Here is a 57,671-nt window from a genome sequence, read left to right on the forward strand (position 1 = left end):
TTGATGATGCGCAAACAACGCATAAGGCAAATGGCGTTGGTGTGACCGCAGGGTTTACTCTAGGAGACGCTCAGGTAAACTTGAGTGCAGCGCACTTAAGGGATCGTAGTCAGCCTTCAACTGTAAAGGTTAACAGTTACGGTGCCAACCTGACGCTGGGTGGCTTTGGTGCTGGTATCATTCATTCAACAACTGCATTAAGTCAAGCGGCTGATCCTGATGTCACGACGGCCTACGCTGCCTATACATTACCGCTGTTTGATATTCAAAATGCGAGTGTAACCTTTGCAGGTTCGACCTCTCGGGCCGATAATGTTGCCTCCGATAAAACCGTACACGCGTTAAGACTGCGCTTTAACTACACGTTCTAATTGATCCCCCTTCAACTCAATTAGAGCGTCAGCCTGTAAAGCAAAAGTGGGGCGCAACTGAAGGATGCGCCCTGTTTGGAACAAACGAATGGGTTCAGTCAGTAAGCTTACAATCAAAGATGTTGCTAAGGCGCTTAATGTGTCGACGGCAACCATTTCAAATGCGTTTAACCGCCCTGATCAATTATCAATACAATTACGCCAAAAAATCATCGAGCAGTGTAAATTATTGGGGTATGACGGCCCGAATAGTGGTCTGAAAAATCGCCGTAATCAGCGCAGTGGTATTGTCGGTGTGCTCTTGTCCGATGGGTTGTCTCAGAGCATGATTGACCCGGTTGATAGCCAATTTTTATCGGGTGTTGGTAAGGTGCTAGATCAGCAGGGGTATCATTGTTTAATGCTGCAGTCGCTCGACAAAATCGATGCAATGCAGCAGCGCTCTCTGGAGACCTTGGTGGATGGCATTATTGTCTATGGCATGATGAGGCGTCCAAGTAGCTATCAGCGTTTGTTGACCCAGCATAAACCCTTGGTTACCGTCGACTTTACCCTCGATGCGTTTCCCTCTGTCACAATTGATAACCTCACGGGTGCAAGAAATATTGCACGGCATGCCTTGCAGCACGGTCATCAGCGTGTAGCGATTATTGGGCTTCGCGTGGTTTTAGATGAGTGCGTGTGTCGAGTAACAGAAGAGCGGGTGTTGAATTTAGAATCCTCTTTTGGCATGCAGCGTTTGATGGGGTATCAGGAGGCCTTGCAAGAAGTGGGTATTGCACTCAGCGAGGTCCCTGTATGGAGTCTGCCTGAAAACTCCCATCGTCAAGCTTACCCATTGGTGTGTGATATTTTGTCGTCTTTGCGACCGACATTATTGTTGTGCATGAGTGATACGATTGCCTTGGCTGCAATGCAGGCGGCCAGTGCACTGGGTTTGTCCGTTCCGCAGGATCTGCATATTGTTGGGTTTGATGGCATTCCTTTGGATGAAAATATACGGCCGTCTTTGACAACTGTGTATCAGCAAAGTGTTGAGAAAGGGCAAGCGGCGGCTCGGGTCTTGTTGGGGCAAAAAGATCAGCAGCATACGGTGCTGGATACTCAGTTGCTTGTGAGGGAGAGTTGTCCTTATCCTGAGTAAAGCTTCAGGTGCTTTAGCAAAAAAAACCAGCGACAGCTGGTTTTTTTGTATGAGGAATTAGATGTTTTGGTGTGGGCGTAATTGAAAGACGGTGTCTCGTGCAATTTGTTGAATCGCAGCCCAGTCTTGTTGATCAATCAGCGCTTGCGGTGTTAGCCAAGAGCCGCCGACACACATGACATTGTTGAGATTTAAATAGTCTGCTGCTGATTCAAGGCGAATACCGCCGGTAGGACAGAAGCGCACATCGCCGATAGGGCCCGCAAAGGCTTTGAGGGCATTCACGCCACCGGAAACTTCTGCAGGGAAAAATTTAAAGCGTTTGTAACCCAGCGCATAGGCTTGCATAAGCTCTGAAATCGTTTGAATGCCAGGTAATAGAGGCACCTGTTGAGTGAGTGCGTGTTTGAGTAGCTCTGTCGTGGAGCCCGGTGTGACGATGAACGTAGCACCTGCCTTACAGGCTGCCTCATATTGCTCAGGATTCAGTACGGTTCCTGCGCCGACTTGTGCGTCAGGTAGGTTGTCGGCGATGAGTTTGATGGCTTCTAGGGCAATATCGGTTCTGAGAGTGACCTCAAGAACCGGTAGTCCGCCCTTGACGAGTGCTTCAGCAATAGGGAGTACTTCATCCAGTGAATTAAACGTTAATACCGGTATCACAGGGCTTAAGCTGCAGATGCGGTCGATTTCAGTGATATTTTGTTGTTTTAATGTTTCGTTATTCATAGTCAATCCTGATCAGCGGCCGTTGAGTCCAACTTTAAAGTCAGCATTAGGCGCTCCAATAAATGGTTAATGGATGTGCAAGAAAGTAGCGAATGGGCATTTCAATTGAAGGGCCGTCGCTTAATGCCTTCTGTAAGGTTAGGAGTTTGTCTTCACCGCAAATGTGTAAAATTCGGCGGTGTGCATTGAGAATGCGTTTGGGTGTTAGGGTTAAGCGAGAATAGGGTGCCGTTTTAGGGGTGACTAATGCGCAATGCGACTGACTATTCACTGCTGACTCTATGTCATCGGAGCAAGGGAACAGTGAGGCAGTGTGCCCGTCATTGCCCAGTCCTAGTATGATAAGATCTAATGGATCGCTAACCTGATTCAAACGAACTTCGCATTGAGCTTGTTGCTCTTGATGGGTTAGATCTGAACGGTCTTCAAATAGTGCAACGAAGGATGCGTCACTGGCACAGTTTTGCAGTAACGTATGGCGAACTAAGCCTGCATTGCTATCTGGGTGTTCATGTTTTAAGCAGCGGTCATCGGCTAATGTAATTGTAACCTTAGCCCAGTCTAAGGGGGTTAGGCTGAGTTCATGAAAAAGCTGAATGGGGGTTCGGCCACCCGAAACAGCCATGCTGGCCTGTTGGCGTTGCTGAATCGCTTCGCCTAGCTGTTGAGCAGTATTTTTAGCCAAGGCATGAGTCAGTTCTTCTCGGCTAGAGAAGCTCTTCCATTCAATGTGTGCGGGTAAGTTGAGATCACTGATTTTCATACCAAACTCTTCCGTCGTTTGCGAGTAATAAATCCGAGTTAGCAGGTCCCCAGCTTCCTGCAGGGTAGGGAAGAGGTGGGCTGTTTTGTTTTTGCCACTGGTTTAAGAGAGCATCACACCATTTCCAGGCATGTTCGATCTCATCTCGGCGTACAAAGAGGTATTGCTGGCCTTTGATCACTTCAAGAAGGAGTCGCTCGTAAGCATCGGGAACACGGTCAATGCCGAAGGCTTGTGAAAAGCTGAGTTGAAGTGGTGCTTTTCTCAGTTGCATGCCTTTTTCCAAACCTTGATCTTTGGTCAGAATATGCAGGGCAATACCTTCATCAGGCTGTAGCTTGATGATCAACTTGTTGTTGGCAAGTTGGCGTTGTTCGGGGTCAAAAATATAATGGGGTTGCTGCTTAAAATGCACAACAATCTGAGAGGATTTTTCAGCCATGCGTTTGCCTGTGCGCAGGTAAAAAGGCACGCCCGCCCAGCGCCAACTTCCGAGTTCAACACGAATAGATACAAATGTCTCGGTTTGGCTCGACGTGTTTGCTCCCTCTTCATCAAGGTAGCCAGGAACGCGTTGGTCATTAATGTAGCCACTTGTGTATTGGCCACGAACCACGTGATGGCCCATTTCTTCCGATTTGATTGGGCGTAAGGATTTGAGTACCTTTACTTTTTCGTCGCGAATGCTGTCGGCTGAAAGGTCGGCAGGTGGATCCATCGCAACAAGGCATAGAAGCTGCAGGAGGTGGTTTTGCACCATATCGCGCAGTTGTCCAGCTTTGTCAAAGTAACCCCAGCGTCCTTCAATGCCCACTTTTTCAGCCACGGTGATTTCGACGTGGGAGATGTGGTTTTGATTCCATTGAGTGCCAAACAGGTTGTTGGCAAAACGAAGAGCAATCAGGTTTTGAACGGTTTCTTTGCCGAGGTAGTGGTCGATGCGATAGATTTGGGATTCATCAAAATACTTGCCGACCTCCGAGTTAACCTGATGAGATGTTTCCAGGCTGAACCCTATCGGCTTTTCGAGGACGACTCGGCTTTGCGCATTTAAGCAGCCTTGTTCGTTTAAGTTGGCACTAATGGTGCCGTATAAAGACGCGGAGGTGGCGTAATAAAACACGCGCTCTTTGTTGCTTGAGGCGTCTAGGATTTCTTTTAGGGGTTGGTAGCTGTCTAACTCATCAAAATTCACACTTAAAAAATGGATGCGTTCTATGAATGCTTCTAGAATTTCGGTGCTCATCAGGCTTTCGTTCACATATTTCGTGAGGCTCTGACGTGTTTGACCTATCCCTTTGTCTTGGTCTGTGTTGCGAGCAACGCAGAGGATTCGCGTATCTTTATGGATGAGCTTGGCGCGTTCGAGTTGGTAAAGTGCAGGCAGCAACTTGCGTTGTGTTAAGTCGCCCAAAGCACCAAAAAAAATAATGTCGCAAGCGGATAGGTGTGCAGTCATGGTTGATAACCTGTTTTTGTAGTTATTTAACATACATAGTTGGATTTTATTCGCCATTAGTGGCCGAGTCAAGTTAGATATTTTGTTAAATTTACCTATTATTTGAGTGTTTGCAGGCAATTGTCTGTGTTAAAAAGAGGTCGTTTTTACTGGTTAAGGCCCATATAACCCGTTATAGTTCAACTTGATTGCAATATGTTGAAAATTTACGTATGGACATAAGGTTATGATCGATCAAAGTGGAAATCTGCTGGAAGAAATTCGCAGTCGCTTAGAGACTCTGAACAAGTCTGAGCGTAAAGTGGCGACGGTAATTCTTCGAGATCCAAAGGCGGCGATACGCTTGACTATTACCGCTTTGGCGCAAGAAGCCGGAGTCAGTGAGCCGACCGTCAACCGTTTCTGCCGTGGGTTTGATGAGCGTGGTTATCCCGATTTTAAATTGCGCTTGGCGCAAAGTTTGGCTGAAGGCATGCCCTATGTCACCCGCAATGTTGAATATGATGACAGCACTGAGGCATATAGTGAGAAAATTTTTTCATCCACGATTGCGGCGTTAGACACAGCGCGCAAGTCTTTGCAGCCGAATGTCATCACCCGTGCGGTGGATCATTTAAGTCAGGCGAAACAAATATTCTTTTTTGGTTTAGGGGCTTCTGCATCCGTGGCAGCGGACGCGCGTCATAAGTTTTTTCGGCTGAATATTCCGGTGATGTCCTACGAAGATGTGTTGATGCAACGCATGGTGGCGGCAGGGGCTCATACGGGTGATGTGATTGTCATTATTTCCTATACTGGGCGTACGCAAGAATTGGTTGAAATTGCGGCATTGGGGCGAGAAAGTGGAGCGACGGTGATAGGGATTACACACGATCCATCGCCTTTGGCACGAGAATGCAGTTTGTTGATTTCATTGCCTGCGCAAGAAGATACCGATGTGTATATGCCAATGACATCGCGATTGATACAGTTGACCATGATTGATGTATTGGCAACTGGGGTCACATTGAGGCGAGGAATCGAGTTTCAGCGGTATTTGAAGCGAATTAAAGACAGTTTGTTGCCGACACGCTATAAGTCTGAGTAACGAGAAAGGGGGCAGATCGCCCCCCTCTGCGATGGGTTGTGCTTATTTTAGGCTATTTTTTGGCCAACGGTTACAATTTTCAGGGTGTTTGTACCGCCTTGAGCGTTTAAATAATCTCCTTTCGTAATAATGACGCGATCGCCTTCACTAACGGCACCTCTGCGGACGAGTTCATCAATGGCGCTTTGATTGATTTGCTCTGGAGGTAGGGTGTCGCTGTCAAACGGAATGGTTTGCACGCCTCTATACAATGCGACGCGATGCTGTGTATCGGCTCTTCTGGAAAAAGCGTAAATAGGAAGCGGTGAACGAATCCGTGACATGATACGCGGGGTTAGGCCGGTTTCTGTCATGCAAACAATCGCTTTAATGTTGCGAAGGTGGTTGGCTGCATACATCGCCGACAGCGCAATCGCTTCGTCAATATTCTCAAAAGCTTCGTGCATTCGGTGCTTAGAGATGTGTGTGATTGGGTGCAATTCGGCACCGATGCAAACACGAGACATGGCCTCGACTGCTTCAACTGGGTAGTCACCAGCCGCTGTTTCAGCCGAGAGCATGACGGCATCGGTATAATCCATAACCGCATTCGCGACGTCAGACACTTCGGCGCGAGTTGGCATGGGGCTGTGGATCATCGACTCCATCATTTGTGTTGCCGTAATCACGATTTTGTTTAAGGTGCGCGCACGGGCAATAATGTGTTTTTGCACGCCAACCAGTGTTGCGTCACCTATTTCAACCGCAAGATCGCCTCGAGCGACCATGACGACGTCTGATGCACGAATAATGTCATCGAGTATCTGATCATCATTCACCGTCTCGGCGCGTTCAATTTTTGCCACTAAGCCTGCTAGAGAGCCTGTCGCCTCGACTAATTGGCGAGCCTCATGCATGTCATCAGCATCCCGTGGGAATGAAACCGCGACATAATCAACGCCCGCTTCAGCTGCGGTAATGATATCGGCACGGTCTTTATCGGTCAGTGCTTTCGCGGATAGACCGCCGCCTTTACGGTTAATGCCTTTATTGTTGGAGAGTTCGCCACCAATAATGACACGGGTAATCACCTCGTGGTCGGTGACCTGCGTGACGACCAGCTCAATGCGGCCATCATCTAAAAGCAGAATGTCGCCTATGCGTGAATCATTAATTAAGGCTTCGTAATCGATGCCCACGCGTTCCGCGTTACCTGCATTTTTGTCTAGATCAGAATCCAGAGTGAAGGTTTGGCCTTTGCGCAGGAGTACTTTTTTTTCGGCAAAACGTGCAATGCGAATTTTGGGGCCTTGCAGGTCGCCCAGTAATGCAACGTGACGACCATGCTTGGCTGAGAGTGTTCTTACGAGCTTCGCGCGTTCAATGTGATCTTGCGCTTCTCCATGTGAGAAGTTCAGGCGCATAACATCAGCACCCGCTAAGATTAAAGCCTCTATGGCTTCGGGCGTGCTGGTTGATGGACCTAGTGTTGCTACAATTTTGGTGCGCCGTAACATGAAAAACTCCTCAGGCGGGGGCCTGCATAAGTGCGAGCGTGTTGTCTAGCATTCGGTTTGAGAAGCCCCATTCGTTGTCGTACCAGGCCATGATTTTTACTAAACGGCCTGATACTTTAGTCTGGGTGGAATCGAAAATGGATGATAGAGGATTATGATTAAAATCTATAGACACTAAGGGAGCGCTGTTAAAGCCTAAGACTTTTGAATCCTCACTGGCGGCTTTTAACAGTTGATTGATCTCGTCTTTGGTGGTGTTGCGTTCTGCAATAATCGTAAGGTCGACTAGGGAGACATTGATGGTGGGGACGCGCACAGCCATGCCATCAAATTTACCCGCCAGTTCTGGCAGTACTAAGCCGACAGCGGCGGCGGCGCCTGTTTTCGTCGGAATCATGGACTGGGTCGCTGATCGAGCACGATAAGGGTCTGAGTGATACACATCCGATAAATTTTGATCGTTGGTGTACGCGTGAATCGTGGTCATTAAGCCGCTTTCAATTCCTATTTCACGCTGCAATACTTGAGCAATGGGTGCTAAGCAGTTCGTTGTGCATGACGCGTTTGAAATAATTTGATTGGAGGCGCGTAATGTTGAGTGATTCACGCCATACACGATAGTGGCGTCAACCTCAGTGCCGGGTGCCGAAATAATCACTTTTTTAGCGCCTGCTGTAATGTGGGCGGCGGCTTTATCGCGATGGGTGAATAGACCTGTGCATTCATAAACAACGTCAATATCGAGTGACTTCCAGGGAAGTTCGGATGGATTGCGAATTGCGCTGATGGCAATGGTGTCGTGATTGACGGTTAATGAATGTTCATCATGACTGACGTCGCCGGGAAAGGTGCCATGGACAGAATCGTATTTGAAAAGATGGGCGTTTATGCTGGCATCGCCAAGATCATTGATAGCGACGACCTGAATTCGATCACGGTAGTTGTTTTCGTAAAGAGCGCGAAGGATGTTGCGGCCAATACGGCCAAAGCCGTTAATAGCAACACGTATAGTCATGGTCTTGTACCTCGCTGTTTTATGGATTTTATATTTTTTATAAGTAAATATTACTCCTTAAAATGAGATTTTTACAGGTTTTACGTTAAAAAATATGTAAAAATACTAAAAAAATGATATAGAATGGCCTTAATTGAATAATGATAAGAGTAGGTGGTGATCTCTATGCACGCAAATGTTGAAGCCGTAACCGCACGTATTAAAGAGCGCAGTAAGCTTAGCCGGAGTCGCTACCTCGATCAGATGAAGCGCGCCGAGGAGCAGGGGGTGCACCGCAGTCAATTGTCCTGCGGCAACCTTGCACATGGCTTTGCGGCTTGCCAGCCTCAGGATAAGCAGGCGCTGAAGCTGATGAATGCGGTGAATATCGGCATTGTGACGGCTTACAATGACATGCTGTCAGCGCATCAGCCCTATGAGCGCTACCCGGATATGTTGCGTGCAGCGGCACGGGAGATGGGATCGGTTGCACAGGTTGCTGGCGGTGTTCCCGCTATGTGTGATGGCGTAACTCAGGGGCAAGCGGGCATGGAACTGAGTCTGTTTAGTCGCGATGTTATCGCTATGTCAGCGGGTATTGCGCTGTCTCATAATATGTTTGATGGTGCATTGTATCTAGGTGTTTGCGATAAAATTGTTCCAGGTTTATTAATGGCGGCTTTGCGTTTTGGCCATCTGCCTACTGTATTTGTTCCTGCCGGACCTATGGTTTCAGGGCTTCCAAACAAAGAGAAAGCAAAGATCCGTCAGCTGTATGCAGAAGGCAAGGTGGGTAGGGATGCGCTGCTCCAATGCGAATCCGACTCGTACCACAGTGCGGGAACCTGTACGTTTTATGGAACGGCAAATACCAATCAAATGGTTGTTGAAACCATGGGCTTGCACCTGCCTGGCTCCTCCTTTATCAATCCGGGTACTGGACTGAGAGATGAGCTGACAAAAGAAGCGGCACGTCAGGTCATTCGTTTAACAAAAGAAAATGGCCGCTTTACACCTCTGTATGAAATCATTGATGAAAAAACCATCGTAAACGGGTTAGTGGCCTTGTTGGCCAGTGGAGGCTCTACCAACCATACCCTGCATTTTGTTGCGATTGCGCGAGCAGCAGGCATTATTATCAATTGGGATGATTTTTCCGATCTCTCCGCTGTAGTGCCCTTGTTGGCGCGTGTTTACCCCAACGGTGAAGCCGATATTAATCACTTCCAGGCAGCAGGTGGTACTTCGTTCCTTATTCGTCAGCTCTTGGCCGGTGGTTTCTTGCACGAAGATGTGATGACGGTTATGGGGCAAGGCCTATCACGCTACACTGCCGAGCCTTTCCTTGAAGATCAACGTTTGGTTTGGCGCGAGGGCCCTACAGAATCTCTAGATTCCAAAGTGCTAGCACCTCTTGAAACACCCTTTAGCCCTGATGGCGGTGTTAAGGTTCTGCAAGGAAATCTCGGACGCTGTGTGATTAAGGTGTCCGCGGTTGCGAAAGAGCATCAGGTGGTCGAGGCTCCCGCCATTGTGTTCGAAGATCAGGATGAACTGGCGGCCGCGTTTGATCGTGGTGAGTTGGAGCGAGACTTTGTCGCTGTGGTTCGTTTCCAAGGACCGAAAGCGATTGGTATGCCTGAATTACACAAGCTCACACCTTATTTGGGTACGCTGCAGGACCGGGGCTTTAAAGTGGCTTTAGTGACGGATGGACGTATGTCGGGTGCATCCGGTAAAGTGCCCGCTGCGATTCATCTCTGGCCTGAGGCGATTGAGGGTGGTGTGTTGGCGAAGGTGCAAACGGGGGATGTTATTCGATTGGATGCATTAGCCGGTCAGCTAGACTGGAAGGTCGATCCTTCAGTTGCTGAGCAAAGAGAGGTTGCCCAGCCTATCGTGAGAGCTTCGCATATGATGGGCATGGGACGAGAGTTATTTAGTCCGATGCGTGATAATGTCGGTAATGCTGAGCAAGGCGCCAGTGTCTTTTTGTATTCGGAGGTTTAAATGAGTCGGTATGCTTTGGTTGCAGATATTGGTGGAACCAATGCGCGCTTTGCTTTAGTAAAGGAGGGGCAGGTTCAGTTAGAGCAGGTTAAAACGCTTTCGTGTGCAGACTACGAGAATATTGATCATGCTGCGAACGCCTATTTGAAAGAGTTGGATATTGAGCATGTGGATAAGGCCAGTATTGCACTGGCCTGTCCTGTTAAGGTTGAACAACTGCGCATGACCAATAACCATTGGGTGTTTACGCGCGATCAGCTCTCAAATGCATTGAATCTTAAGCAGCTGACCCTGTTAAATGACTTTACCGCCATGGCGTTAGGGATGCTGGAGGTTTCTGACGCCGATTTGATTCAAATAGGGGGTGGTGAGTCTGATGATGATGCGCCGCGTTTGGTCGTAGGGCCTGGTACGGGGTTAGGTGTTTCGGCGCTTGTGCCCTTTAACGGACAGTGGAAAGCCTTGGCCGCAGAAGGAGGGCATGTCAGTTTTGCCCCAACCGATACGGCTGAAGCAGCGGTTTGGGCGTATCTGACCCAAGTGTTTGGGCGCGTATCCGTTGAGCGGATACTGAGTGGTCAAGGTTTGTTGAGTCTGTATACGGCATTGGCCGATTTCAAACAGATCACGCCTGTGCATAGATCGCCTGCCGATATTTCTAAAGCGGCTTTAGAAGGAGAGGTCTTTTCTCAAGAAGTGTTAAATCGCTTTTGTCGTATTCTGGGTGCCGTGGCAGGGGATGCCGTGCTCATGATGGGGGCAAGAGGGGGGATTTATCTCTGTGGCGGTATTTTGCCTCGCATGGTGGACTTCTTCAAAGCCAGTCCTTTCCGTGAAGGTTTAGAGTCGAAAGGGCGCTTTCAATCTTACATGCAGAAGGTACCGGTCTGGCTGTGTGTGGCTGAGAATCCAGGGTTGCTGGGTGCCGCTGCTGCGATTCGTTAAGTCTGCTGGTTTTGTTAAATCTACTGTTTTGTTAGGTCTAGTGGTTTCGTTAAGCTTACTCGGCAAGCGCTTGTGTAATGTTCATAAACGTTCCGCCTGTTCATTCGGTCAAATGGCATGAGTGAGCAGGCGGTTTTTCGTTATGCTTGGGTGCGTTCGCGTAGATAGGATTCGTAGTCTGGAATTTCGTAGGAATGGGCTGTTGAAAACAGTGGTGAGCTGATTAAAAAGTCCGCCGTAGTGCGATTGCAAGCGACAGGGACATTCCAGACCGATGCCAGTCTTAGCAGGGCTTTAACATCGGGGTCATGAGGCATGGCTTCAAACGGGTCCCAAAAGAAAATCACCATGTCGATGCTTTGGGTTGTCAGCATTGCGCCTATCTGTTGATCGCCGCCCAATGGGCCGCTGATCATGGCCTGCACATCCAGTCCCAATTGGCTTTTTAATAAGTGTCCAGTGGTGCCCGTCGCAAAGAGTTCATGTTGTTTAAGTTGATCCAAGTGGCTTTCGACCCAAGCGAGTAGGCCGATTTTCATGTTGTCGTGTGCGATCAGTGCGATGCGCTTACGTGCAGGCATGATGATTTTTTTGCGCTTAATCATGTCGGTTCTCTTTATCGATTCGATCCGGTTGTTGCTGCGACAACAAGATTCGCTGTTCTTGAAAATGGCGAATCAAGTTGCTCGTCGATGAGTCGTGGCCTGCATTTTCAATTTTCCCAGTTAGGACAGGAAGTATTTTTTTAGCAAGCGTTTTACCCAGTTCTACACCCCATTGATCAAATGAGCAAATATTCCAGATTACGCCCTGAACAAAAATCTTGTGCTCATAAAGAGCGATCAATGCACCAAGGGTGCGCGGATCTAAACGTTGTAAGAGTAGGGTGTTCGTGGGTCGGTTGCCACTATGAATTTTATGAGGCACCAAGCGCTCAATTTCATCCGCATCTAAGCCTTGCTTGCGCAAATCCTCTTTGACTTCCTCTGCGGTGATGCCGTTCATCAAGGCTTCCGTTTGGGCGAAAAAGTTGGCCATCAGGTTTTCATGATGACCTGGAACGGGGGTGCTGCTTTCCACAGAACCAATAAAGTCTGCAGGAACGATGGTGTTGCTTTGATGCAAGTACTGATAAAAGGCGTGTTGGCCATCTATCCCGAGCTGTCCCCAAATGATGGACCCTGTTGTGTGAGGAACCACTTCACCTTTATGGTTAACAGACTTGCCATTGCTTTCCATTTCCGCTTGCTGAAGATAGGCTGAAAAGCGTGCCAGTGGCCAGTTATACGGAAGAATTGCTTGGGACTGGTAGCCCAAAAAGGTGCTGTTCCAGATGCTGATTAGGGCCATTAATACAGGGGCATTTTTTTCAAGCGGTTCATCCCTGAAGTGTATGTCCATCTCATGAGCGCCCGTCAATAACTCTTCGAACTGGCTAAAGCCTAAATAGAGTGCGATGGGAAGGCCAATCGCCGACCAAAGCGAAAAGCGCCCTCCGACCCAGTCCCACATTTGAAAGCTGTTTTCTGCGCTGATACCGAAGGACTTGATGGCTTCTTTGTTGCTTGATACGGCAATAAAGTGCTTTGCAACAGCACGCTCATCGAAGGCGGAGGACATCAGCCAGTTACGCGCCGTGTGCGCGTTGGTCATGGTTTCGCTGGTGGTGAAGGTTTTAGATGCAACGACAAACAGCACGCGTTCAGGATTGAGTGGGCGCAGCGTATTGGCAATTTCCACACCGTCAACATTGGAGACAAAATGGACACGAATGCGATCATCAGCATAGGGTTTTAAGGCTTGGGTAACCATACGCGGACCGAGATCTGACCCACCAATGCCTAAGTTCACAACATCGGTAATGCGCTTGCCTGAGTATCCGCGCCATTCACCTCTGCGCACCTGATTGACAAACTTCTTGATGCGAGCCAGTTCATTGTTAACGGCAGGCATAACATTTTTTCCATCAACATAGACAGGTGTATTCGTCCTGTTACGCAAGGCGGTGTGAAGGACGGCTCGCCCCTCGGTGATGTTGATGCGATCCCCTTGAAACATCCGGCGACGCCAATCATCGACTTTGGCTTCATTCGCTAAGTCCAAGAGGTCGTTTAGAGTCTGGTCGTCAATCAGATTTTTTGAGTAATCGAGAAGAATGTTTTGCACGCGAAGTGACATTTTGTCAAAGCGTTCTGGATCAGCCGCAAATAACTCCCGCAGGTGAGGCGGATTTGCTGTATTGGCACGTTGCAGAAGTGTTTGCCATGCATCCGATTCGTAAATTCGAGACATAGTGCAGATCCTTTTAGTTATTATTGGTCAGAAATAAGATAGGTAAATTTTTATCATTATTTTGTTAAATATACCAATACTTTTATCTTTTTAGGGATCTTTTTCTGATAAAAATAGTAAATTTACCTCTATTTTGTCTTAGTGATCAGCCGCAAGCCGAAGTTTCATGGTGAGTTGTGTATCTAAGGGGTGTGAAATGCTCGCGGTTTCCACACACAGCATTTTCTGAAAGTCGTCTGTGTTCATATCGCTCAAAGATTGAGCGCCTTCCCGCCATGGATTCCAAACAACTACCTCTTGGTGATGTTGATGTTCAACCTCAATCGCACTTGGGAATAAGGGGCTTCTCACGATGGATAGGGGTAAGGGGGTTGTGTAAATGCGATCAATTGCTTGGTTAATCTGCAGTGCAGGCGCATCAAGATCGTCGATTTGAACCTGTTGTTGCGTGAGGCTGTCGAAATACGCCAAACCTAAGCCACTGACTTGGGTGTTTTGAACATCGCCTACATTCAAATAGGTATGAAGTGCGCCTGTGCTGGCAGCTTGGCAATCGATGTTAAGGTTAATCTGGCATTCGTGACCGAGTGATAGGGTCAGGCGTAAATGAAAAGAATGGGGCCAGAGTTCACGTGTGTGCGCAGAGTCTTTAAGCTCTAGGGTAACAATGACTCGGTCAGACAGTGTCTCTTGCGTGCAAAGGGTCCAGCGTTCAGTACGGGCGAATCCATGTGAGGGCTGCCCTTGCTTATTAAACCAAGGCCAGCAAATGGGGATGCCTCCACGAATGGCGCGCCCTGGTTGGAAATACTGGTCTGGCGTACACCAAAGAAGAGAGTGATCGCAGCCATGGGGTGTCCATTCAAGTAATTGTGCGCCTTGCAAAGCGATACGCGCGTGGCAACTTGGGTGCTGAATCTCAATTATGTCCATTTACATGACTCCAATGACGGTTGATTTAACCAAAGGGTTGACTTACCAAGGGCCGACGACAAATCCAAGCTTATCTGGCAGCCAAAGCGCAATACCCGGAATGAGCATGACCAATAATAAGGATACGAACATGGTGACCATAAACAATAAGGCCCATAAGAAGGTCCGTTCCAGCCCTATCTCGGCAACCTTGGTCGTGACCATTAAATTGACAGCGACGGGCGGGGTAAACTGGCCTATGGCAATGTTCATTGCCAGCAAAATGCCGAACCAAACCGGATTCCAGCCAAAGTGATGCACCAGCGGAATCAGGATCGGGGTAATAATCAAATAGATAGAGACGGCATCTAAAAACATGCCCGCGATCAGGATCAGGAGCATGATCAAAAGCAATAATACCCAGCTGTTATCGGATAGGCTGAGTAAAGCATTGGCGAGGCTGTTGAAGGTTCCAAGGGTCGTGCCTGCCCATGCAAAGATTCCTGCGAGCGAGATGATGATCATGACCACGCCTGAAATGCGTGCGGCATCGGTCATCAAGGCACCGATTGCGTTGAAGTTGAGTTGCTTGTAGACAAAAACACCAATTAAGAAGCCATAGGTGACGGCGACGACAGCCGCTTCCGTGGGGGTAAAAAGCCCAGAGCGCAAACCACCCAAGATTAAAACGGGTGCAAACAGCGCCGGGATGGCCTGAATAAAGCTTTCTTTAATGGGTGGACGTTCGCCAGAGTCAGGGTGTTCCCAGCCATGACGCTTTGCCATCCACCAAGCGGGAATGAGTAAAGATAAGCCTGCTAATATGCCAGGAAATAAACCAGCCGCAAACAAAGCCCTAAGATCAACCCCCGGCATCACCACCGAATATAAAATCAGGGCAATTGACGGCGGGATTAGAATGGCAGTGGAAGCGGACGCCGCAATTAAAGACGCCGAAAACGGTTTTGGATAGCCCGCTTTCGTCATGCTGGGTAACATCACCATGGCAACGGCGGCGGCATCGGCTGGGCCTGATCCGCTCATACCGCCCATGATTAAGCAGACAATGACAGCGACGAGCGCTAACCCACCATGGCGTGGCCCGATTAAGGATTGGGCAAAGCGAACCAAGCTGGCGGCCACTCCGGCACGTTCGAAAATCAGACCCGTTAAAATAAAGAGAGGAATAGCAATTAAAGGGTATTTTGCAATGCTGTTGTAGGTGTTAGTGCCCAGTGTTGCGAGCATGTCGGGCGATAAGCCAACAAGAATGCCTGCAGCGCCACCGAGCCCCAAGGCGAAGGCGACGGGAACACCCATGAGCATCATGCCCACAAAGACCAGCAACATCACTAAGTCTGGACTCATTGATCCGCTCCTTTGTCGGCGAACTTAAGGCGTTCAATCAGGCTTTGAAGCAATCGATGTATCATCGCGAGCGATAGGATAGGCAGCCATATCAGATAGATCCAAGTGGGGTAGCCAAGCCCTGGTGAAAGCGATTCCCACTGATACTCTTCATAGGTGAGCAGCCCTCCGTACCAGACTATCAGACTGAGCAGTAGTATGCTAAAAAAGGCTTGTCCGATGAGTAGGATGCGTCTCCAGAACCACGGAAGCTTGTCTTCAATAAAGGTGATGCGGATATGTTCATTCTGGCGGGCAGCAACGGCGGCACCTGCAAAGGTTAACACTACCAGTAAAAAAACTGAAAACTCTTCAGTAAAAGCAAAGGAGGCGTTGGTGGTATATCGAACCACAACATTGCCGAGGCTGATTAAACAAATAGCCGATAAGGCGATTGCTGCAATCCAGGATTCTGGTCTTGATTTAGGGTTTGACATGATGAAGGGAGTTCAAGCCATATATGAGCTCTGGTATCTGTGGCTTCCTTCAGATACCAGAGACTAAATTAACGCGCGTCTACAGCGGCTTTAGCCTTGTTAAACAGGTCTTGTCCAATGCGCGGAACCCATTTTTCGTAGACGCTCTGAGTCGCATCGACAAATGCAGCGTGTTGTTCCGGTGTGAGTTCGGTGACTTCAACGCCGCGCTCTTTGATGCGTTCGAGTGTTTCAACCAGCTCAGCACGCGATTTGGCAATTTCCCACGCGCCGGCTTCAATTGCAGCCTCTTTCAACAGTGTTTGGTCTTCAGTTGATAGCGAGTTCCAAACGCGTTGGTTAACACCAAATACCAGTGGGTCAGCCATATAGCGCCATAGGGTTAGGTGTTTTTGTCCGACTTGGTCAATACGTGCAACGTCGAAAACAGACAAGGGGTTTTCCTGTCCATCAACGGCTCCAGTGGTGAGAGCAGGTTGTGCATCTGCCCAGCTCATTTGGGTTGGATTCGCCCCAAGCGTATTAAACGTGTCTAGAAATAAAGGTGAGCCTACGACGCGAACCTTTAGGCCCTTGAGATCAGCGGGTTGACTGATGGCGCCCCGTGAGTTGGAAAGTTCGCGAAAACCGTTTTCACCCCATGCAAGGGGAATGACTCCACGCTTCTCGATGGCTTCAAAAATAGCCTGTCCAGCTTCACCCTGAGTGATGGCATCAATAGCGGCCTCGTCTGGCATTAAAAAGGGCAGAGAGAAAAGGTTAAGTTCGGGGACTTGAGGCGACCAGTTGATGGTCGAGGCAACGGCCATATCGATGATGCCACTGCGCATAGCTGAAAACTCACGGGTTTGGTCTCCTGAGACCAGCTGAGCATTTGGGTAAATCGTCAGTTTCATGCGTCCTTCTGAGCGTTCTTCAACGAGTTCTGCCCATTTCACGGCGGCTTGTCCCCAAGGAAAAGCATCCGATAAAACCGTTGATACTGAAAATTCGCGTGTTTCTTGAGCGAAGGTTGGGGCACTGATAAGGAGTAAGGAGCTGGCTGCTAGAGCAGTTAGAAGGTTCTTTGAGTTCATAATCGGCCCTTTATATTTTTATTTTCTAGAAATGAAAGACATATATTCCGTTTGTTTGAGCAATGAGCATTTTTAGTCATAAGTCTAAGGTTGGTCTATAGTAGACCAGTCAGTTTGAATTTAAAAGCAGTTGAGTTGTCAGAGATTGGATGACGTATTGTAGTTAAAACAGGAGCTAATTTAATGAAATTTAAGACGTGTTCGCTTTTAGTCTGTTTAACTTTAGGGGGGTATTCTTCTTTAAGCTGGAGTAATGATCGTTTTTCAACAGACCTCTATTCGCTAAACGTGAAGACTCATGTGGATGGGTTAGTCAATCCATGGTCTCTTGCATTTTTGCCTGAAGGTGGGATCTTGGTAACGGAGCGACCGGGTCGTTTGCGTTTGATAGAAGCGGGAGTGCTGCGTGAAAGGCCGATTGAGGGTGTGCCTGACGTGGCGGCTTCTGGACAGGGTGGCTTGCTCGACATTGCCTTGCATCCTGACTTCGAAGAAAACCGTTGGTTGTATTTATCTTTCTCGGATCGAACCGCTGAAGGTTTAACGACGCGCGTGATCCGTGCACGTTATCAAGATGGGCGTCTTACCGATCATGAAGACATCTTTGAAGCGCTGCCTCGATCTTCAGGAGGGCGTCATTTTGGTGGGCGTTTGTTGTTTGATCGTGCTGGCTATTTATACCTGTCAGTAGGGGACCGTGGTGAAATGGATCGAGCGCAGGATCTGGCGGACCACGCTGGCAGTATTATACGTCTGCATGACGATGGTCGAATTCCAGATGACAACCCCTTCGTCGATAACCCACAAGCCAAACCTGAGATCTATTCATGGGGGCATCGGAATCCACAAGGCTTGGTGCTGCATCCCGAAACAGGTGACATCTGGTCACATGAGCATGGGCCAAGAGGGGGAGATGAGATCAACCGGATTCAAGCGTCCCTTAATTATGGTTGGCCAAAAGCAACACATGGGATTAATTACACAGGATTTTCAATTTCGCCGCATCAAACCCTTCCGGGAATGGAGTCTCCTTTACTCTATTGGACGCCTTCAATAGCTCCCAGTGGTATGACGTTTTACACCGGTGATGATTTTCCTGAATGGCAAGGACAGTTGTTATCTGGTGCGCTCAGTCATCGTTTGGTGTCTCGTGTATCGATTGATTCGGCTGAAAATCCTGAATCCGTTGTTGAGGTTGAACAGATGCTCAAAGGGTTGGGTCGTCGAATTCGAGACATACGTCAAGATGCAGAGGGGCGTTTATGGTTACTGACGGATGAATCGCCCGGACGTGTGATGTCGATCCATTTAAACGATTAAGTTTAAAAAGTGCTTGCATTATAAGTACGATAGCCATATAGTACGCACCGTCTTCACGGGCACGGAGTGTAGCGCAGTTTGGTAGCGCATCTGGTTTGGGACCAGAGGGTCGGGGGTTCGAATCCCTCCACTCCGACCATCTTATTTTTATCCTCCCTTTGTTTAGCCTTAGTCCTCGATCACTATCGTTTAGTAAGATGTATTTTAAATACACTTTTTATTTAGTTTGCCCGACAAAGCGTCAGTGCAAATGTTCTGTTATTCTTTGGTTTAATCGATATGGCCCATTAAACGCCTCATTTCCGTGCTATAGCCGCTTTTGTTAAGCGGGTGGCTTCCGCGCTGAGTGGATTTTCAGGCCAAGGGTGTTTCGGATAGCGTCCTCGCATTTCTTTACGCACCTCTGTGTACGCATGCCGCCAAAAATGCGGGAGGTCCCCCGTGATCTGTAAGGGGCGGCGTGCGGGTGATAATAAGTGTATTAATAAAGGTAAACGACCGTTTAGCACCGTGGGTTGGCCTTCGTAGCCGAACATTTCTTGTAATTTTACGGCCAGAATGGGTGGTTTGTGTGCGTAATCTATCGTGACGTTTGAGCCGCTGGGTACTTTAATCTGAAGAGGTAGTAATTCACTTAGTTGTTGCTGTTGCTCCCAACTTAATAAACAGAGTAAGGCTGAATAGGTGTCCACTTTATCCAAGTCGCGTAGATGACGTGCATGATTTAAAAAAGGGAGCAGCCAAGTAGACATAGAACCCAATAAGGCAGTGTCGCTGACGTCTGGCCAGTCGCCGCCTTCATATTCATGAAGTAAGCTCAACCGAGCTCTTAAGTTGACTGCAGCTTCCGACCAGCGAAGGCAATTGATGCCACGCTGATGAATAATGTCTTTCCAAGCCTGTTGCCAATCTTCTGCACTTAGGTCCGGCAAGGCCTCGCTGCTGATGTGAAGCTCACCTAAATATAAGGATCGGCGAGCAAGATGCTGCCCGTTTTCTTGCCAACCGATCTGAGTACGCTGATTGAACATTTGCGGGGCCAAGGATTGCAGTAATTCCAAGTGATTGCCGGATACTTCGCACGCGAGGCGAATGCGTGTTGTTTGATTGATACTGAAATCCGCACAGGCCAGCCAGTCCGCAGATACTAAGTCCGATTGAGGTAAGAGCTCAGCTCCTCGACCATTGCTTAACAGAAAATGCAGATTGTGGTCACGTCGACGCGCGATTCGATCAGGAAATGCCAAGGCCACCAATACGGCAGGTAGCGCGTCTTCGCTGACAAAATGTTCTTGGTAGACTGAGATTGCCTGAGATTGGAGTTGCTGCCATAAGCGTCGTGATAAGGGGTCTACTCGTTGCTGCCAAAGGTTGTGTTGGCGCGCTTGACCGATTAAGCGTATTAAATCATCGCTTTTGCGCAGACTGTTTGGCCATTCTTGAATAAGAGCCACAATATCGCATGCAAGTTTTCCGAGACCCAAGCTCTGTGCGCAGATAAGCGCATGTGCCCAGCGTGGCTCAATGCCTAAGCGTGCACAAGCTAAGCCCTGTTCTGTTAAGCGTAGTTGATCCTGTGTGATCAGTCCTAATTGTTGCAAGAGATCTCGTGCTTGCTGTAAGGCTGCTAAGGGAGGAGGTGTTAGCCAAAAGAGTTCTGACGGTTCGGCTCCCCAACGTAAGAGCTCTATTAGTAAGGGGGCTAGGTCGGCCTCTAAAATATCAGCGCGAATGTGTGCATCTAAGCGCTCATGCGTGCTTTCCGGCCATAAGCGATAGCAAACCCCAGCCGCTTGTCGACCCGCTCTACCACAGCGTTGCTCCGCAGATGCCCGTGATATACGACGTGTTTTCAGCTCATTCAAACCGCTGCTAACATGAAATACGCTACGCCTTTCTAATCCGCTGTCTATGACAACTCGAACCCCGTCTAAGGTAATGGAGCTTTCGGCGATGTTTGTTGCTAGGATGATTTTTCGTTGTCCTGTGGCGGCGGGTTTTAATGCGATCTCTTGCGCTTTGTTACTCAGTTGCGCGTGCAGGGGAAGGACTTGAATGTCATTGGCTAGGTTGCTTAGGGCATTTTGCAATTGATTAATCTCCCTCACACCGGGAAGGAACACTAAAATATCCCCTTCATGGGTCAATGCCTGACGGACAACCTGAGCGCAATGATCAATCAGTGATATTTGAGTATTCAGGGGTGGTTGGTAATGCACACTGACTGGAAAGCTGCGTCCCTTGCTTTGGATTAAAGGCGCATCTAAAGCGGATGTGAGTGTTTGCACATCCAATGTGGCCGACATGATCAATATGCGGAGGTCAGGACGCAAGATCTGTTGACTATGGTGCACCAGCGCAAGCGCAAGATCCGATTGTAAATTGCGCTCATGGAACTCATCAAAAATAACCAGCCCTACGCCCGTTAACTCAGGGTCGTCTTGAAGTAAGCGCGTTAGAATACCTTCTGTGACAACTTCAATGCGGGTTTTTTGGCTAATTTTTGCATCTAAACGAATACGATAGCCGACTGTTTCTCCAACCGATTCCCCGCACTGTTGTGCCATGAACAGCGCCGCATTACGCGCAGCAACACGCCTGGGTTCGAGCATTACAATACGTTTACCAACCAGCCAAGGCGCATCTAATAAAGCTAAAGGCACACGCGTGGTTTTACCTGCGCCGGGCTCTGCGCTTAATAATACAACACCAGGTGTTTGCAGTGATTCACAGAGTTTCGGAATAACGTCATCAATAGGCAAAGCAGTTGTATGCATAAAGGCTCAGAATTGGGTTGGGAGGCGGTGGCTTCGCTATGATACCATGTCGGAAGGGTATGCCAATCCTCGCCTTGCGGGTGAGCCCAGTACTCGATATCGAAATGCACATAAATCGGTGTTGAGTAGGAGTGCAAGATCATTTTAGAGAGTCCTGTTGAAGGGAGGCTGGATTTAGCCTGAAACATGCAGCAGAATGCATAAGCGCTTTGCCCTGAAAAGACAGATAGGCGTGTTTGATAGCCATTTTACTCGGAGTGCCTTGTTTGAATACTGTAATTAGTGGTGTAGGACTGTATACGCCTATCGATACCATCAATAATGATGAATTGGTGGAATCGTTTAACCGTTTTGTAGCTGACTACAACGAGCAGAACAGTGCGGATATAGCGCAAGGTGAGCTGACAGAGTTGCAGCCCTCATCGACGGCATTTATTGACAAAGCGTCGGGTATTCTTAGCCGCTATGTAATCGATAAACAGGGGATTCTTGATCCAAAGCGGATGAAACCCTATGTTGCACCACGAGCCAATGACAGCCTGAGTCTACAAGCTGAAATGGCCGTGAAGGCTGCTCAGTTGGCGTTGGATGAAGCAGGTTTGTCAGGCGCTGATCTGGATTGCGTGATTGTTGCCTGCTCCAATTTGCAGCGTGCCTACCCTGCAGTGGCAATTGAAGTCCAGCAGGCATTGGGGGCAGGCGGTTTTGCCTTTGATATGAACGTTGCCTGCTCGTCTGCTACATTTGCTCTGCAATTGGCGGATAATACTCTGCAAGCGGGCAGTGCTTCGCGTGTGTTGGTGGTGAATCCCGAAATTTGTTCGGCACATTTGAATTACCGCGACCGCGACAGCCATTTTATTTTTGGTGATGCCTGTACGGCGATGATTGTTGAACCAGAGGATGCGGCACACAGTCCGCGACAGTTTCGTATACTGGGAACACGCCTAAAAACAGCCTTTTCGAACAACATCCGTAATAACTTTGGTTTCCTCACTAAGTGTGAAGATCGCTCCTTGGATGCACCGGATACTTATTTTGTGCAGCAGGGGCGAAAGGTTTTCAAAGATGTGGTGCCGATGGTGGCAGATCTCATTCTTGATCATTTGAATTCGCTCAAGCTGCCGCCGTCGGATCTTCGTCGATTATGGCTGCACCAGGCTAACATCAATATGAACAGTCTTATCGCGCGTAAGGTACTCGGGCGTGATCCTACGCAAGATGAAGCGCCAACCATTTTGCATGAGTTTGGTAACACGAGTTCTGCAGCGTCGATCATTGCATTTGAGCGCTATCGTGATGGATTAGAATCAGGCGATTTGTGTTTGCTGAGTTCGTTTGGTGCTGGTTACTCTGTGGGTTCGGTGGTGTTACGCAAAGTTTAGTGTCATGGTCAGGCGTCATTTGTGAAAGCGAGTGACTCTTTCGAGGTCTAAGGTGTATTTTTGACGAAAGCGTGTCTTAGGTTACGCTTTCATTCCTTCTTTGTGTCTAAAAAATCGTATGCAGACTTCATCAGCTCTTAGTATTTCGTTCTTTGGGCTGTTGTTTACTTTACCTTAATCATTAAGTTAGTTAGACTAACTAATATTGATATTGCCTATGTTTAGAGAGTTTCTATGGATATACGACCCAGCTTGCAGCGACTAGAGTGGCATCTCTGGAATCAATGGCGTGAACGAGCCCAGCATAACGACCATCTTGAGTTGACAAACAGCGAGTTGCAATACGTCTATATTTTGTTGGCTTGGAGCGAGACGGGGTTGCGTTTGACTGAGTTGGCTGAACTTATGCAAGTGAGTAAGGCTTCAGCTAGCAGCATGATCAGTAAGTTAGAGAAACGTGGTTATCTTTCAAGACAGCCTTGTTCTGAGGACGCAAGGGCGCAAAGACTCCTGCCCACTATAAAAGCGATGACGTTAAAACAAGAGGAGCCAAGAGTGTATCAGGCCGCGGTGCGTCATTTTGAGCAGGTTCTTTCGGCAGAAGAGTTGCAACAATTGACAGTTCTACTGGATAAAGCATGTCGAGATCTTGATCTGGGCGACCTTTATCCACCTCAGCTATTTCAGTCTCCTTATAACATTTGATCATTGCAGATATCTAGGAAGGCGTTAGGAAACGGAGCCACACATGCAAAGCAATTTAGACAATAAACATTTATTGGAACAGGGACCTGTCAGTAGCCTGTTTATTAAGTATGCACTCCCCAGCGTGGTGACAATGCTATTCTTTGGAATTCAAAACCTGATAGACGGGATTGTGGTAGGCAACCATCTTGGGTCTGATGCATTGGGTGGCGTCAATATTATTCTACCCTTATTTAGTGCAATTATGGTGATAGCATTGATTGTGGGTATTGGCAGTCAAACGCTTGTCAGCATGGGGTTGGGTGAAAAGAATATTGAAAAAGCTCAAGATGCAATGACAACAGGTTTCTGGTCGTTGGTACTGGTTAGCTTGGTTTCTACAGGTGCTTTGCTGATGTTTGCAGAACCCTTAACGCAACATTTGGGGGCGGATGAGCGTCTATTGCCCCATGCGTTGGCTTACTTCAAAGGGCTTGTTCCTTTCATTCTTCCTATCACCTTATGCTTTTACTCAGATGTTATGTTGAAGGCGCTGGGGCATCCCAAGTTTTCGATGATGATTATGACCTCGGTAGTAATCATCAACGTTGCACTGAGTTTGTATTTGGTTCTAGGCACCGATATGGGCACAATGGGGGCAAGTTTGGCAACAGGGATTGCGTTTTCGATCGGACTTGGGATGTCCGCCTATTTGACTTTCAACGTCAAGCAGCGTTTATCGATGCTCAAAGGGCGTATGCGTATGCCTTTGTTGATCAAAGCCGTTTATAACGGTTCCTCCGAAGGAGTATCCGAACTCGCAGCCGCAATCAGTATACTGATTATCAATCTAACCGTGGTTAAAATGTTGGGTGCCGATGGCGTTGCGGCGTTCACGGCAATTAATTACATCAATTTCGTAGGGATACTACTGTTTCTCGGTATTTCAGATGGATTGATTCCAGTATTGAGCTATAACTTTGGTGCAAAAAACTACGAGCGCGTAAAACGTATTTTCCGCTTTGCGGCTTTGGTGAATTTCGGGATAGGTATTAGTGTGTTTATCCTATTGCAAGGGTTTGGTGAATATGCCCTGGGTTTGTTTTTTGATTTAAGCAACAAACGTGTGTTTGAGATCGCATTGGCGGGTCTGCATATATCCGCATTCGTGTTTTTAATGAATGGCCTCAATATACTGATTACGGCTTATTTTACGGCACTCGGCGAAGCAATGAGTTCGATCGTTGTGGCGGCATTGCGTGGTGTCGTATTTGTCTTGATAGGTGTGGCACTTTTACCCAAATTTATGGGTATTGAGGGTGTCTGGATCACCATCCCGCTCGCAGAGCTGATGGCGTTAGGTGTTGCATGTGTGTTGGTCTTAAGGATTAATCGAAAACTACTCATGCTCACAAAAAAGACTGAGACACAGTGACTTTTATTACTTCACTCCTGTTGAAGTTTTTAAAGCATAATTGTGCAATCGTGAACATTTTCGGGCTTATTAAAGCCCGAAAATGTTGTAAGCCTTTAATGTGTGGCTATTGACCCCATTGCACTTCACCCATGATGACTTTAGCGCTTAAGCTTAATATGCTGTCACTAATGTTTGGTTAATTTTATTTCACGTCGGTATTCAGTGTCTTATAAACGGCTGATGATCAGTGCCGCATTGACCCCGCCAAAGCCAAATGCATTGCACAAAGCATGCTTTACTTCGTGATGACGATTCAAGTCAGGCACTAAGTCTAGGTCTTCCATGCCTTGATCGGCTTGCTGCAAATTCAATGTGGGTGGAAGTTTTCCTTCCATGACTGATAGCGCTGTAAAAATGCTTTCAACTCCACCAGCTGCTCCGAGAAGGTGTCCAGTGGCTGACTTAGTCGCCGAGATTGGGATGTGAGGTAGCCGCTCGGCGAAAACACTTCGTAACGCAGCGATTTCTGCATTGTCACCGACAGGCGTAGAGGTAGCATGAGCATTGATGTAATCCACATCTTCAGGTTGAAGTCCTGCCATTTTGAGTGCACGGTGGATGGCCGCTGCCGCTCCTGATCCATCTTCCGGCCCTGAGGAAATGTGGTGCGCATCTGCACTGGTGCCGTAACCACTGATCATGGCGAGAGGTGTGGCGCCACGTGCAAGGGCATGTTCAAGCGTTTCGATAACGAGTAAGCCAGCGCCTTCGCCCATGACAAAGCCGTCGCGTTCTCGATCAAATGGGCGTGATGCTTCCTGCGGCACTTCATTTAACGTTGATAGGGCTTTCATCGCATGAAAACTGGCCAGAGCGAGTGGGTCGACGCAGCTTTCAGCGCCACCTACGAGCGCAATATTTGCCTCGCCGCTACGGATAAGGCGCATGCCGTCGCCAATCGCTTGCAATCCTGCAGCACAGGCTGTGATTGGGCAACCAATGGGTCCCTTGAAACCATATTTGATGGATACATTACCAGCCGCCAAATTGGCCAGAAATGAGGGGACAGTAAAGGGCGATATTTTTTTATATCCGCGGCTTATCAGCGTCTGATAAGCATTTGTAATCGTCGGAAACCCACCGATGCCAGTGCCAATGACTGTCGCCGTGCTTTGTTTGTCTTCTTCTGACTGTGGGTGCCAGCCAGCCTGCTTCAGTGCTTCTTGCGCGGCAGCGAGTGTGAAAAGGGTAAATTTATCCATTTTCTTACGCTCTTTAATGCCGACGACCGACAGCTCATCTAACCCCCCTTCAGGATCCTGCAACTGACTTGGTACCAGTCCCGCAATTTGAACGGGAAAGTCGGAGGTGTCGAAATGTTCAATAGGGCGAATACCAGAGACACCGGATAAAAGCCGTTGCCATACAGCATCAACATGAATGCCGAGAGGGCTGACGATTCCCATGCCTGTGATTACAATCGGTGAACTCATTGCCATATCTCCATTTGGTGGTAATAGATGCAATATAATCGCAGCCAATATATGATCAAGATAATATTTATAGGGTGGGGTTGGTAAGTGTCTTATTCCAAAGCACATAAGTCTCAATCTAAAGAGCGCATTTTGGCTTCGGCTACCGAGCTTTTCTGTCGCTACGGCTTTGAAAAAGTGTCCATAGGTAAAATTATGAAGTTGGCACGGATGACTCATGGTGCTTTTTATGCGCATTTTGAGTCGAAGGAGGCTTTGTTCAATGCATCTATACTGGAGACTTTCAAGCGTAGCCGTGTCGCGCGCTTAGCAAAGGGGCCCTTCGCGGTTAGACATTTGACGTCACTGATAACCGACTATCTCAATCTTCTTGCAGTGAAAGAGCAAAGTACACCGGGGCCGGAAACCCTATTGTTCAATGAAATTGGCAGCGAGCGAATTGAAATCCGCAAGCTCTATGAGCAGGCTTACCAGCATATGAAAAGCGTGTTGGAAAAGCGAATTACAGCCTTGGCAAGATTAAACAAGCTGCCATTTGCCGCTGATCAAAACACTATCAGTGAAAAGTCGCGTGCAATTATCGCTTCGATGATTGGTGCCGTCAGTATCGCTAGAAGTATTACGGATGAGCAGGAGCAACAGCAAATTTTGCTGGCAGGGCAAAATCAGATACTCGCTATTTTGGGAGTTGAAACGGCGGATGCAGATTGGGTAATAGGCTCATAACCGGTATGACGGCCTAATCCAGTGGGCGTAGAGTTTGTTTACGACGAACACAAATAGTAAAGATTAACGACGTTTAAGAGTCCCGTTGTATTCTTTATCAGCAGGTTTCCTGAGTATGAAAAAACTACATTCTTTCCTGAATCGAATTGCAGTTGCACTTGAAGCGGCTTTGCCTGTCGATTCCCCTTCAATTGACTGGTCAACTCAGTGTGCCGCCGTTTGGCGAGTGGAACGAGGGCAGGGAGCTCTGATACCTGTTGTAACAAGCAGCCCCGTGAGTCTAGAGGACTTGATCGGGATTGAGTCTCAGCGTGAGCGTGTTGTCAGCAATACGCGTCAGTTTTTGCATGGGCTACCTGCCAATAATGTGTTGATGTGGGGAGCACGCGGCACAGGTAAATCTTCACTTGTCCGAGCTTTATTGCAGGCCTACTCCGATCGAGGATTGCGATTGGTCCAGGTTGATCGTGAAGATCTCATCCAGATGCCTTATATTTTGAATGCTTTAGCCGATCAACCTTGGCGTTTCGTTATTTATTGTGATGACTTGTCCTTTGAGGAGGATGATGTCAGTTATAAACGTTTGAAGAGTGCATTGGATGGCGCTTTATCGCGGACACCGGACAATGTGCTTCTGTATGCCACGTCCAATCGACGCCATCTGTTGCCCGAAGCTGTATCGGACAATCTGCAAACCGAATGGGTGAACGGTGAGCTACACCCAGGTGATGCGATTGAAGAAAAGATATCCTTATCGGATCGGTTTGGTGAGTGGATTGGCTTTTATCCTTTCGATCAAGCAACCTATTTGCGAGCCGCCGAACATTGGACCAAGCGATTAGGTCAAAGTCATGGACTAGCCCCTGAGTTTTGTGAAGCATTACAGTTAGAGGCCGTGCGTTTTGCGCAAGGGCGTGGCGTTCGCAATGGCCGTGTAGCACAGCAGTTTGCTAAGTATTGGGTGGGGCGTGAGTTGCTTAAAAAGTTATGATGTATCATTGTGACGGTCCAGTTATGTTGAAATCTAAATTGGACCGCCATTTTTCTATACTAGAAAAAATCGCTTTTTAAACCTTTCTCTTACTCATATTAGACCTTCTTTGTTGAGTTGTGATTAGTGATTAAAGCGAGCTCACAACAGAGGGAGTCAGCTTCATATAGCCTTCCGCAAACCGAATATCCTGTTTGCTCGTAATGCCAATATTGCGTTTCGCTTGAACACCACGTTGCTGGGCAACTCGAGTGTAATACTCCCATAGATGCTCTTGGCCCTCCATGCACTTAATGGCTTCGAGCTTTGTATCCCATACATCGCTGATGTCTAAAAATGTGTTTGGTTCCCACTGGCATTGCTCTGGTTGATGCGGTTCGAATGCATAAATCGGAGGAGCGCCCAACACTTGTTCACCGGGGTGGTGGCCTTCGGCTTGAGCAATAATGCGTGCTTCTTGTGCCAGCTGCATTGCACGTGGGTGGTCGAAGTTATAAGGGTCATGCAACGAGTGACTCAATACAAACTCCGGTTGTAAGGTCCGGTACAGGTCAACCAATCTGAATAAGATGTCATTATTGATCTGCAGAGGATAGTCGCCGATATCCCAAAACTCGATATCGCTTCCCAAAATATTGGCGGCGCGTTCTGCCTCATTTTGTCGTACGGATTTAACTTTTTCCAATGTCATATTTGTTTGCCGCCAGAGTTTGGCAGACTCTCCGCGCTCACCATATGACAAGCAAATGACCTTAACTTTCCACCCTTGTTTGACATGTGATGCTATGGCACCTCCGGCTCGCCAGACAAAGTCTGCTGAATGAGCACTAACGACAAGCGCATGTTTCTGTGATGTAAGCATGTGACTCCTTGATATGTAATATACGGTTATTATTTATATTTGTTATAACATAACAATTTTGAGAAAAGAAATTCGAAAATGTGATAAATCAATCCACTAGAGCTGTGGATAGGGTGGGCATTGTGTTGAAAAAGTCATGGGGTTCCTGTATCTCTAACGCAATTGCTAGTCAACAATGTAGCCTTCTATGCCTTATTTACGTGTATCTGGGTTTTATTTTTTTTACTTTGCGCTTCTTGGAGCGCTAGTCCCTTACTGGAGCTTATATTTAGAATCGCTTCACTTTGATGCGCAAACCATTGGGCTTCTGATGGCAACGCTTCACATCTCTCGAATATTTGCGCCGAACCTCTGGGGCTGGATTGCGGATCATACGGGACAGCGTGTAAAGGTTGTGCAATTCGGTGCGTTAATGGCATGGATCGTGTTCATTGCTATTTTTTGGCAAGGTACGGCCCTTGGCGTTGGCTTGACGATGCTTGCATTTAGCTTTTTTTGGAATGCCGTTTTACCGCAATTTGAGGTGTTGACCTTGAAACTGCTCGGTAAAGATAAAGCCAAATACAGCCACATCCGATTATGGGGGTCTGTGGGGTTTATTTTTGCCGTATTGATGATTGGCGCTTTATTAGAAGTTGTCGAGATAGGTGTTCTTCCTTGGATTTTGTTGATGATCATGCTGTTGATTTGGTTAAACAGCTTACTGATTAAGCCAGCCAAAGAGGTTGCTGGCGCTGATCACCACGACACACGTTCCATGCGCCATATTATGTTTATTCCTCAGGTCCAAGTATTTTTTCTTATCTTTTTTCTCATACAGTTAGGTCATGGGCCTTACTATACGTTTTACTCATTGATGATGCTGGATCTTGGATATAGCTCGGCTCAAGTGGGTTGGCTTTGGGCGGTGGGTGTACTGGCTGAGGTGGCACTGTTTTGGATGATGCCTTGGATTTTTAAGCATCTTAGCTTGCGACTCGTTATGTTGATAAGTTTAGCCTTGTGCGTGTTACGTTGGATGTTGATCGGGCTATTCTCACAGGAGTATTGGGTAATGATGCTATCTCAGTTGCTGCATGCGGCTACGTTTGGCAGCTTACATGCGGTTGGAATTGCACTGGTTAGTCATTATTTCAGTCCATCAACACAGGGGCGAGGGCAGGCATTATTCTCAAGTGCGGGCTTTGGTGCCGGAGGGGCAGCAGGTGCCATTCTATCCGGTGTTTTATGGGGGGTGATGGGCAGTGCAACCTTTTACATTGCAGCCATGGTGAGTTTGCTCGGATTCGGCTTAGCATGGGTGTGGATTCGCCCCGAAAAGGTGCTTAAGCTGGACTCTTAGAGGTTTCTTGTTATAGTGTAAGTAACTATCTGAAGCTTATGCAGTTAAACGCTAGAGGCGCTCATAATGAAGTTTAAAATTGACATCGAAATGACCCCGCAAGAGCTTAGGGAAAGCTTAGGCTTGCCTGATGTATCTGGGTTTCATGAAGAGATGTTGCAGCAAATACGTGACCGAATGCAAGCCGGTGTTGAAGGGTATGATCCTTTAACACTTTTCAAACCGTTTATGGCAACAGGGGTTGGGTCATTAGAGGGATTTCAAAGGTTATTAATGAATATGATGAGCCAGTATTCTCGCATGGGTTCCGAGTCTGATGGTAGGGAATCTAAGTGAGTAGTGATCAAGTTAAGGAGCCGAGCATGCGTATCCTGAGAAAATATACCAATCGACGATTGTACGATACATCTCGCAGTTGTTACGTGACTCTGGAGGATGTCAAAGCTTTAGTTTTAAAGTCAGAAGCGTTTCAAGTGTTAGATTCAAAAACGGGTCAGGACTTAACTCGTAATATCCTAATGCAGATCATCAGTGAGCAAGAGGCTGAAGGGCACGGCACCTTATTGACCAATCAGGTCTTACAGCAACTGATCCGTTTTTATGGCGACAGTATGCAAGGTATGATGAGTCAGTATCTCGAACAAAGCATAGCGGCCTTTCTTGAACATCAGGACCGCATTCGTGATCAAATGCAAAATATGATGGGTGTTGCAAACCCTTTAACGATGATGAACCGCATTGCCGATCAAAACCTTGCAGTATGGAAAATGTTTAATCCCAATTTGCGTGAGTCTGATTATCAGGCTGAGCAAGCCGCTAAAAAAGGCTCGCCTAAAGAAGGCGCTAACGACGCTCCTGTAAAGGACGAGCCAGCGAAGTAAATGAAACTGCCATAACACTAAGGTTATGGCAATTCGCTTTAATTTTGCATCCACCCTGCGATTTCTGCCGCTAACGTCAGATTGTGTTTTGGGCTAACAAAAATACCAATATGCCCTGCATTGAATACTCGTTCTTGATAGTTTGAACTGCTTGTTAACCCTTTAAGTGCCATCGAAGAAGAGGGGGGAACCAAGTGATCTTGAGATGCATAAATATTTAAAATAGGTTGATGAATTCGCTTGAGATCAATGGTGTGATCACCGATGACAAGTGTCTTTTGAATGAGTTTGTTTTGTTGAAAAAAGTCTTTCAAAAAAGATCGGAAGGCTTCGCCCGCTTGATCGGGACTGTCGTAAATCCACTTCTCCATACTTAAAAAGCGAACAGCTGTTGAGGCTGTGCTTAAGTTTTTGGGCATTTGTAAGTTCTTAAGGACGCCAAGGCGCATGGGCAGCAACGCATTAAAGGTTTCATTTAGTAAGCTGCCGGGAATGTTGCCATACGTCTTAACGGCGAGGTCGACATCGACGTGTTTAACCAATCGGCTGAGCGTAAAATCCTCCGTGCTGAAATCAATCGGGGTGACGACTGTGATCAGTCGGTCAATTTTGTGTGGGTTGAGTGCCGTATAGCACAGACTAAAGGTTCCACCCTGACACACCCCGAGTAGGCCGAGTTGAGTTGTCTTTGTGGCGTTGAGTGCTGCCTCAACACAGGCATCCATATAATAAAGAATGTAGTCATCGAGATCCAAAAAACGGTCACTGGCATCTGGATAGCCCCAATCGATCAAATAAATCGGTTGGCCCTGATCGAGTAGCGACTGAATCAGAGACTGCTCGGGGGTTAGGTCAAGCATGTAAGGGCGATTCACTAAGGCATAGCACATCACTAAGGGGGTTAGTGATGGGTCTATTTTTTTAGGCTCGAAGTACTTGAGTTGGACTTTATCAATCGTGTAAATCACCTGATAAGGGGTTTGTCCGGTTTTAACCTCTGGTAGCCGCTTTAATACTTCATAACTGTCAATCAGGGCTTGATTGAATTCGAGTATTTCGTTTTTTAATGTCTCAGCATCAAGCTGAATTTTAGTCATTCGAGTTGTTCCTGAGTTGATCAATCTCCAAGCGTAGCTCGGATAATGATCGCTGCAATTCGGGAATCACAGACAATTCTTTTTCTAATTGCCTTACGTGTTTTCGTAAGCGGTGTATGTGCTCAAATGCTAAGCTTAGAGAGGTTTCGGATGCAATACCTATCTGAGCGAGTTGTTCATTACGAAACGTCTGATAGAACTCGCGTAGGGCAAAAGAGGCGTTGCTAATCTGCCCGTAGGTGGTTTGGTAGTGTTCCGTTGCAACCACGCTTGCATACTCTTTTTCGTAGGCATGTGTCCAGGCTTCGTGTAGGGCTTTGAGACTGTTAATCGGCTCAGGTGCGCTATCGATTTTATCCGTAAGACCTTTGATGGCGCTTTGATTAATTTGATCAAAAAGCTCAGCGTATTGCCCAAATGCAATTTGATAGTCGTAAAGCAGCTGAGTGCCTTCGCGAATTAAACGTTGTTGTTTTAACGTTAAGTGTTCAGCATTGGATTCAAGTAGCGTATTTAGCCCTTGCAGCATAGGTTGTTCACCTAAGCCTTGAAAGGTAAGTTGGCTGGTGTGGATGAGCGCATGAAGCTGCTCAGGAATTTGCCAGCGCTTTAAAATCCAATCCCGGCTCAGTTGGCTAATGTGCTCTTTAAAGCCTTTTACGAACCCCTGTGTATCCTGCAGAGTGTGGTTTTGCAGAATCAGTTGACTGGCAAAGCGTGTGAACTCAATGGACTCCTGTGTCATCAAGCTGATGAGTTCAGCATGTTGCTCAGGTAAATACTCCCAGCTGCTTTGCTGTAAACGTGTCATGAGGCGAGACCAATCCAGCAATGGATCATCCGATGAGACGGTGCCTTGTTGTTGCATCGTCAACCATTGTTGAATCAATGTGTGCAGATCATCTGTCACAAATGGCTTCCTCTGACTGCGTTGCTTGGATGTGTGTTTTTATTGTACCTAAGACCGTTTTTTTATTCATTGGGCTTGTCTATGTGTTTATCAAATAGTGATGAATGCTTTTATCGTCTGGATTTATGATCGAGCTTGCTCAAGAAGTTGGATCATCTCAAGTGCGGCATTCGACAGGGTTCGATTGCGATGATAAATATAGCCTAAGGGGCGCTCAACGGGTTCTACATCCAGTTGCAAACGCACTAAAGTATCATCAATCATCGTCTCAGGTAGTAAGCTCCAACCCAGTCCAATGGATACCATCATGCGCAAGGTGTCGAGGTAGTTTGTGCTCATGTGTACGCTGGGTTCAAGGTTATGCTCTGAAAACTGCTTAAGAACGAGTTGGTGAGTAAATGTATTGCTTCTGGGTAAAATGGCGGGGTATTGGCTCAGTCTATCCAAGGTTAATCTAGATTCTTTTGCTAACACGTGTTGTTGCGATGCGACATAGAAAAGTCGATCTTGCCAAATGACTTGCGAAATAATTCGAGCATCATGCTCAGGTGCAAGGGTAATTAACGCCAGTTCAATGTCACCGCGCAATACGCTTTCGTAAGCCAGCTCAGACTCATCAAAGCGTAAGTCTAGCTCAACCTCTGGAAATTTAGCGACATAGTGTTTGAGCACGGGGGGGAGTCTATGCAGACTAATATGATGGCTGGCGGCAACGCAAAGACGGCCGTTGACGGAGCCTCTTAAATTCGAAACAAGTCGTTCTGCATCCTTGATCGCAAGTAATATTTCGCGAGCTTTTGGCAATAAATGGCGGCCTGCGTCGGTGAGCATGACGTGCCGTCCGATTCGATCAAACAAGCGACAATTGAGTTGGCTTTCTAACAGAGCAATGCGTTTGCTAATGGCCGATTGCGTCAAATATAGTCGATCAGCGGCTTCTGAAAAGGATTGGCAGTCAGTAACTGTAACGAAGGCTGTTAGGCTTGCATTGTCCATGGAGATGATCCGTGCCTTTGTATTCCTTTTAGGAATGAATAAGATAAAAATTATGAATTTGTTTATTGTAACGGAGTGAATTAGTATTCCGCTATAACTATTTTAAACCTGTCTTGGAGATTGTGATGGCCGGTAAGACGCTGTACGACAAATTATGGGATGATCACTTGGTGCGCGCGAATGAAGATGGCAGCGCGCTTCTCTACATTGATCGTCATTTATTGCATGAAGTAACCTCTCCGCAAGCATTTGAAGGGTTGCGCATCGCAGGACGTAAGCCTTGGCGTATTGATGCAAACCTCGCAACTCCGGACCATAACGTGCCGACGACCGAACGCTCTGGCGGGGTTGATCGTATCGTTGATCCAGTGTCACGCATCCAAGTGAAAACCCTGGATGATAACTGCGATACCTTTGGCATTACCGAATTTAAAATGAACGATATCCGCCAAGGGATAGTGCACGTTGTCGGGCCTGAGCAGGGAGCAACCTTGCCAGGCATGACGGTTGTCTGTGGGGATTCCCATACGGCGACACACGGTGCGTTTGCCGCGCTTGCACACGGGATCGGCACGTCTGAAGTCGAGCATGTATTAGCGACTCAATGCTTGATTACCAAAAAAATGAAAAACATGTTGGTTCGTGTTGATGGTCAGTTAGGCTTAGGCGTGACGGCTAAAGACGTTATTTTGCATATCATCGGAGTTATTGGAACCGCCGGTGGAACAGGCTATGCAATCGAGTTTGGCGGAGAAGCCATCCGTAGCATTTCAATTGAAGGCCGAATGACCATTTGTAACATGGCCATTGAAGCCGGTGCCCGTGTTGGATTGGTTGCGGTGGATGAAAAAACCCTTGAGTATGTAAAAGACCGCCCATTCTCGCCAAAGGCTCAGGATTGGGAAAGCGCCGTTACGGCTTGGAAAGCATTGGTTTCTGATGACGATGCAGTGTTCGATGAAGTGGTTGTCATTCGTGCAGAAGATATACAGCCTCAAGTCACCTGGGGAACCTCACCCGAAATGGTGACCTCCGTTGTGGATTGTGTTCCTGATCCTGCTGAAATGGACGATCCCGTTAAGCGTGAAGGTGCCGAGCGCGCTTTGCACTACATGGGCTTGAAGCCGAAGCAAAAGATCACGGATATTCAATTGGACCGTGTTTTTATTGGTTCGTGCACCAACTCTCGTATCGAAGACCTGCGTGAGGCAGCCGCGGTTGTTAAAGGAAAAAAAGTCGCGAGCACCATCAAGCAGGCATTGGTAGTGCCAGGATCTGGCTTGGTAAAAGCTCAGGCTGAACAGGAAGGATTGGATAAAGTCTTTTTGGACGCTGGAATGGAGTGGCGTGAGCCCGGTTGTTCCATGTGTTTGGCGATGAACCCAGACAAGCTCGGTGTTGGTGAGCATTGTGCATCGACCTCCAACCGTAACTTTGAAGGGCGGCAAGGATTTGGGGGTCGGACGCATTTGGTCAGTCCTGCAATGGCTGCCGCAGCTGCGATTGCAGGTCATTTTGTTGATGTTCGCCAAGTGAATAATGCCTAAGGAGCACGCATATGAAACAGTTTACAGCCCATCAAGGCATTGTTGCACCCTTAGATCGTGCGAATGTCGACACGGATATGATCATCCCAAAGCAGTTTTTGAAATCGATTAAACGCTCTGGATTTGGTCCAAACTTATTCGATGAGCTTCGCTATTTGGATGAGGGACAGCCAGATCAGGATTGCAGTCAACGCCCTTTGAATCCAGAGTTTGTTTTAAATAAACCGCGCTATCAAGGTTGCAGTATTTTATTGGCGCGTAAGAATTTTGGCTGTGGATCAAGTCGTGAGCATGCGCCTTGGGCTCTAGAGGATTTTGGCATTCGAGCGATTATTGCTCCTAGTTATGCAGATATCTTTTTTAACAACAGCTTTAAAAACGGACTTTTACCCATCATCCTCGACGAAAAAGACGTCGATCAACTCTTCGTTGAAGTTGAAGCGAATGAAGGGTATCAACTGACGATTGATCTCGAAAACCAGCAGGTGGTAAAGCCAGATGGAAGCGCTTTAGGGTTTGAGATAGATGGTTTTCGTAAACATTGCTTGTTGAAAGGGCTAGACGATATTGGCTTGACCCTAGAGCATGCAGACGCGATTCGCGAGTATGAGCAGAAACGGAAAGAAACGGCTCCTTGGTTGTTTTCATAATTTTTCACGATTGATATAGGATTCTTTGCGTCATGTCTAAGCAGATACTGATTTTACCGGGTGATGGCATAGGGCCAGAAATTGTTGCAGAAGCGCGTAAGGTTTTGGAGACCGTTAATGAGCAATTCTCATTAGGGCTGGTGTTGTCTGAAGCACTGGTTGGGGGAGCGGCTATCGATGCAACTGGCGTTCCATTGCCAGCAGAGACGCTGGATGCCGCTCAAAAAGCCGATGCCATTCTTTTAGGTGCTGTTGGTGGGCCTAAATGGGATACGAACCCAGACTTCCAGATCCGTCCAGAAAAAGGCCTTTTGGGGATTCGTTCTAATTTACAATTGTTTGGCAATTTGCGCCCTGCAATACTGTATCCGCAACTTGCGCATGCATCCACGTTAAAGCCGGAAGTTGTGTCAGGCTTGGATATTCTGATTGTACGTGAGTTAACAGGCGGCATTTATTTTGGCCAGCCACGAGGCTATCGCACTAAAGACGGTGGTGTTCGTGAGGGCTTTAACACGTATGTGTACGATGAAAACGAAATTCGTCGAATTGGGCGTGTAGCGTTTGAAGCCGCACGAGCGCGCAATAAAAAGCTGTGCTCTGTCGATAAAGCCAACGTGCTAGAAGTCACAGTGCTTTGGCGTGAAGTTATGAATGAACTTTCAGCTGAATACCCGGATGTTGAATTAAGCCATATGTATGTGGATAACGCCGCTATGCAGTTGGTAAGGGCTCCTAAGCAGTTTGACGTGATGGTAACGGGCAATATGTTTGGCGATATTTTGTCTGATGCAGCTGCAATGCTGACAGGTTCAATCGGCATGCTACCATCCGCGTCATTGGATGCAAACAACAAAGGTATGTATGAGCCTTGTCATGGATCGGCACCGGATATAGCAGGTCAAGGAATCGCAAATCCGTTGGCAACCATCCTTTCTGCCGCTATGATGTTACGATACTCTCTTGGAGAAGGCGCGGCTGCGGACAAAATAGAGGCTGCGGTTAGTCAAGTGTTGGATCAAAACTTACGCACAGCTGATATCATGTCAGAGGGTATGGTGCGGGTGAGTACGTCTGAAATGGGCGAGGCGGTTGTAAAGGCCTTGCAAGCTTGATGATGCGTGAGTAGGTAAGCGGTAGGGTATCTACCGCTTTTTTGCGTTATTTAAATTTTATTATTAGTTGGGGGCACGAATGAGACGTGTAGGGTTTGTTGGCTGGCGTGGTATGGTCGGTTCGGTACTGATGCAGAGAATGATTGAGGAGCGGGATTTCGATCTGATTGACGAGCCTGTGTTCTTTACGACATCTCAAGCAGGAAAACCAGGCCCAGATATCGGCAAGGACATCCCCGCACTGAAAGATGCTCGCAATATTGACGAACTTGCGCAGATGGACGCGATTATTTCTTGCCAAGGCGGCGATTACACCCTGGAAGTCTATGGCAAGCTGCGTGAAGCCGGATGGAAAGGGTATTGGATCGATGCGGCGTCTACCCTGCGTATGGACCAAGACAGCATTATTATTTTGGATCCAGTCAACCTTGATGTCATTGAGTCAGGTCTCTCAAAAGGGATTAAAACCTATGTGGGGGGAAACTGTACGGTTTCGTTGATGTTGATGGGCCTTGGCGGACTTTTCAAAGAAAATCTGGTTGAATGGGTCAGTTCCATGACCTATCAAGCGGCATCCGGTGCGGGCGCTCAAAACATGCGTGAGTTAATTACGCAGATGGGGCAGGTGAATGCCTCCGTTAAGTCGCTGCTTGATAACCCTGCATCGGCGATTTTAGAAATTGACCGTCAAGTTGCGCAGGCGATGCGCAGCCCAGAGTTTGCCACGGATAATTTTGGTGCGCCGTTAGCGGGCTCCCTGATTCCTTGGATTGATAAAGCCGTTGCCGATGGGCAGAGCAAAGAAGAATGGAAAGGATTTGTTGAAACCAACAAAATACTGGGTCGTTCTGAAAACCCAATCGCAATCGATGGTACCTGCGTTCGTATCGGCGCAATGCGCTGCCACAGTCAAGGCTTTACGATCAAACTGAAAAAAGATGTACCGCTGGATGAAATCGAAAGCATGATCGCTTCAGCAAACGATTGGGTAAAGGTTGTGCCTAATGAGCGTGATATCACAGTCCAAGAGCTCAGCCCAACGAAAGTAACGGGCACATTAAGTATTCCAGTGGGCCGTTTGCGTAAAATGAAGATGGGTCCTGACTACTTAAATGCATTTAGTGTCGGTGATCAGTTGTTGTGGGGAGCCGCAGAGCCTCTACGCCGTATGCTTCGGATATTAATTCAGGCATAATGCCTGATTAATAGGTGACCTATTCACAGCCCGATTTGTTCGGGCTGCTTTGTTTATAGCGTTTATCTTTGTTGTGACGCAATAATCATAGTAAATTATGATTTATTACATTAGATTAGCGTTATGTCTTTGCGACAATTTAGGATTATGAGTATTACATGAGTATAGCGGTAGCAGTGGTCGGTGCATCAACGCTTTTGGGCGAAAATTTGCTGGAAATATTAGCAGATCGAAATTTCCCAGTAACCGATATTCGGCTTGCGGATGTTGGTGAAATGACTGAGCGTAGTGTTATGTTTAAAGGGCATGCAACGCGTATTCGGTCATTAGAGAAAACCAATTTAGCTGGCGTTGGTATTTTGTTTAACTGCAAGCCTGCAGGGTTAACAAATCAGGACTTACAGCAGCTTCTCAATGAAAAAGTAACGGTTATTGACTTGTGTCCAAGCGATGATGCCGATTTATCAAACTGTTGGGTGCCCAGCATTGGTAATCAAGATGCGGCGGCAATGTGCAATGAGTATATTGTCAGCCCGTCGTCTGCAGCGATTGTGACAGCAATGGCGCTATCCGCTTTGAATGAAAAGTATAAGGTCTTGCGTTTGAATCTGACTTGCCTCAATTCGGTTGCTGAGTCCGGGCGAGAAGGGGTTGAGGCCTTGGCGCTTGAGGCGTCTCGCTTGCTCAATGGCAGGCCTGCTGAAGGCGAGTATTTTGGTCAACAAATTGCCTTTAATATTTTGCCAGCAGCGGGTGGTTTATCGGCTTCTGGGGAGTCGTTAGAAGAGCAACGTATTGTCAGTCAAGTTCAGTCATTGCTCAATGATGATCAATTAGAGGTTATGGTGAGTGCTCTACAAGTGCCACTGTTTTACGGGCAGTGTGTTGTGATCCATGCTGAGTGTCAGCATCCAATTGAGCTTGATCAGGCGGCTGAAATCCTGGGTAAAGTACCGGATTTAACCTTCTCGAAAAGCGAATTGTACTCGCCAGTGACACATGCGGCTGGACAGGATGGAGTCTTTGTATCGCGCTTGAGAGTTGAACCAAACTCCGCTACGGGGTTTGCATTGTGCGCGGTAACAGACAACTTAAGGAAGGGTGGAGCCCTAAATGCCGTACAGATTGCAGAGGAAATCGTTACTCTGCTTGACCGTGGATAGGGTTTTCAATAATACTAAGCTATAAATTTGGATGCAACTTTCTGTTTTTTCTGATATTTAAACACAGGTTGCGGATCATGAGGGAAATCAGATGCTGCGAAAACTTGCCTTAAGCCTCGCTGTTGCCGGGGTACTTGGGATGCCGAATGCCCACGCGTTGGGACTTGGTGAGATCAATATCAAATCCGCCTTAAACGAGCCTCTGAATGCAGAGATTCGGTTGATGCAGTTGAATGATCTGTCGCCATTGCAAATCCAACCCAAAATGGCAAATGCAGATGATTTTTCGTTAGCGGGATTAAATCGCTCTGGCATCATCAATAATATTCGATTTCAAGTGTATGCCTCACCGGATGGAACTGGCGTTATACGTTTGACCTCGAACGACCCAGTCAGAGAACCTTTCCTTAATTTTTTGTTGGAGGTTAACTGGCCAAGTGGACGCTTAGTCAGAGAGTACACAGTGTTACTGGATCCTCCCGCATTTGATCCTGCACCTGTCGCTCGCAGTGTACAGCCAGCGGCTTCCACATCGCCCTCGGTTGCCGTTACTCCGGCGCAGCCTGCACGTCCTGCTCAGCCGTTGCCTTCACCTGTTGCCGATACACCAGCGTCTGCTCCATCTCCTGCTCCGACGACTCGTGCCGCTGACCCTAGTCAGATTCAAGTGCAACGAGGTGATACTCTTTGGGTCTTGGCTAACCGCTTTAAGCCAGATGCCTCAATTTCAACAGATCAGATGATGTTGGCGATCCAACGCAAGAATCCGCAAGCGTTTCCGTCAGGTAACATCAATATGATGTCAGCTGGCACAGTGTTGTCAATTCCGACAGCTGCGGAAGTAGGTGCATTAACCTCACGTGAAGCATCGCTTGAAGTCGCAAGGCAGAATGACCTGTGGCGTTTGCGTGGTCGTACAACCACTCCGGTTGAGTCTGTATCGCAAGTCGCTGCAACAGCTGAACCGACAGATGCACCGACGACTCCAGTTGAAGCAACGGAGCGTGTTGAATCTGAAGTTGCCCAAGCTCAGCCTGTGGTGCCGCCAGCAGAGGCGGAACTGCGCATTGTGACGCCTGATTTGGATCAGCGTATTACATCTGATCAACCCGCGGTTGCAGGTGATCAAGAGCGAACTGTTGCCCAAGCACCCGATACAACCGCTCAAAGTGTTGATGGCCTCCTGCAGCGCAGTGGCGAGATTGAACAGCAGTTAATGTTCACGCTTGAAACCATTGATAAGCTTGAGCGTGAGAATATAGATCTAAATGAGCAGCTGGAATCGGTTCAAGACCAGTTGGCTTTAATGCAGCGAATGCTTGAGTTGAAAGATCAGGATTTGGCTGCGTTACAAGCGCTTGTCGAGCAAAATGTGTCGTCTGAAGGGCGTGAAGAGTCAGCTAAGCTCTTTATGCTGTATGGAATAGGCGGGATATCCATTGCAGCCTTGTTGGCATCGATTGCGGCTTTGCTGGTGGGTAGACGTCGTAAAAATGCTGCAGCTAAATCATCAAAATACAACGTTGCAGTCAAAGATGACACTTCGGATTCGGATACAATCCCTAAAGTAGCCACAGCCGCTGCAGCGACAGCGCTTGCAGGTGCCGCAGTTGCTCAAGCACAAGAAGAGCAGCAGGATGCGCCAGTCGCCGCTGCAGAAGACGCCACGGAGTTTGTCTCAGAGGAATTAGACACCTCAGGAGAAGAAAACGATTTTGCAGATTTAGATCTTGATATGGATCTAGATTTGGATTTGAACCTCGATGATGACCCTGTCGATGACGTTAAAGTGATTGATGAAGAATTTGATTTATCGGCGGTAGTAGAGCCAGAGATCGAAAATACATCGGAGGTTGATGACGTCAGTGAAACGGATTTCGATGCGTTAGCGGCGGAAAGCTTCGATGAGTTAGAGTTTAACGATGACGAGTCCGAAGAAATACAGGCTAGTGACGAAAGCCTTGAGGAGATGGATCTCGATGACTTGATGGACATCACCGATGCGCCTGATGCGTTAGATACATACGAGAGTAGCTCGGATGCATCTTTGGATGATGATATAGATCTTGAGTTCTCAATTGATGATATTGCGCAACGTGATCCGCTTGATGAGCGGGTCTCCGATGCCGATCCTGAGGTCGATGATGAGGATTTGCTGGACTTCAGTGATTTAGCATTGAGTGATGCAGCCGAAACGGAAGAGGATCAGGATCAGGATCAGGAGGTTTCGGCCGCTAATGACATGGATGAGCTTGAGTTCTCCTTGTCAGAAGCCGATTTTGACGCAGCTGAAGATGAAACCTTGGATGATGATTTAGAGGCTTTGTCTAACGACTTGGCGTTTGAGTTAGATGATGCTGAGACGGTTGATGATGCAGAAGCGCCTAAAACATCACCAGGTAAAAAGACTGAAGAAGAATTAACAGCGAACATCGCTCATGATTTGGAAATGGGCTTGGATGACGAGTTAGATGATATCCTCGCAAGTACTGATGATGACATTGCGCTTGACGAGTCTGACTCCTATGAAGAAGCCATAGATCTTTTAGATAATCTAAATCTACTTGATGGTGCTGACGAGAATGAAACCAAGTTAGACTTGGCACGTGCGTACATTGAAATGGATGATGCTGAAGGTGCGCGCGAAATTCTAGGTGAAATAGCTCGTGAAGGAAATGAAGCGCAGCGTTCCGAAGCAGAGAAGCTGCTGAATTCTTTATCCTGATAGATACGAATGGCTTTATGACTGATGTAATACCTGAAGGGGCGGTTTCGACCGCCCCTTATCGTTATGCTTTAGCAGTGGAGTATGCGGGTGGGCTCTATCACGGCTGGCAAAAACAAGAACATGACGCCGTGCGCTGTATTCAAAGTGAGGTCGAGAAAGCCTTAGCAAAAGTGGCAAATCATCCGGTGAATGTGATTTGTGCTGGAAGAACAGACGCAGGAGTGAGTGCCAGTTGCCAAATAATTCATTTCGATACCCATGCTATACGTGACCCGCGTGCATGGGTAATGGGTACCAATACGTACCTGCCTGATGACATCGCTGTGTTATGGGCAACACCTGTTACACAGGATTTTCATGCACGTTTTTCCGCCAAGGCGCGGCGCTATCGCTATGTCATCTACTCATCACCCGTCAAACCGGGATTGTTGCATAAGGGGGTAACGTGGACATGGAAAACCCTGGATGTCGAATTGATGCGACAAGCGTCAAGGTTTTTGATTGGAGAGCATGACTTTACATCCTACCGAGCCGTCGGATGTCAAGCGAAGAGTCCAGTGAGAACTGTACAAAACATAGAGCTGCATCAAATTGGTAGCTTGATCATCATTGATATTAAAGCAAATGCTTTTTTGCATCATATGGTGCGTAACATTGCGGGTGTTTTAATGAAAATCGGTGCACAAGAGGCGCCTGTTTTTTGGGCAAAAGAGGTTTTAGACGCAAAAGATCGGCGACAGGGTGGCGTGACGGCACCGCCGTTCGGACTCTACTTTGTTGATGTGGACTACGATCAAGTTCATGGGTTGCCGAGATTGCCTCTGGGGCCATTTTTTCTTGGCTTACAGAATTAACGAATTGATGTTGATATGAATAGGTAGAACATGCGCGCCCGAGTGAAGATTTGTGGTATTACCAACCTTGATGACGCTTTGGCTTCTGTGAGTGCTGGAGCGGACGCCCTCGGTTTTGTTTTTTACAAACCAAGCCCGCGATATATTGAGCCTAATGCAGCTGCAGACATTATTAAACAGTTACCTGCTTTTGTGACCAGCGTTGGATTGTTTGTTAATGAAACGCACAGCGAAATAGAACGCATTGTAGATCTCACACAGATTGATCTTTTGCAATTTCACGGTGATGAACCACCTCTGTTTTGCCAGGGCTTTTCAAGGCCTAGCATTAAAGCGCTTCGAGTAAGCAATGACATGGACTTGGTTCGTGAAGTTGAAGTCTACGCAGATGCTGTAAAAGGTGTATTGTTAGATACCTATGTTGCAGGAGTGCCGGGTGGAACGGGCGCACAGTTTGACTGGGGTCTAATTCCTGATGGCTTAGCGGATAAAATTATCTTGGCGGGTGGTTTAGACCCTAACAATGTAGCGGAGGCTGTGTTATGTATAAAACCCTACGCGGTTGATGTGAGTGGTGGCGTTGAGAAAGCAAAAGGCTTTAAGGATATTTCAAAAGTTCAGCGATTTATTCACGAGGTAACGCGTGTCAGTATGCGTTAGCAAATAAGGAAGAGGGCGCATTGAGTGCTCGTCAATAGGGCGTTGTTTTTGATAGTGTCGTTACCCTTACCTTGTATTTGTAAAAGAGTCACTAATTTTAGTGCTGAATATGTAGGGATCGCCTGTTAAAATCTTTTAAGTATGTCTTATGGCAAACGTGTTTTGAGTAAAAATGTTTCAGCTTTTTTGTGCTGATTCGGTAGGAACCATCGAAAATGTATCCGATGGTGTAGTGGTTGGAAGCGTACTTGTGAGTCAAATTGCGTCTTTGGTCGATAGTCCGGAGTTGATCCCATCGAGGGTAAGCGCGATAATTGCAGACATGCGAACGGCGATGGATGCCTGATCTGATAATGCAACTTTTTCATCTGGATTAATGTAATGAGCAGCTGGCTGGATAAAATAGTACCCTCTCTGGTGAAACGTACAGAAGCGAAACGTTCGAGTGTGCCAGAGGGATTGTGGGAAAAATGCCCGAAGTGTGATTCGGTTTTGTATAAGCCTGAATTGGACAAAAACTTAAATGTTTGCCCTAAGTGCGATCACCACATGCGCATTGGGGCTCGCCGTCGTTTGGATCTTTTCCTCGATCCTGATAATCGGAAAGAAATCGGGGCTGATGTGTTGCCTGTGGATCGTCTTAAGTTTAAAGACTCCAAAAAATACAAAGATCGTCTAGTGGCGGCTGAAAAAAGCACCGGTGAGACGGATGCCTTAGTCGCGATGAGTGGAACCCTTGAAGGTCAGCCAGTTGTGGCCGTTGCTTTTGAGTTTAACTTCATGGGCGGCTCTATGGGTGCGGTTGTCGGTGAGCGGTTTGTGCAAGCGGCTCATCTTGCCCTGGAGCGTAAAATTCCACTGGTTTGCTTTGCAGCATCTGGTGGAGCACGTATGCAGGAAGCCTTATTTTCATTGATGCAGATGGCTAAAACCAGTGCTGCACTCGAAAAAATGAAGCTTGCGGGTGTGCCGTATATCTCCGTATTGACCGACCCTGTTTACGGTGGTGTGTCAGCGAGTCTTGCGATGTTGGGAGATCTGAATATTGCTGAGCCCAATGCACTGATCGGCTTTGCTGGCCCGCGTGTGATTGAGCAGACCGTGCGTGAAAAACTCCCCGAAGGTTTTCAACGTAGTGAGTTTTTATTGGCCCACGGTCAGGTGGATATGATTGTTGAGCGGAAAGAGATGAGAACGCGTGTTGCGGCTATTCTCAGTAAGCTCATGGGGCACCCGACGGTGTGTCCAGTGTCTGATGCGCCCGCATCAGAGGCTTCAACCGATGAACCTATTGAAAATGAAGTGAGTCAATAACTGTGGTAGAGGTTGCATCGTCGACGTGGGGTCTTTCCCGATGGTTGGAGTATATTGAATCTTGCCATCCTGGCGAAATTGATCTGGGTTTGGATCGTGTCAGTCAGGTTGCAGCTAAGCTGGAAATCAACTTAAACAAGAGCTTTGTTTTTACGGTGGGAGGGACCAACGGAAAGGGGACCACCACACGTCTCTTGGAGTCAGTGTTTTCGGCCGCTGGCTTGGTGGTTGCAACCTACACCTCGCCTCATTTTCTACGCTATAACGAGCGCGTTCGCTTGGCTGGCAAAGACATCAGTGATCAGGACTTGTGTCAATGTTTTGCGCAAATTGAAGCGGCGCGGTCCGATATACCCCTTACTTACTTTGAGTATGGAACATTAGCGGCCTTGTTGTTTTTTACTCAGACCGCGCCTGATATCGTTATTCTGGAAGTTGGGCTTGGTGGGCGTTTGGATGCGATCAACATCATTGATGCTGATGTTTCAATCGTGACCACAGTGTCGATGGATCATATGGATTGGCTTGGTGACACGCGTGACGCGATAGGTTTTGAAAAAGCCGGTATTTATAGGTCTGAAAAACCGGCCATCTGTGGAGATCTGAATCCACCGCAAACTCTAGTAGACCATGCGCAGTCGATAGGTGCTCATTTATTCCTGCGCAACCTTGATTTTTCGATTCAAGAAAAAGATGGCGTCTGGGATTGGAAAGGACGCGATCTCCAGGGCGCTACCGTCGAGTTATTGGATTTAGATATGCCTGCTTTGCCTTTGCAAAATGCGGCCACAGCCGTTCAGGCCATTTTGCTTTCTCCATTTTCCGTGACGGAAGCTCATATTCGTTCGGGTTTGTGCAGTGCCTCATTAACAGGGCGTATGCAAATGCTCAGGCTGAATGATTCAGAATGTATTCTTGATGTGGCGCATAATCCAGAATCGGCGGCGTATCTCAGCTCGGCTTTAAGTAAGCTTCCCCCAAAGCCAACACACGTTGTTCTTGGAATGTTGGCAGATAAAGATATAGGTGAAGTTTTACGAGCACTTCGTTTAGACGTTGACCATTGGCACCTTGTCAGTCTCGATACACCTCGTGGTGCAACCGCAAAACAATTGCAGGCATTTTTTAACGACTGCGCACCGAATCACTTGGATAAGCTCACTCTTCATTCTGACGTACCGAGTGCGTTAACCTATCTTTCCCAGCATCTTTCTGAGCAGCATCGAGTGGTCGTGGCAGGCTCATTCTATACCGTGACAGATGCGTTAGCCTATTTAACTTCCCCTTAGGTTAGTAAAAACAAATGAAAGATGCGATTAAATATAGAGTCACGGGCGCCTTGATTTTAGGCGTTATGTTAGCGGCATTAGTTCCATTTGCATTCGATGGTGCAGGGCATGGTGAACGCTATGTTGCGCCTGCCGTGCAGATCGCGCCTAGACCTGTTGCCCCTGAGCCAGTATTGCAACCTGTGCCAGACATCGGCGTTCAGGTGGAGGCTCAGGTGGAAGAAGCGGTTGTCGCGGCTCCCGTTGTTATTGAGCGAACCCCACCTGCACCTGTTCAGCAGGTTGTGAGTATCGACCCTCCACAGGCTTCGGTGTCTCGTCCGTTGGAATCTTTAGCGCCGACGTTAAATCCTGTGCAAGAAGCCCCGGCTTTAGATGCCGATCAGATACCCGCTGCATGGGCACTTCAGCTTGCGAGCTTTCGTCAAGAAGCGAATGCGCGTGAACTTAGAACGCGGCTCATTAATGCCGGTCATCGTGTGTACATTCGCCATGGGGATGATGTTGTTCGAGTGTTTGTCGGTCCCGAGATGCAGCGTACACGTCTTGAAGAGTTGAAGGTCAGTCTTAAGAATGAATATGGCTTAGACGGCATTATCGTTCGCTTTTCAACGCAATAACACGATAGGTTTGCTGCAGTTGCTCTGTTAAACTAGGCACATTGAGGATGTAATTGGATTCATGATGAATTGGGTTGATTGGACAATTATTGGTATTATTGCCATATCGGCAGTGTTAAGTCTTAGAAGAGGCTTTGTCAAAGAGGCAATATCCCTTGCTTCTTGGGTAGCGGCTTTTATTGTTGGACGTTTATTTTCTGATGTGTTGGCGGATATCCTTTCAGGCTATCTTGATGTGCCACCATCGGTCCATTTACTCATCGCATTCTCTGTGCTGTTCATCGCCACGCTGATTGTTGGAAACCTCTTGGCTTCTTTAATTGGCGGCTTGGTGCATGCAACGGGCTTATCCGCCACCGACCGGATTTTGGGCGTTGGTTTTGGTGTGCTTAGAGGCGGTTTAGTGGTTGTGATCATGATTGTGTTATTAAAAATGACACCCGCTATACAAGATCCCTGGTGGAATGAGTCCGTGCTTATTCCGCATTTTTTGGTGATGGAAACCTGGTCAAGGGATATGGCGCAGGATATAGGGCAGGCGATCTGGAATATAGGTCGCTGAGCTATCTTACATGGATCTCGAATTAACGCGTCTCTCTTGAGGTTGATTGAATGTGCGGTATCGTCGGCATTTTTGCCAGAAGCAATGTTAACCAGACTATTTTCGATGCACTAACAGTGCTGCAACACCGTGGGCAGGATGCAGCCGGTATGGTAACTTGTGAGGGTGATCGTTTCTTTATGCGCAAAGACAACGGTCTTGTTAACGAAGTATTCAGAACGCGTCACATGAAACGCTTGATGGGTAATATGGGGATAGGGCATGTTCGCTATCCTACAGCCGGTAGTTCTAGCTCTGCGGAAGCTCAGCCGTTCTATGTAAACTCTCCTTATGGTATAGCCTTAGCTCATAACGGAAATTTGACCAATGCTGAAGCCTTGGCGGATGATATTTTCCGTGCAGACTTGCGACACATTAATACCACGTCGGACTCTGAGGTGTTGTTGAATGTGTTTGCTCACGAGCTCCAGCGTCTTGGCAAGCTGACACCGACGGCTGTCGATATGTTTAAAGCCGTTGAAGAAGTGCACAAGCGTTGTCAGGGTGGTTATGCCGTGGTTGCCATGATCACAGGTTACGGTGTTTTGGCTTTCCGTGATCCATACGGAATTCGTCCATTGGTCTACGGCAAGCGTGTGGTTGATGGCAAAGTCGAGTACATGGTGGCATCCGAAAGCGTGGCCCTTGATACCTCAGGTTTTGAGCGTGTACGCGATTTAGTGCCGGGTGAAGCGCTCTACATCGATAACGAAGGCCAGTTGTTCTTGCAGCAGTGCGCAACTCAGCAGACATTGGCGCCTTGTTTATTTGAGTATGTCTATCTTGCTCGCCCTGATTCCATTATTGAAAATATCTCTGTTCATTCTTCCAGAATGCTAATGGGGGTCAAGCTTGCGGATAAAATTAAGAAAGAGCGTCCTGATCACGATATCGATGTGGTTATTCCCATACCCGATACAAGTCGAACGGCGGCTCTCGAAATGGCGCATGCATTAGGTGTTACTTTCCGAGAAGGCTTTATTAAAAATCGATATATTGGCCGCACGTTTATTATGCCGGGTCAGACATTACGCAAAAAGTCTGTTCGTCAAAAGCTCAACCCAATTGCATCGGAGTTTAAAGATAAAGTAGTGATGCTGGTTGATGACTCAATCGTGCGGGGAACCACCTCTAAGCAAATTGTGCAGATGGCGCGTGACGCTGGCGCTCGAAAAGTCTATTTTGCATCCGCTGCCCCCGAGGTTCGTTTTCCGAACGTATACGGCATCGACATGCCAAGTGCCACTGAATTAGTGGCTCATGGCCGCTCAGCTGAAGACGTTGGCAACTATATCGGTTGCGATTGGATGCTGTATCAGGACCTGGATGACCTCAAGGCATGCATTACAGAGCTGAATTCAGATATTAAAGAGTTTGATACCTGTGTTTTTGATGGCAAGTACGTCACGGGTTCGGTGAACGCTGAATACTTACAAAAGCTTGAGAGCAAGCGCAATGATGATGCCAAAACCATGGCTGATTCAGATAGCGATGCAGAAGAAGATGCATCTGCCGATCTTCACACTCGTATTAACTGAGGTATCCCTATGACTGATTCGTTTGAGCGTGCTTCTCGCATTCAATTCTCCGGTCAGGAGTATGACCTTGAGACCTTAGCCGTTCGAGCGGGTCAGCATCGGAGTGATGAAGGCGAGCATAGCGACGCTATTTTTCCGACCTCAAGCTTTGTTTTTTCGACGGCGCGTGAAGCGGCTGCTCGCTTTGGTGGCGAGGAAGACGGCAATATATACTCGCGTTTTACCAACCCAACGGTGCGTGCATTCGAAAAACGGATTGCAGCGCTTGAGGGTGGGGAACGTGCAGTTGCGACAGCCTCTGGCATGGCCGCGATCTTGAGTTTGGGCTTGGCGTTGATGAAGACAGGCGACCACGTCGTGTGTTCAAGAAGCGTCTTTGGATCCACCGTGGCACTTTTTACTCGTTATTTAAGTCGTGCGGGTATCGAAACCACGTTTGTTGATCCAACGAATTTAAACGCTTGGTCTGCCGCCATTAGGCCTGAGACCAAAATGTTTTTCTTGGAAACCCCTTCAAATCCCTTGGCGGAGCTGACGGATATTTCAGCCGTTGCCGAGATCGCTCATGGAGCGGGTGCTCTGCTAGTTGTGGATAATTGTTTCTTAACCCCTGCATTGCAGCGCCCATTAGCCTTGGGGGCTGATATTATCATGCATTCGGCAACCAAGTACCTAGACGGTCAAGGGCGCTGCATTGGCGGTGTGCTGGTTGGACGTGATGCCGAGATGGAAGCCATTTTTGGCTTTATTCGCACAGGTGGTGCCTGCTTAAGCCCGTTTAATGCCTGGGTCTTTTTGAAGGGCTTAGAGACCTTGCCGCTGCGCATGCAAGCGCACAGCGAGCGCGCATTAACCTTGGCTAAGTGGTTGCAAACCCAGAAAGGGATTAACAAAGTCTATTACTCAGGACTTGAAGATCATCCTCAGCATGCATTGGCCTGTCGTCAACAGAGCGCGTTTGGTGGCGTTTTGTCCTTTGAAGTTGAGGGTGACAAAGACGCGGCTTGGCGTTTCATTGATGCGACAGAGATTATCTCAATCACTGGCAATCTCGGTGATGTTAAGTCGACCATAACCCATCCGGCCACAACAACGCACGGTCGTATGACACCAGAAGAACGTGCCGATGCAGGCATTAAAGATAACTTGATCCGTCTGTCAGTGGGTCTTGAGTCTGTTGATGATCTTAAAGCTGACTTGTTGAAAGGCTTAGCTGCGGTCTAGATCGAATACATGTCTTTAATTTACCTTGCGCCCATGGAGGGTGTAGTTGACTACACCCTGCGTGATATCTTAACGGCATCCGGCAATGTCGATCACTGCGTTACTGAATTTATTCGAGTTTCTGAACGTCTATTACCCGTCTCTGTCTTTTATCGAATGATGCCAGAATTGCATCATGGAGGTAAAACGCACTCGGGTGTACCTGTGTTTGCCCAATTGCTGGGTAGTGAGCCTTCAGTCCTTGCCGAAAATGCAGCTCGTGTTGTTGAGTTAGGGGCACCTGGCGTTGACCTGAATTTTGGCTGCCCCGCAAAAACCGTGAATAAAAGTCGAGGCGGCGCTGTTCTGTTAAAAGAACCGGAGCTCATTCATTCCATTGTAAGTGCCGTCAGAGAGGCGATTCCTTCATCTATTCCTGTAACGGCCAAAATGCGTTTGGGGTATTTTGATAAATCTTTGGCAATTGAAAACGCACAAGCCATTGAATCAGCAGGGGCGTCAACCTTAACGATTCATGCTCGAACAAAAGAAGAAGGCTATAAGCCGCCTGCGCATTGGGAATGGATTGCAAAAATCCGTGATCATGTGTCTTTGCATCTGGTTGCCAATGGTGAAGTTTGGACGCCGGAAGATTATCATCGCTGTCGGCAGGTGTCAGGTTGTGCGGATGTGATGATCGGCCGTGGAATGTTAGCCAATCCTTTTTTGGCCGATCAAATTAAACAGGGTCAGGACGTTAGCGCAGCGTCTGATGAGCAATGGGTTGCGCTCATTCCCATGTTGGAACGTTATCATCAACAGGTGATCGATGATTTATCGGAGCGGCATGTGCATGGGCGGATCAAGCAATGGTTGAGCATGTTAAAATTGGGTTACCCGCAAGCGTCACGGTTGTTTGATCGAATACGCTCTGAGCGAGACCCGCTGAGCATCATGGAGACTATTCGAGCTGAAAGAGAGCATTACTCTGTTCCAGCCGAATAGCTTAGATCTTACTGGCGATTGTCCATACGCTCTTGATGAAGGCGCTGCTGCTCTCTCCAGGCTTCATACATCTCTTCATCTGTTGGTTGCGTGAGTGCTGAATACCAAACAGGGGACGTGCCTAATAAAAAACCGCTCACGGCGATTACAAGTCCTAAGACCTTCATTTTAGGTTTAATACTTAAACCCAATATGACCACCAGTAATCCACTAAAGTGTAAGACGTAGGTCATGAATGAACCCATGGTCATAGCGTTTCCTTATCGGCAAATTTGGTGCGAATGAATTCCTCAACATCATTGGTGATCATGACTTCGGTTGTCGGGACAGGGATTTGATAGTCATACACCTGTATCCAGCCATCGGTGTCTGGAGCTCTTTCCCACACGGTGCCTGCATTGTATTGAACGAGAGGCGTCAGAGACGGGTCGAGTAGGCAGATTTTTTCAAGTGGAACGGGGAGAAGATTTTTCATTTCATCCGCTAAAAAATCGTCTGTTTCGTAGCCTGTAAACATTCGCCAACCCGTATCATTTAAATGCTCCGGTACGGTTTTGTACATAAAGCGAATAGGGAGCTTTTCATCAAATACCAGTCGGGATGCAAGAACTAAAAATCCATTTTTGGTTTGGGCTGTTTCGTAGCCGGGTTCAGGAGCTGTGTCAGAATTTAAAGGCTTCATACCACCCTCGATTGAGTTAATAATAGCGCAGTTTAACAGCTACGCCTTAGCGCTGCATTAAGGTAATTTAGACGTAAAAAAGCCCTGAATGGTTCAGGGCTTTTTTGTCAGCCGTTTAACGAATTAAACGCTGGTGGTTGGAATAACAGTTGATGCCTTTTCTACATACTTGTCCATCTGATCGAAGTTCAAGTAGCGGTAGACTTCAGACGACATGCTATCGAGCTTGCTCGCATAGGCCATGTATTCGTCAACACTGGGTAACTTGCCTTCAAGTGCAGCGACAGCCGCTAACTCAGCAGAGGCCAAGTACACGTTAGCACCTGTTCCTAAACGGTTAGGGAAGTTACGCGTTGAGGTTGACACAACCGTGGCTTTGTCAGCAACACGTGCTTGGTTACCCATGCACAATGAACAGCCTGGCATTTCCATGCGTGCACCTGCTTTACCGAAGACATTGTAGAAGCCTTCATCAGAGAGCTGTGCGGCATCCATTTTCGTCGGTGGAGCGATCCACATACGGGTTGGAATTGATTTGCCAGAGGCTTCTAGCAGCTTGCCTGCGGCACGGAAGTGACCGATGTTGGTCATACAAGAACCGATGAAGACTTCATCAATTTTGTCGCCAGCAACGTCTGACAGTAAGCGAGCATCGTCTGGATCGTTTGGAGCACATAGGATAGGCTCTTTGATTTCAGACATGTCGATTTCGATAACCGTATGGTATTCGGCATCGGCATCGGCACGCATTAGGCTTGGGTTAGCCAACCATTCTTCCATGCCCTTGATACGACGCTCGATTGTACGTGGGTCGCCATAGCCTTCAGCCAGCATCCACTTCAGCATCACGATGTTTGAGTTCAGGTATTCTGCAACTGAGCTCTCAGACAGAGTGATGGTGCAGCCTGCAGCAGAGCGCTCAGCAGATGCATCAGACAGTTCGAATGCTTGCTCAACAGTCAGGTCTTCTAGGCCTTCGATTTCCAGTACACGTCCAGAGAAGACGTTTTTCTTGCCCGCTTTAGCAACGGTCAAGTGGCCTTCTTTGATGGCGTAGTAAGGAATGGCGTGTACCAGATCACGTAACGTGATGCCAGGGTTACGCGTGCCTTTGAAGCGAACCAGAACAGATTCTGGCATATCCAATGGCATAACACCTGTTGCGGCCGCAAACGCAACCAAGCCAGAGCCCGCAGGGAAGGAAATCCCCAGTGGGAAACGGGTGTGTGAGTCACCGCCAGTACCCACAGTGTCAGGTAGCAGCATACGGTTCAACCAAGAGTGAATAACACCGTCGCCTGGGCGCAACGATACACCACCACGATTCATGATGAAGTCAGGTAGTGTGTGGTGAGTGTTCACGTCAACTGGCTTTGGATACGCCGCTGTGTGGCAGAAAGACTGCATCACAAGATCAGCAGAGAAGCCTAAGCATGCCAAGTCTTTTAGCTCGTCACGCGTCATAGGGCCAGTGGTGTCTTGTGAGCCAACCGTGGTCATTCTTGGTTCGCAAGAAGTACCAGGGCGAACGCCAGCAACGCCACAGGCTTTACCTACCATTTTTTGAGCAAGGGTGTAACCTTTGCCCGTGTCGTTAGGTTGCTCTGGTGTGCGGAAAATATCAATTGGGCCTAGGCCGAGCGCTTCACGCGCTTTTTGTGTCAGACCGCGACCGATGATCAGCGGAATACGTCCGCCTGCGCGAACTTCATCCAGAAGCATTTGAGTTTTTAATTCAAATCGGCAGAGTTCAGCACCTGTGTCGTGGTTTTTAGCAACACCTTCATATGGATAGACATCGATGACATCGCCCATATTCATTTGAGTCACGTCCATTTCGATTGGCAGGGCGCCAGCATCTTCCATCGTGTTATAGAAAATAGGTGCAATCTTGCCGCCGAAGCAGAAACCGCCAGCACGTTTGTTAGGGATATTGGGGATATCATCACCAAAGAACCATAACACAGAGTTGGTTGCAGACTTACGAGAAGAGCCTGTTCCGACAACATCGCCAACGTACGCAACAGGGAAGCCTTTTGCTTTAACGGCTTCAATTTGTGTTAACGGACCTGTTGTGCCTGGGTTAACTGGCTCAATGCCTTCACGCTCCATTTTAAGCATGGCGTTTGCGTGAAGTGGGATGTCTGGGCGTGACCAAGCATCTGGAGCAGGTGACAAGTCATCTGTGTTGGTTTCGCCAGGTACTTTAAAGACAGTAACGGTTATTTTTTCAGCCACTTCTGGCTTGGAAGTAAACCACTCGCCAGCCGCCCAGGATTCCATGACCTGCTTAGCAAAGGCGTTGCCTGCTTCGGCTTTGTCTTGAACATCGTGGAATGCATCAAACATCAATAAGGTGTGAGATAAAGCTTTAACAGCGGTTGGAGCCAAAGCTTCATGGTCTAATGCGCTGATCAATGGCTGAATGTTGTAGCCGCCAAGCATCGTGCCTAGCAATTCAACCGCTTTTACAGGAGAAACAAGAGGAGTGGTGACTTCACCCTTAGCAACAGCATCTAAAAAGCCCGCTTTTACGTATGCTGCTTGGTCAACACCGGCTGGAACACGGTTGGTCAACAGATCTAGGAGAAACTCTTCTTCGCCTGCTGGTGGATTCTTAACCAGATCAACCAGTGCTGCTGTTTGCTCTGGATCCAGTGGCTTTGGTGGAATGCCTTCTAAGGCACGTTCTTCGACATGTTTACGGTAAGCTTCAAGCACGATTTAGCCCTCATCTGTTGTCACAATCGTACATCGGACATGAATTCTGCCGATGCCGGTTCGAATAATATGTTATCGAATGTGGATTGGCGGTGGAATTCTAGCCTATGGGGGCGCTAAAGTTAAGTATTGTCGACAATCCTGAGCTTAGACTTTGTACCAACGTAATGGACTATAGGCCTTTAATCTATAAATCGCATTAGTCGAAAAGATATGTTTCAATAGTCTGCGATGTACGCGTATAAAGGATGATAGAGCCTATGTCTGGTCTCATTGTTCGGGGTATGATGTTACTCGCATTTTTAAGGTTAATTAGGTTTAGTGTACTACATGGATAAAGAACAGCTTAAATCACGAGTCTACGAAGTTGCAGATGACTTGCTTTTATCAGCGAGCTATCCGAGATCAGAAGCGATAGCCGAAACGCTTGAGATCGAGTCTGAAGAGGTTTCTCGTTACCTTTCGCAGTGGTGGTATGAGCTGCCTCAGCGAATCGTTATGACGGATCGAACGGATCGCGCGATTAGTGTGCCAGGGATGCCGGATACACTGGCGCAGGCCTTTACTCGAATTTGGCTGCATGCACTGCAAGAAGCGAATTCAAAAGTGAATTTTACTCGGCAAATGGTGGATGTGGGTCTTGAGGAAGATCGGCGTGTTAATGACGATGCCTTGCAAAAGTCACAGCATCTCTATTTAGAGCTCGAAAGTCGCTACCGTGAGCAGTCACTCAAGCTTGAGGAATCACGAGAGCAGTTTAAAGCACTCGAGGCCGAAATTGCGGTTCTAAAAAATAATTTAGCCATTGAAACGAACACTCGCAAAAAAGAAGAGCAGTCGCGCGTTACCATAGAGCATGAATTAGCGCAGCTGCGTAAAGCCCATGACGATGCTAAACGCGTCTTTGACCAACGTATCAAAGACGAGCAGCGGCATATGATGGAAGCGATTGCGAAAGAGGAAGTGGATACGCGCTATTATCGAAACACCCTTGAAAAAGTGCGTGAAGAGGCCAGTAAAAAAGAGTCTGAGCTGGTGCGTGAGATTCATGACTTGCAGGCACGTATTGCACGCAAGGACGTTAAAACCGATACGCTAAAGTCGCAAGTTAAGAGCCAAGAAGCTGAACTCTTGAAGTATAAGCAAGACAGCGGTGTGCTTCAGCGTGATCTGTCGCGTGTTAATGCTCAGCTTTTAACCGAGGTGAACAAAACGAAGCGACTGGAAGCAAAGGTTAAAGAGCTGCAAGAAGACATTCGACGCCTTAATCAGAAACACATTACGGCTTCCAATGAGAATGCTAAGCGCGAAAATATTCTGCGCTCTCAATTAGTAGAGAAAGAAAACATCATCATTCGGGCTGAAGCTAAGGTGAACTCATTAGAGAAACGGATTATTAGCAATGATGAGGAAATCCGTCGTTTAAGCTCACGAGTTTGATGATTATTTGATCAGAAAATTGGCGAGTGTCTAAACTTCTGTTATTCTTGTCTGTTATAAATGATTAACTTTTTATAATCAGGAAATAATAACATGAAACTTCAGCAGTTACGCTATATATGGGAAGTGGCCAAGCATGATTTGAATGTTTCGGCCACCGCGCAAAGTCTTTATACGTCTCAGCCGGGTATTAGTAAACAGGTGAGATTGCTGGAGGACGAATTAGGTGTTGAGGTGTTTGCTCGAAGTGGGAAGCACTTAACACGAGTGACCCCGGCAGGTGCTGCCATTCTCCAGATTGCCGGTGAAATTCTGCAGAAAGTTGAAAGTATCAAACAGGTCGCCCAAGAGTTCAGTGATGAGCGCAAGGGCAGCTTGAGCATTGCCACAACCCATACGCAAGCACGCTACGCGTTACCGCCGACCATCAATGAATTTATTAAAATGTACCCCGATGTTGCATTGCATATGCATCAGGGCACGCCTATGCAAATCTCTGAGATGGCTGCAGACGGTGAAGTTGATTTTGCCATCGCAACCGAAGCCCTCGCGCATTTTCCTGATTTGATTATGATGCCGTGTTATCACTGGAACCGTTCCGTTGTTGTGCCAAAAGACCACCCCTTAGCACAGGTTAAGGAATTGACCTTAGAGCGCTTGGCAGACTTTCCAATCGTGACTTATGTTTTTGGTTTTACTGGGCGGTCTAAGCTGGATGATGCATTCATTAAGCGTGGTCTTGAACCTAAGGTTGTGTTTACGGCTGTGGATTCCGATGTCATCAAAACCTATGTGCGATTGGGCTTGGGTGTCGGGATTATTGCTTCAATGGCGGTAGATCCACTGCAAGACAGTGATTTGGTTGCACTGGACGCATCTCATTTATTTGAAGCCAGCACGACTCGAATCGGCTTTCGAAAAGGCAGTTTCTTGCGCAGTTATATGTATGATTTTATTCGGTTGTTTGCCCCGCACTTAACGCCGGAAATGGTTGATAAAGTTCAAGCCTGTGGGAACCGCTACGAAGTGGATGAGTTGTTTGCTGACATTGAGTTGCCGATGCACTAAGACAAAACCCTAAGGATTTTGTTGAATATCAATCTGTCACCCAGTAGATTAGCCTTTTTAAATCAATAGTGGAGGTGTTTGTGGAGTTAGCCTGTCTTGACCTAGAAGGGGTGTTGGTTCCTGAAATCTGGATTGCGTTCGCAGAGGAGACAGGGATTGAAGCGTTAAAAGCCACGACCCGAGATATTCCAGATTACGACGTCTTGATGAAGCAGCGCCTGCGTATTCTGGATGAGCATGGATTGACCTTGCCGCAAATTCAAGAAACGATCAGT

General features: G+C 47.6%; 53 protein-coding genes and 1 tRNA gene (2 of these 54 cut by a window edge). 34 read left to right on the forward strand and 20 right to left on the reverse strand.

All coding sequences use genetic code 11. From position 1 onward, the window contains the following. Both F5971_RS02950 and F5971_RS02955 read left to right on the forward strand, forming a co-directional pair. Positions 1 to 371: the 3' portion of a carbohydrate porin gene (locus F5971_RS02950; RefSeq protein WP_051514554.1), read on the forward strand. It extends 613 nt beyond the left edge of the window; the window shows 371 of its 984 coding nt (coding positions 614–984); its start codon lies beyond the left edge, outside the window; its stop codon occupies positions 369 to 371. A gap of 88 nt (positions 372 to 459) precedes the next feature. After that, positions 460 to 1,515: a LacI family DNA-binding transcriptional regulator gene (locus tag F5971_RS02955; RefSeq protein ID WP_246187747.1), complete on the forward strand. Its 1,056-nt coding sequence runs from the start codon at positions 460 to 462 to the stop codon at positions 1,513 to 1,515. Positions 1,516 to 1,572: 57 nt separating this feature from the next. On the opposite strand, the gene F5971_RS02960 is transcribed toward F5971_RS02955, so the two are convergent. From F5971_RS02960 to zwf, 3 genes are read right to left on the reverse strand one after another with little or no spacing between them, the layout of a single operon-like run. Then, a complete protein-coding gene (locus F5971_RS02960; protein ID WP_193493941.1) occupies positions 1,573 to 2,244 on the reverse strand; it encodes a bifunctional 4-hydroxy-2-oxoglutarate aldolase/2-dehydro-3-deoxy-phosphogluconate aldolase in 672 nt (223 codons plus the stop codon). Positions 2,245 to 2,290: 46 nt separating this feature from the next. Next, on the reverse strand, positions 2,291 to 3,007 hold the full coding sequence (pgl, locus tag F5971_RS02965; RefSeq protein ID WP_193493943.1) for a 6-phosphogluconolactonase: 717 nt from the start codon (positions 3,005 to 3,007) through the stop codon (positions 2,291 to 2,293). Then, the gene (gene zwf, locus F5971_RS02970) at positions 2,994 to 4,466 is read right to left on the reverse strand and encodes a glucose-6-phosphate dehydrogenase (RefSeq protein ID WP_193493945.1); all 1,473 of its coding nucleotides are present in this window, start codon (positions 4,464 to 4,466) and stop codon (positions 2,994 to 2,996) included. Before zwf ends, pgl begins: the two co-directional genes overlap by 14 nt. Positions 4,467 to 4,692: 226 nt before the next feature. Between zwf and hexR the strand changes: the two genes are divergently transcribed. Further along, entirely contained in the window at positions 4,693 to 5,553 is an 861-nt protein-coding gene (gene hexR / locus F5971_RS02975; RefSeq protein ID WP_193365005.1) for a transcriptional regulator HexR, read from the forward strand. A gap of 47 nt (positions 5,554 to 5,600) precedes the next feature. Here hexR and pyk read toward each other — a convergent pair whose 3' ends face one another. Both pyk and gap read right to left on the reverse strand, forming a co-directional pair. Continuing rightward, positions 5,601 to 7,049: a pyruvate kinase gene (gene pyk / locus F5971_RS02980; protein ID WP_193493947.1), complete on the reverse strand. Its 1,449-nt coding sequence runs from the start codon at positions 7,047 to 7,049 to the stop codon at positions 5,601 to 5,603. A 10-nt stretch (positions 7,050 to 7,059) separates the two neighbouring features. Beyond that, positions 7,060 to 8,064 carry a type I glyceraldehyde-3-phosphate dehydrogenase gene (gap, locus tag F5971_RS02985; protein WP_193493949.1) on the reverse strand — a complete coding sequence of 335 codons (1,005 nt, stop codon included), beginning with the start codon at positions 8,062 to 8,064 and terminating at the stop codon, positions 7,060 to 7,062. 165 nt (positions 8,065 to 8,229) lie between these two features. Here gap and edd point away from each other — a divergent pair, with 165 nt between their 5' ends. Together edd and F5971_RS02995 are read left to right on the forward strand one after the other, a co-directional pair. After that, positions 8,230 to 10,053 (forward strand): phosphogluconate dehydratase, encoded by a 1,824-nt coding sequence (gene edd / locus F5971_RS02990; protein WP_193493951.1) that lies wholly within the window; start codon positions 8,230 to 8,232, stop codon positions 10,051 to 10,053. Then, the gene (locus F5971_RS02995) at positions 10,054 to 10,998 is read left to right on the forward strand and encodes a glucokinase (RefSeq protein WP_193493953.1); all 945 of its coding nucleotides are present in this window, start codon (positions 10,054 to 10,056) and stop codon (positions 10,996 to 10,998) included. 140 nt (positions 10,999 to 11,138) lie between these two features. Here F5971_RS02995 and F5971_RS03000 read toward each other — a convergent pair whose 3' ends face one another. From F5971_RS03000 to F5971_RS03025, 6 genes are all read right to left on the reverse strand, one after another. After that, positions 11,139 to 11,603, reverse strand: a complete 465-nt coding sequence (locus tag F5971_RS03000) for a methylglyoxal synthase (protein ID WP_193493955.1) — start codon at positions 11,601 to 11,603, stop codon at positions 11,139 to 11,141. Next, entirely contained in the window at positions 11,596 to 13,290 is a 1,695-nt protein-coding gene (gene pgi / locus F5971_RS03005) for a glucose-6-phosphate isomerase (RefSeq protein ID WP_193493957.1), read from the reverse strand. Before pgi ends, F5971_RS03000 begins: the two co-directional genes overlap by 8 nt. A 138-nt stretch (positions 13,291 to 13,428) precedes the next feature. Further along, complete coding sequence (locus tag F5971_RS03010; RefSeq protein ID WP_193493959.1) at positions 13,429 to 14,223, reverse strand: D-hexose-6-phosphate mutarotase; 795 nt, start codon at positions 14,221 to 14,223, stop codon at positions 13,429 to 13,431. Positions 14,224 to 14,265: 42 nt separating this feature from the next. Further along, positions 14,266 to 15,570: a TRAP transporter large permease gene (locus tag F5971_RS03015; RefSeq protein ID WP_193493961.1), complete on the reverse strand. Its 1,305-nt coding sequence runs from the start codon at positions 15,568 to 15,570 to the stop codon at positions 14,266 to 14,268. Further along, positions 15,567 to 16,049 carry a TRAP transporter small permease gene (locus tag F5971_RS03020; RefSeq protein WP_223116246.1) on the reverse strand — a complete coding sequence of 161 codons (483 nt, stop codon included), beginning with the start codon at positions 16,047 to 16,049 and terminating at the stop codon, positions 15,567 to 15,569. Before F5971_RS03020 ends, F5971_RS03015 begins: the two co-directional genes overlap by 4 nt. 65 nt (positions 16,050 to 16,114) lie before the next feature. Then, positions 16,115 to 17,122: a DctP family TRAP transporter solute-binding subunit gene (locus F5971_RS03025; RefSeq protein ID WP_193493965.1), complete on the reverse strand. Its 1,008-nt coding sequence runs from the start codon at positions 17,120 to 17,122 to the stop codon at positions 16,115 to 16,117. A 183-nt stretch (positions 17,123 to 17,305) separates the two neighbouring features. Between F5971_RS03025 and F5971_RS03030 the strand changes: the two genes are divergently transcribed. Next, the gene (locus tag F5971_RS03030; RefSeq protein ID WP_193493967.1) at positions 17,306 to 18,442 is read left to right on the forward strand and encodes a PQQ-dependent sugar dehydrogenase; all 1,137 of its coding nucleotides are present in this window, start codon (positions 17,306 to 17,308) and stop codon (positions 18,440 to 18,442) included. A 62-nt stretch (positions 18,443 to 18,504) separates the two neighbouring features. Continuing rightward, positions 18,505 to 18,581 (forward strand) — tRNA-Pro (locus F5971_RS03035). Positions 18,582 to 18,738: 157 nt separating this feature from the next. On the opposite strand, the gene hrpB is transcribed toward F5971_RS03035, so the two are convergent. After that, positions 18,739 to 21,219, reverse strand: a complete 2,481-nt coding sequence (gene hrpB, locus F5971_RS03040) for an ATP-dependent helicase HrpB (RefSeq protein ID WP_193493969.1) — start codon at positions 21,217 to 21,219, stop codon at positions 18,739 to 18,741. Positions 21,220 to 21,476: 257 nt separating this feature from the next. On the opposite strand from hrpB, the gene F5971_RS03045 reads away from it, so the two are divergent. The 3 genes from F5971_RS03045 (at position 21,477) to F5971_RS03055 (ending at position 24,723) form a co-directional block, all read left to right on the forward strand. Beyond that, positions 21,477 to 22,604, forward strand: a complete 1,128-nt coding sequence (locus F5971_RS03045) for a beta-ketoacyl-ACP synthase III (protein WP_425489319.1) — start codon at positions 21,477 to 21,479, stop codon at positions 22,602 to 22,604. 234 nt (positions 22,605 to 22,838) lie between these two features. Further along, a complete protein-coding gene (locus F5971_RS03050; RefSeq protein ID WP_193493973.1) occupies positions 22,839 to 23,309 on the forward strand; it encodes a MarR family winged helix-turn-helix transcriptional regulator in 471 nt (156 codons plus the stop codon). A gap of 43 nt (positions 23,310 to 23,352) precedes the next feature. Continuing rightward, positions 23,353 to 24,723, forward strand: a complete 1,371-nt coding sequence (locus F5971_RS03055) for an MATE family efflux transporter (RefSeq protein WP_193493975.1) — start codon at positions 23,353 to 23,355, stop codon at positions 24,721 to 24,723. Between the two features lie 209 nt (positions 24,724 to 24,932). Here F5971_RS03055 and fabF read toward each other — a convergent pair whose 3' ends face one another. After that, positions 24,933 to 26,198: a beta-ketoacyl-ACP synthase II gene (gene fabF, locus F5971_RS03060; RefSeq protein WP_193493977.1), complete on the reverse strand. Its 1,266-nt coding sequence runs from the start codon at positions 26,196 to 26,198 to the stop codon at positions 24,933 to 24,935. Between the two features lie 87 nt (positions 26,199 to 26,285). Here fabF and F5971_RS03065 point away from each other — a divergent pair, with 87 nt between their 5' ends. Together F5971_RS03065 and F5971_RS03070 are read left to right on the forward strand one after the other, a co-directional pair. Further along, the gene (locus F5971_RS03065; RefSeq protein WP_036513014.1) at positions 26,286 to 26,924 is read left to right on the forward strand and encodes a TetR/AcrR family transcriptional regulator; all 639 of its coding nucleotides are present in this window, start codon (positions 26,286 to 26,288) and stop codon (positions 26,922 to 26,924) included. Positions 26,925 to 27,039: 115 nt separating this feature from the next. Beyond that, positions 27,040 to 27,915, forward strand: a complete 876-nt coding sequence (locus F5971_RS03070) for an ATP-binding protein (RefSeq protein ID WP_193493980.1) — start codon at positions 27,040 to 27,042, stop codon at positions 27,913 to 27,915. A gap of 130 nt (positions 27,916 to 28,045) precedes the next feature. Here the strand turns inward: F5971_RS03070 and F5971_RS03075 are convergent, their stop codons facing one another. Beyond that, positions 28,046 to 28,777 carry a PIG-L deacetylase family protein gene (locus tag F5971_RS03075; protein ID WP_036513008.1) on the reverse strand — a complete coding sequence of 244 codons (732 nt, stop codon included), beginning with the start codon at positions 28,775 to 28,777 and terminating at the stop codon, positions 28,046 to 28,048. Between the two features lie 187 nt (positions 28,778 to 28,964). Here F5971_RS03075 and F5971_RS03080 point away from each other — a divergent pair, with 187 nt between their 5' ends. The 3 genes from F5971_RS03080 (at position 28,965) to phaR (ending at position 31,000) form a co-directional block, all read left to right on the forward strand. Continuing rightward, the gene (locus F5971_RS03080) at positions 28,965 to 30,119 is read left to right on the forward strand and encodes an MFS transporter (protein WP_036513005.1); all 1,155 of its coding nucleotides are present in this window, start codon (positions 28,965 to 28,967) and stop codon (positions 30,117 to 30,119) included. A gap of 66 nt (positions 30,120 to 30,185) precedes the next feature. Next, positions 30,186 to 30,455 (forward strand): DUF6489 family protein, encoded by a 270-nt coding sequence (locus F5971_RS03085; protein ID WP_036513002.1) that lies wholly within the window; start codon positions 30,186 to 30,188, stop codon positions 30,453 to 30,455. A gap of 26 nt (positions 30,456 to 30,481) precedes the next feature. Beyond that, a complete protein-coding gene (gene phaR / locus F5971_RS03090; protein ID WP_036512999.1) occupies positions 30,482 to 31,000 on the forward strand; it encodes a polyhydroxyalkanoate synthesis repressor PhaR in 519 nt (172 codons plus the stop codon). 38 nt (positions 31,001 to 31,038) lie between these two features. On the opposite strand, the gene phaC is transcribed toward phaR, so the two are convergent. The 3 genes from phaC to F5971_RS03105 all read right to left on the reverse strand — a co-directional run bounded on the left by phaC (position 31,039) and on the right by F5971_RS03105 (position 34,003). Then, positions 31,039 to 32,097, reverse strand: a complete 1,059-nt coding sequence (gene phaC, locus F5971_RS03095; protein ID WP_193493982.1) for a class III poly(R)-hydroxyalkanoic acid synthase subunit PhaC — start codon at positions 32,095 to 32,097, stop codon at positions 31,039 to 31,041. Further along, positions 32,090 to 33,007: a poly(R)-hydroxyalkanoic acid synthase subunit PhaE gene (locus F5971_RS03100; protein WP_193493984.1), complete on the reverse strand. Its 918-nt coding sequence runs from the start codon at positions 33,005 to 33,007 to the stop codon at positions 32,090 to 32,092. The genes phaC and F5971_RS03100 overlap by 8 nt, the downstream gene beginning before the upstream one ends. Positions 33,008 to 33,130: 123 nt before the next feature. Continuing rightward, the gene (locus F5971_RS03105; protein WP_193493987.1) at positions 33,131 to 34,003 is read right to left on the reverse strand and encodes a LysR family transcriptional regulator; all 873 of its coding nucleotides are present in this window, start codon (positions 34,001 to 34,003) and stop codon (positions 33,131 to 33,133) included. A gap of 125 nt (positions 34,004 to 34,128) precedes the next feature. On the opposite strand from F5971_RS03105, the gene leuC reads away from it, so the two are divergent. The 16 genes from leuC (at position 34,129) to F5971_RS03185 (ending at position 51,485) form a co-directional block, all read left to right on the forward strand. After that, the gene (leuC, locus tag F5971_RS03110; protein ID WP_036512988.1) at positions 34,129 to 35,550 is read left to right on the forward strand and encodes a 3-isopropylmalate dehydratase large subunit; all 1,422 of its coding nucleotides are present in this window, start codon (positions 34,129 to 34,131) and stop codon (positions 35,548 to 35,550) included. Between the two features lie 11 nt (positions 35,551 to 35,561). Next, complete coding sequence (leuD, locus tag F5971_RS03115; RefSeq protein ID WP_193493989.1) at positions 35,562 to 36,200, forward strand: 3-isopropylmalate dehydratase small subunit; 639 nt, start codon at positions 35,562 to 35,564, stop codon at positions 36,198 to 36,200. A gap of 32 nt (positions 36,201 to 36,232) precedes the next feature. Beyond that, the gene (leuB, locus tag F5971_RS03120; RefSeq protein WP_036512982.1) at positions 36,233 to 37,315 is read left to right on the forward strand and encodes a 3-isopropylmalate dehydrogenase; all 1,083 of its coding nucleotides are present in this window, start codon (positions 36,233 to 36,235) and stop codon (positions 37,313 to 37,315) included. 79 nt (positions 37,316 to 37,394) lie between these two features. After that, entirely contained in the window at positions 37,395 to 38,510 is a 1,116-nt protein-coding gene (gene asd / locus F5971_RS03125) for an aspartate-semialdehyde dehydrogenase (RefSeq protein WP_193493991.1), read from the forward strand. Positions 38,511 to 38,668: 158 nt separating this feature from the next. After that, entirely contained in the window at positions 38,669 to 39,673 is a 1,005-nt protein-coding gene (locus F5971_RS03130; RefSeq protein ID WP_036512976.1) for an aspartate-semialdehyde dehydrogenase, read from the forward strand. A 91-nt stretch (positions 39,674 to 39,764) separates the two neighbouring features. Then, positions 39,765 to 42,398 (forward strand): FimV/HubP family polar landmark protein, encoded by a 2,634-nt coding sequence (locus tag F5971_RS03135; RefSeq protein ID WP_193493993.1) that lies wholly within the window; start codon positions 39,765 to 39,767, stop codon positions 42,396 to 42,398. Positions 42,399 to 42,415: 17 nt separating this feature from the next. Then, on the forward strand, positions 42,416 to 43,255 hold the full coding sequence (gene truA, locus F5971_RS03140; RefSeq protein WP_036512970.1) for a tRNA pseudouridine(38-40) synthase TruA: 840 nt from the start codon (positions 42,416 to 42,418) through the stop codon (positions 43,253 to 43,255). Positions 43,256 to 43,285: 30 nt separating this feature from the next. Next, positions 43,286 to 43,915 carry a phosphoribosylanthranilate isomerase gene (locus F5971_RS03145; RefSeq protein WP_036512967.1) on the forward strand — a complete coding sequence of 210 codons (630 nt, stop codon included), beginning with the start codon at positions 43,286 to 43,288 and terminating at the stop codon, positions 43,913 to 43,915. Between the two features lie 172 nt (positions 43,916 to 44,087). After that, the gene (locus F5971_RS03150) at positions 44,088 to 44,261 is read left to right on the forward strand and encodes a tryptophan synthase subunit alpha (protein WP_157682387.1); all 174 of its coding nucleotides are present in this window, start codon (positions 44,088 to 44,090) and stop codon (positions 44,259 to 44,261) included. Positions 44,262 to 44,296: 35 nt separating this feature from the next. After that, positions 44,297 to 45,229 carry an acetyl-CoA carboxylase, carboxyltransferase subunit beta gene (gene accD, locus F5971_RS03155; protein WP_193493995.1) on the forward strand — a complete coding sequence of 311 codons (933 nt, stop codon included), beginning with the start codon at positions 44,297 to 44,299 and terminating at the stop codon, positions 45,227 to 45,229. 2 nt (positions 45,230 to 45,231) lie between these two features. After that, positions 45,232 to 46,518, forward strand: a complete 1,287-nt coding sequence (gene folC, locus F5971_RS03160) for a bifunctional tetrahydrofolate synthase/dihydrofolate synthase (protein WP_223116235.1) — start codon at positions 45,232 to 45,234, stop codon at positions 46,516 to 46,518. A gap of 14 nt (positions 46,519 to 46,532) precedes the next feature. Continuing rightward, positions 46,533 to 47,138, forward strand: a complete 606-nt coding sequence (locus tag F5971_RS03165; protein ID WP_193493997.1) for an SPOR domain-containing protein — start codon at positions 46,533 to 46,535, stop codon at positions 47,136 to 47,138. 61 nt (positions 47,139 to 47,199) lie between these two features. Further along, entirely contained in the window at positions 47,200 to 47,700 is a 501-nt protein-coding gene (locus tag F5971_RS03170; protein ID WP_343042539.1) for a CvpA family protein, read from the forward strand. A gap of 50 nt (positions 47,701 to 47,750) precedes the next feature. Continuing rightward, on the forward strand, positions 47,751 to 49,277 hold the full coding sequence (gene purF, locus F5971_RS03175) for an amidophosphoribosyltransferase (protein ID WP_036512958.1): 1,527 nt from the start codon (positions 47,751 to 47,753) through the stop codon (positions 49,275 to 49,277). Between the two features lie 9 nt (positions 49,278 to 49,286). Then, positions 49,287 to 50,501: an O-succinylhomoserine sulfhydrylase gene (locus tag F5971_RS03180; RefSeq protein WP_193493999.1), complete on the forward strand. Its 1,215-nt coding sequence runs from the start codon at positions 49,287 to 49,289 to the stop codon at positions 50,499 to 50,501. 9 nt (positions 50,502 to 50,510) lie between these two features. Next, the gene (locus tag F5971_RS03185) at positions 50,511 to 51,485 is read left to right on the forward strand and encodes a tRNA dihydrouridine synthase (RefSeq protein ID WP_246187748.1); all 975 of its coding nucleotides are present in this window, start codon (positions 50,511 to 50,513) and stop codon (positions 51,483 to 51,485) included. Positions 51,486 to 51,493: 8 nt separating this feature from the next. On the opposite strand, the gene F5971_RS03190 is transcribed toward F5971_RS03185, so the two are convergent. The 3 genes from F5971_RS03190 to acnB form a co-directional block, all read right to left on the reverse strand. Then, complete coding sequence (locus F5971_RS03190; protein ID WP_193494001.1) at positions 51,494 to 51,736, reverse strand: hypothetical protein; 243 nt, start codon at positions 51,734 to 51,736, stop codon at positions 51,494 to 51,496. After that, positions 51,733 to 52,167: a DUF2185 domain-containing protein gene (locus tag F5971_RS03195; protein WP_036512945.1), complete on the reverse strand. Its 435-nt coding sequence runs from the start codon at positions 52,165 to 52,167 to the stop codon at positions 51,733 to 51,735. Before F5971_RS03195 ends, F5971_RS03190 begins: the two co-directional genes overlap by 4 nt. 123 nt (positions 52,168 to 52,290) lie before the next feature. Then, on the reverse strand, positions 52,291 to 54,888 hold the full coding sequence (gene acnB / locus F5971_RS03200; protein WP_193494003.1) for a bifunctional aconitate hydratase 2/2-methylisocitrate dehydratase: 2,598 nt from the start codon (positions 54,886 to 54,888) through the stop codon (positions 52,291 to 52,293). Between the two features lie 330 nt (positions 54,889 to 55,218). Here acnB and F5971_RS03205 point away from each other — a divergent pair, with 330 nt between their 5' ends. The 3 genes from F5971_RS03205 to thrH all read left to right on the forward strand — a co-directional run. After that, positions 55,219 to 56,328, forward strand: coding sequence for a DNA-binding protein (locus F5971_RS03205; RefSeq protein WP_036512942.1), 1,110 nt, complete (start codon positions 55,219 to 55,221; stop codon positions 56,326 to 56,328). Between the two features lie 93 nt (positions 56,329 to 56,421). After that, positions 56,422 to 57,396, forward strand: coding sequence for an HTH-type transcriptional regulator CysB (gene cysB / locus F5971_RS03210; protein WP_036512939.1), 975 nt, complete (start codon positions 56,422 to 56,424; stop codon positions 57,394 to 57,396). 80 nt (positions 57,397 to 57,476) lie between these two features. After that, a protein-coding gene (gene thrH, locus F5971_RS03215) for a bifunctional phosphoserine phosphatase/homoserine phosphotransferase ThrH (RefSeq protein ID WP_036512936.1) crosses the window boundary here: on the forward strand, positions 57,477 to 57,671 show its beginning. The gene runs 423 nt beyond the window's last position; the window shows 195 of its 618 coding nt (coding positions 1–195); its start codon is at positions 57,477 to 57,479; its stop codon lies off the right edge, out of view.

It is taken from the genome of Nitrincola alkalisediminis (genome assembly GCF_009821115.1).
In the GTDB taxonomy this organism is placed as follows: domain Bacteria; phylum Pseudomonadota; class Gammaproteobacteria; order Pseudomonadales; family Balneatricaceae; genus Nitrincola; species Nitrincola alkalisediminis.

Coding starts and splice junctions, on each gene's coding strand:
- F5971_RS03050 (WP_193493973.1), top strand. CDS start 22,839: ATGGATATACGACCCAGCTTGCAGCGACTAGAGTGGCATCTCTGGAAT.
- asd (WP_193493991.1), top strand. CDS start 37,395: ATGAGACGTGTAGGGTTTGTTGGCTGGCGTGGTATGGTCGGTTCGGTA.
- F5971_RS03105 (WP_193493987.1), bottom strand. CDS start 34,003: ATGGACAATGCAAGCCTAACAGCCTTCGTTACAGTTACTGACTGCCAA.
- F5971_RS03150 (WP_157682387.1), top strand. CDS start 44,088: ATGTTTCAGCTTTTTTGTGCTGATTCGGTAGGAACCATCGAAAATGTA.
- F5971_RS03075 (WP_036513008.1), bottom strand. CDS start 28,777: ATGCTTACATCACAGAAACATGCGCTTGTCGTTAGTGCTCATTCAGCA.
- F5971_RS03055 (WP_193493975.1), top strand. CDS start 23,353: ATGCAAAGCAATTTAGACAATAAACATTTATTGGAACAGGGACCTGTC.
- F5971_RS03195 (WP_036512945.1), bottom strand. CDS start 52,167: ATGAAGCCTTTAAATTCTGACACAGCTCCTGAACCCGGCTACGAAACA.
- gap (WP_193493949.1), bottom strand. CDS start 8,064: ATGACTATACGTGTTGCTATTAACGGCTTTGGCCGTATTGGCCGCAAC.
- F5971_RS03030 (WP_193493967.1), top strand. CDS start 17,306: ATGAAATTTAAGACGTGTTCGCTTTTAGTCTGTTTAACTTTAGGGGGG.
- F5971_RS03205 (WP_036512942.1), top strand. CDS start 55,219: ATGGATAAAGAACAGCTTAAATCACGAGTCTACGAAGTTGCAGATGAC.
- pyk (WP_193493947.1), bottom strand. CDS start 7,049: ATGTTACGGCGCACCAAAATTGTAGCAACACTAGGTCCATCAACCAGC.
- zwf (WP_193493945.1), bottom strand. CDS start 4,466: ATGACTGCACACCTATCCGCTTGCGACATTATTTTTTTTGGTGCTTTG.
- F5971_RS03000 (WP_193493955.1), bottom strand. CDS start 11,603: ATGATTAAGCGCAAAAAAATCATCATGCCTGCACGTAAGCGCATCGCA.
- F5971_RS03070 (WP_193493980.1), top strand. CDS start 27,040: ATGAAAAAACTACATTCTTTCCTGAATCGAATTGCAGTTGCACTTGAA.
- F5971_RS03025 (WP_193493965.1), bottom strand. CDS start 17,122: ATGAACTCAAAGAACCTTCTAACTGCTCTAGCAGCCAGCTCCTTACTC.
- F5971_RS03170 (WP_343042539.1), top strand. CDS start 47,200: ATGATGAATTGGGTTGATTGGACAATTATTGGTATTATTGCCATATCG.
- F5971_RS03165 (WP_193493997.1), top strand. CDS start 46,533: ATGAAAGATGCGATTAAATATAGAGTCACGGGCGCCTTGATTTTAGGC.
- phaR (WP_036512999.1), top strand. CDS start 30,482: ATGCGTATCCTGAGAAAATATACCAATCGACGATTGTACGATACATCT.
- pgi (WP_193493957.1), bottom strand. CDS start 13,290: ATGTCTCGAATTTACGAATCGGATGCATGGCAAACACTTCTGCAACGT.
- F5971_RS03085 (WP_036513002.1), top strand. CDS start 30,186: ATGAAGTTTAAAATTGACATCGAAATGACCCCGCAAGAGCTTAGGGAA.
- F5971_RS03185 (WP_246187748.1), top strand. CDS start 50,511: ATGTCTTTAATTTACCTTGCGCCCATGGAGGGTGTAGTTGACTACACC.
- F5971_RS03080 (WP_036513005.1), top strand. CDS start 28,965: ATGCCTTATTTACGTGTATCTGGGTTTTATTTTTTTTACTTTGCGCTT.
- F5971_RS03015 (WP_193493961.1), bottom strand. CDS start 15,570: ATGAGTCCAGACTTAGTGATGTTGCTGGTCTTTGTGGGCATGATGCTC.
- cysB (WP_036512939.1), top strand. CDS start 56,422: ATGAAACTTCAGCAGTTACGCTATATATGGGAAGTGGCCAAGCATGAT.
- hexR (WP_193365005.1), top strand. CDS start 4,693: ATGATCGATCAAAGTGGAAATCTGCTGGAAGAAATTCGCAGTCGCTTA.
- F5971_RS02960 (WP_193493941.1), bottom strand. CDS start 2,244: ATGAATAACGAAACATTAAAACAACAAAATATCACTGAAATCGACCGC.
- fabF (WP_193493977.1), bottom strand. CDS start 26,198: ATGAGTTCACCGATTGTAATCACAGGCATGGGAATCGTCAGCCCTCTC.
- F5971_RS03190 (WP_193494001.1), bottom strand. CDS start 51,736: ATGACCATGGGTTCATTCATGACCTACGTCTTACACTTTAGTGGATTA.
- F5971_RS03145 (WP_036512967.1), top strand. CDS start 43,286: ATGCGCGCCCGAGTGAAGATTTGTGGTATTACCAACCTTGATGACGCT.
- truA (WP_036512970.1), top strand. CDS start 42,416: ATGACTGATGTAATACCTGAAGGGGCGGTTTCGACCGCCCCTTATCGT.
- purF (WP_036512958.1), top strand. CDS start 47,751: ATGTGCGGTATCGTCGGCATTTTTGCCAGAAGCAATGTTAACCAGACT.
- edd (WP_193493951.1), top strand. CDS start 8,230: ATGCACGCAAATGTTGAAGCCGTAACCGCACGTATTAAAGAGCGCAGT.
- F5971_RS03180 (WP_193493999.1), top strand. CDS start 49,287: ATGACTGATTCGTTTGAGCGTGCTTCTCGCATTCAATTCTCCGGTCAG.
- F5971_RS03130 (WP_036512976.1), top strand. CDS start 38,669: ATGAGTATAGCGGTAGCAGTGGTCGGTGCATCAACGCTTTTGGGCGAA.
- leuC (WP_036512988.1), top strand. CDS start 34,129: ATGGCCGGTAAGACGCTGTACGACAAATTATGGGATGATCACTTGGTG.
- F5971_RS02955 (WP_246187747.1), top strand. CDS start 460: ATGGGTTCAGTCAGTAAGCTTACAATCAAAGATGTTGCTAAGGCGCTT.
- F5971_RS02995 (WP_193493953.1), top strand. CDS start 10,054: ATGAGTCGGTATGCTTTGGTTGCAGATATTGGTGGAACCAATGCGCGC.
- phaC (WP_193493982.1), bottom strand. CDS start 32,097: ATGACTAAAATTCAGCTTGATGCTGAGACATTAAAAAACGAAATACTC.
- F5971_RS03010 (WP_193493959.1), bottom strand. CDS start 14,223: ATGGACATAATTGAGATTCAGCACCCAAGTTGCCACGCGCGTATCGCT.
- pgl (WP_193493943.1), bottom strand. CDS start 3,007: ATGAAAATCAGTGATCTCAACTTACCCGCACACATTGAATGGAAGAGC.
- accD (WP_193493995.1), top strand. CDS start 44,297: ATGAGCAGCTGGCTGGATAAAATAGTACCCTCTCTGGTGAAACGTACA.
- F5971_RS03135 (WP_193493993.1), top strand. CDS start 39,765: ATGCTGCGAAAACTTGCCTTAAGCCTCGCTGTTGCCGGGGTACTTGGG.
- leuD (WP_193493989.1), top strand. CDS start 35,562: ATGAAACAGTTTACAGCCCATCAAGGCATTGTTGCACCCTTAGATCGT.
- leuB (WP_036512982.1), top strand. CDS start 36,233: ATGTCTAAGCAGATACTGATTTTACCGGGTGATGGCATAGGGCCAGAA.
- hrpB (WP_193493969.1), bottom strand. CDS start 21,219: ATGCATACAACTGCTTTGCCTATTGATGACGTTATTCCGAAACTCTGT.